Here is a 57,671-nt window from a genome sequence, read left to right on the forward strand (position 1 = left end):
GGTTTTCTCACATTTCTCACATTTTTCTGGCTACACACTGTCGACAACGAAAAAAATCTAGAATAGCGTTTCCCTCACGTCAACCGGACAAGGGTTTTGACGACAACCAAAAGGGGAATGCGATGCACAAGACCAAACTCATGCTCGCGGCACTTTCGCTTGCAGCATCCACGTCTATCGCAAGTGCGGAAGAGATTTCACTGTGGGTGCGTACGTCATCTGCAGCAGTACTTCAGGGGCTGGCAGATCAGTATAATGCAGCCCATGATGACAAGGTTATCGTAACACCAATCACGGCAGAGCAGATGGTGCCAAAGCTGGGTGCTGCCATTGCCGGTGGTGCACCGCCGGATGGTGCTGTGCTTGACCTGATCTACCTGCCGACCTTTGCTGCCAATGAAAGCCTTGAGGACATCACTGACTTCGTGAAGGGGCTGCCTTACGCTGACGCTTTGAGCCCGTCACATATTCGTCTGGCGACCTATGAGGACAAGATTTACGGTGTGCCTGCACTGCCAGATGCCTCAATCATCGCTTACAACACCGAATTGTTTGAAAAGGCTGGCCTTGATCCGAAGAAAGCACCTACCACCCTTGAGGAAGTCGCTGAGTCTGCCAAAAAAATCCACGCCCTTGGTAATGATACCTACGGTTTCTATTTTGTCGCAAACTCCGGTAGCTGGCTGATTTACGACTTCCTGCCGCATCTGTGGGCGGCAAATGCGGATATTCTCTCCGAAGATGGACGTGAAGCGACGGTCGATACACCGGCATTGCGTGACACCTTCGCCGCCTATCGCGACATGTGGAAGGCTGGGGCCATTCATCCGACATCCCGTTCGGGCAATGGCAATAACGCCGTTGAAGCTTTTGCGTCGGGCAAGGTCGGCGTTCTCATGACCGGCTCCTACATCGTCAATCTTTTGACCAGCAAATATCCCGATGTGAAATTTGATGTTGCGCCGATCCCTGGTCCAAAGGGTGGCGTTTCGAGCTTTGCTGGCGGCGATACTCTGGCCCTCATTAAGGGTGTCAGTGAGGAAAAGAAGAAAGTGGCACTGGATTTTGTCAACTTCTACATGCAGCCTGAGCAGCAGGTCTACATCACCAAGGAATCCGGCATGCCGCCCCGTACAGATGTGGCCGACCAGGCCTACGCCCAGTTCGACAAGCGTAACCTGATTGCCTATGACGTGCTGGCAAAGGCCAAGACGCCTTATACTTTCTCGTCGGATGAGCTGTTCGTCAGCCGCACCGGTCCATTCCTGAATCTTATTCAGAGTGCGATCTTCGGTGACGATGTCGATGGTTCGATCAAAAAGGCGCAGGACGAGTTTACCAAGATTCTTGAGCGCACCAATCCTTGACTTGAGAGCAGGGCCGGTGATGTCTGCCGGCCCATTCCCAATGAATTGAAAGTTTGTTTCGCCTCGTTTGTTGATGGCGAAATACCGACCGGACATTCTGGTTCAGGCAGCGCGATCTGGACCAGATGATCTGACGCAATCCATCCACGCTTAGAGAAGGACTTTGCACCGTGGTGTCCAAGTTCCCGACCAAAGAAGCGAGTTCCGACAAAACCGGCGTTCATGAACGCGAGCCACACGGCTGGCTCGGGCTTGTTTTTCTGTTGCCCAGCATGGTGCTTATCATCGGGCTGTTTCTCATTCCGCTCATCATGACCGTGTGGATGAGCCTTTACCACTGGCCATTGCTTGGTCGTAAGAAGTTCATTGGCCTTGAAAACTATGTCGAGTTGATGGGCGATACGCAGCTATGGAACTCGCTTGGGTTCACATTGCTCTACACAGTATTGGTAACAGCTGCGATCCTGCTTGTTGCTTTCCCGCTGGCATTGCTGGTTGACCGGCCGTTGCGCAGCGCATCGTTTTTCCGCACGGTTTATTTCATGCCGGTTGTGACGGGTTTTGGTGCCGCGTCGACCTTGTGGATGTGGCTGCTTAATCCCGACAGTGGCGTATTTTCAAGACTTCTGTTGGGGCTTGGCCTTGTCGATAGTGCGCCGCGCCCGCTTGAAAATTTCTGGCCGGCTCTTGCGGTGATCATTCTGATGGTTGTGTGGAAGACTGCCGGTTTCACCATGGTCATTCTGCTGACCGGTCTGCAAAGCATATCGCCTGATGTCGTCGAGGCTGCCAAGATCGATGGTGCAAGTGTGTTCAGTCGGTTTCGCCGGATTACATTGCCGTTGATGCGCAATTCGCTGCTTCTGGCGCTCATTCTCAACATCACATCGTCGATGCTGGCCTTTGACCAGTTCTTCATCATCACGCAGGGCGGACCGGGCAACAGTACCATTTCGGCAGTGTTTTCCATCTACTTGGCATCGTTCTCGTCATATCGGCTTGGTTACGGTTCAGCTTTGTCTTTCGCGTTGCTCGTTGTTCTCGTCGCCATCAGTTCCATCCAGCTCAGCTTCATGCGTCAACGTCCGGAGGAAGGTCGATGAAGATTTTTTATTCCAACGGTCAGGACAAAACCGTCGCGGAACGGCTGGGCCACATCACCTTCATTCTGGTCTCGCTGCTGTTCGCCATCTTCTTCCTGATGCCGATCATCTGGTCTTTCGCCAATTCGTTTAAACCGGCGGCTGAGGCGCTGGCCAATCCGGTGGCGCTGTTTTCAAAAGCGTTCTCGCTGGAGAACTATCGTCGTCTCGAAGGCGTCGGGGCTGGCTGGTATGTCTATGCCAGCAATTCCGTCCTGATCGCGCTTGGCACAATTTTGTTGACGGTCCTGGTGGCTGTACCCGCCGGTTACGGGTTTTCGAAATTCCGCTTTCCCGGACAGTCGCTGATCTTTGTTATTGTCATGGCAACGATGATGATCCCGTTCCAGTCCATTCTGACGCCGCTGTTCCTGATCCTGAAGTTTTTAGGGCTGCAGAACAACCTGTTCGGATTGGTGCTGGTCTATACGACCTTCCAGCTGCCGTTTTCCATTTTCATGATGCGCAATGCCTTTGATGCGGTACCCGGCGCTTTGATCGAGGCGGCGCGTATTGATGGCGCGTCACAATGGACGCTGTTGCGTCGCATCCTGCTGCCCCTTGCGCTGCCGGGCGTGGCAACCGTTGCGATGTTTGCATTCCTCAATTCGTGGAACGAGTTTCTGGCGGCGCTGATTTTCCTGTCGGACCAGAACAAGTTCACGCTTCCCATCATGCTCGTCAATGTGTCCTCGGGCATTTACGGCATCATCGATTGGGGGGCGCTACAGGCCGGTATTACCGTGACCATGGTGCCGTGCATCCTGCTTTTTCTCGCTTTGCAACGTTATTATGTGCGCGGCCTGACCGCTGGCGCCGTCAAGTAAATCCGCAGTGACCCTGTGATAAGGAGTTCTTATGTCTTCATCTCTCAAACAGACCGTCAGCCAGTCAGAGCGCCGTTTCAAGCGGTTGGTCCCAGTTGATCATTCCAGCGTTTCTTTTGACGGCGGTTTCTGGAAAAGCTGGTCCGACACGGTTCGAAATGTCACCATTCCCACGCAGCACAAGCGCCTTGAAGAAGAAGGTTTTCTTGAGGTGCTGGATTTCGACAAGCCTGCCGGTCCTCTTGCCCGTCCGATCCAGCCGAGCGGCCTTTCCATGCAGCATTTCTTCGATTCCGACTTCGGAAAATGGATAGAGGCTGCAAGCTATACGCTCAAAAAACATCCTAATCCGGATGTGGAGGCTAAGATCGACGCAATCGTTAATAAGCTCGAGCAGGGACAGATGGCCGATGGCTATCTCAACAGCTGGTTCATTCGCAGGGAACCTGAAAACCGCTGGACCAACCTGCGTGACCTGCATGAAATGTATTCCATGGGGCATTTGCTGGAAGGTGCCGTCGCTTATTTCGAAACAACCGGCAAGCGCAAGTTTCTGGATGTGATGATCCGCGCTGTCGACCATATTGCCGATACTTTCGGCACGGAGCCGGGCAAGTTGCGCGGTTACGATGCCCATGAAGAAATCGAGCTAGCGCTGGTCAAGCTTTATCGCGTCACCAAGGATCCGCGCCACCTGAAACTCGCCACCTATTTTGTCGATGAGCGTGGCCAGATGCCGTCCTATTATGACGAAGAAGCGCGCAAGCGCGGTGATGATCCCACAAAATATGTCTACCAGACCTACGCTTACAGCCAGGCGCATATGCCGGTGCGTGAGCAGACCCAGGTGGTCGGTCACGCCGTGCGCGCGATGTATCTGTTTTCTGCCATGGCGGATCTTGCCTATGAAAATGACGACCAGAGCCTGAAAGATGCCTGTGATCGCCTGTTCGATAACCTGACGGGACGCCAGCTTTACGTCACCGGTGGTCTTGGGCCATCGGCCTCAAACGAGGGTTTTACCCGCGAATACGACCTACCCAATGAAACGGCTTATGCTGAAACCTGCGCGGCTGTAGCGCTTGGTTTCTGGAGCCACCGCATGGCGCAGATCGATCTTGACAGCAAGTTCACCGATGCGCTGGAAACAGTGTTGTTTAATGGTGCGCTGTCAGGCATTTCGCGGGATGGCGAGCATTATTTCTATGAGAATGCACTGGAAAGCCACGGACAGCATCGCCGCTGGAAATGGCATTATTGCCCTTGCTGCCCGACCAATATCGCTCGATTTATCGCGTCGCTTGGTCAGTATTTTTATTCCGCCAACGAAGATACGCTGGCGGTCCATCTCTACGGTGAAAATAGCTCTGAACTGACAATCGGAGACAGTTTCCTGCGTTTGCGGCAGCAAACCGCCTATCCGTGGGATGGCGATATCAAACTGTCAATTGGTCTGTCTGCCACAAGCACATTTACACTGAAGCTGCGTATTCCCGGCTGGTGCCGTTCGTCGAAGGTCAGCATTAACGGCGAGTGTGTCGACATCACTTCATCTACCGAGAAGGGGTATGTCTCGATTTCTCGTGCGTGGAAGGATGGCGACGAAATTCGCCTTTCCTTCGATATGCCGGTGGAGCGTCTTTATGCCAATCCGGCTGTTGGTGAAGATGCCGGTCGTGTTGCCCTGCGACGTGGTCCGGTTGTCTATTGTGTTGAGCAAGCCGATCTTGGCAGCGAACCGCAGCAGCTTCGCGTAACGCCACAGGCCAGCATTACCCCGCGTTTCGATGCGGACTTCTTAGGCGGCGCAACGGTACTTGAGGGAGATGCGCTGGAAGCAGACACATCGTCCTGGAAAGGAACGCTCTATCGCACCGCACCGGCCGAACTGAAAACCCGGTCTTTCAAGGCAATTCCATATCATCTCTGGGCCAATCGTGAAGAAGGTGCGATGCAGGTCTGGCTGGCTGAGAAGTAGGAGCGGTCGATGGCAAGATTACAGCTTAAAAACGTCATCAAATCCTATGGAATCTACGAGGCTGTGCGCGGCATTGATCTCGAGATCGAGGATAAGGAATTCGTGGTTTTTGTCGGTCCGTCCGGGTGCGGAAAGTCCACGACGTTGCGAATGATCGCCGGTCTGGAGCATATTTCCGGCGGTGAGATCATTATCGATGATCAGGTGGTCAATAAACTTGGTCCGGGCAAGCGCGATATCGCCATGGTGTTTCAGAACTATGCACTTTATCCGCATATGACCGTGCGCGATAACATCTCCTTTTGCCTGGAGCAGCAGCGCCTGCCAAAGCCAGAAATTGAACAACGCATCAAACAGGCGGCGGAGACACTACATATCAGTGATCTCCTGGATCGTCGCCCTGGCCAGCTTTCAGGTGGCCAGAGGCAACGCGTTGCTATGGGGCGCGCCATCGTGCGCAACCCCAAGGTCTTTCTATTTGACGAGCCCTTGTCGAACCTTGATGCCAAATTACGTGTGAAAATGCGCACTGAAATTAAGCGGCTGCACCAGCTTTTGCCGACCACGACTGTTTATGTGACCCACGATCAGATCGAAGCCATGACAATGGCTGACCGGGTCGTGGTGATGAACCAGGGATTGGTCGAACAGGCAGGTCCACCACAGGAGCTTTATCTCAATCCGGCCAGTAAATTTGTCGCCGGTTTTATCGGTTCGCCATCAATGAACTTTCTCGAGGCGAGATTGGAAGGTGGGACCGATGGATTGGTGGTGGTTCTGAAAGACGGCAAACGACTTGCTGTACCATTGGAGAAAGCCGCGCGTTACGTGTCTCATGTCGGCAAGGCAGTGACATTTGGCATTCGCCCCGAGTCCATTTCAGCACGGCAGGACCGTCCAGATTATGTTCCGGTCGATGTCACGATTGATTTGGTCGAGCCGCTCGGTGCTTCAACCATGATCTATTTTAATGTTGGTGCGGCAGGTCTGTGCGCCAGCATCGAGCCGCAGGATGGATTGCGGGCAGGGGTTGTCATGCCGCTCTCCCTCAACATGAACCAGATGCATCTTTTTGATGCCGAGACAGGCCGTTCATTGGCAAACTGAGGGTAGCTAACAAAACCAGTCGTTTGATGTCGGATCGCAATTTCAGATTTCCATCAGCAGAAAATTCTAATTGAAGCCTCATCATTGATCATTACAAAGCGCGGCAGTTCCTGCCGCGTTTTCATGTTTATAGGGCTGTTGAATAATACGTTCTGTTCGGCTAATGGAAAGGTGATTAATAAAATCAACTTTTGAGCTGTAGGTCTGTGGCGTTGAGAGGCAAAAAGAATTGCCATTGGTAATTCATTGTTGATCTGTTCTGCACTACATCCCACTGCCTCCGAATGAACAACCGAATTGCTGATACGGATTTACCGACACTATGGATGACGAAGCCGCAGACGTGAACAATGCGTTTCTGCGCGCGCGCAACTCGCTGTTATGGAGTGTTTTCCGCATTGTCCGTGACAAAGAAACCGCTGAGGAATTGACGCAGGAGAGCTACCTGCGCGCGCGAAAGGCGGCCTCGACCGGCGCACTTCTCAATGCCGAGGCGTTTTTGCAGCAAACAGCTCGTAACCTGGCGCTTGATTATCTCCGTCAAAAAAAGGTGCGCAGCACCCATGAGGCAAGTGAGGTCAGCGGCGAATCTATGGATTTGGTGGCAGATGATCAGCCGTCCGCTGAAGACAAGGTCATTCATCTCGACCGTTTGCGCGCCTACCAATCAGCGCTCGATAAATTGCCGAAACGTGTGCAACAGGTCTGGGTCTTGAGTCGTGTAGAAGGCTTGACGTACCCACAGATTGCCGAACATCTGGATGTGTCTCAGAACACCGTCTTCAACGACATGAAGCATGCCATGGCGCATCTCAACGATTTCAGAAAGAGGCTGGACAAGGAATGATGTTCCGCGAAAGAACGAAATCGACAATCTCTCGTTGCAGGGCTGCTTTTTTTTATGAGAAATGGTCCGCTCAAACGTCTGATTCATTGTGGGTACGCGAAGAGACCCTTGGGCAGTGTTTATGAGGAATAATGACGAGCAGATTGTTGGTTTGCAGACTGATGTGGTGATGAACGCCGCATTGGATTGGTTCGTCCATAAACAATCCGGTGTTCCTGATCCCTCACTGGATGCAGGTTTTGAAACCTGGATATCCAGCGATCCAGCCCATGCGGCCGCTTATGCCGAACTTGCCGGCGTATGGCACGAACCGGAGCTGTTTTCTGCGTCGCAGCGTCATGCGCGGCAAATCGATTTGCGTGCTGTAAAACCTGCATTTTCCGTTTGGGGTAGAAAGCGCGCTCACTGGTTGTCACTGGCGGCGGCAATGGTGCTGTTTGTTGGCGGGTATGCTGCCTATCCAGAAATTATGCTTCGCTGGAGTGCCGATTATCGCACCGTCGCGGGCAAGATGCAGAATGTCATATTGCCAGATGGTTCCCGTATGCTGCTGAATACCGACAGCGCGGTCGAGCTTGCCTATCAGGGGCAGCAACGTGGTGTGCGTCTTCTCAAGGGCGAGGCATGGTTTGATGTTGTCCATGATGCTTCGCGTCCGTTCCGGGTCGTGGGGCATTTTGGCGATGTGACCGTGAAGGGAACTGCTTTCGTTGTTCGCGCAGAGGCAAATCGCGATGTGGTGGCGCTTGAGCGCGGGCGCGTTGATGTCATCCGTGATGGCAGTGCGCAAACTGCTGTGCAGCTGTTGCCCGATCAGATGGTGGCCGTGGATGAAAAATCCATCTCACACATAGAGCCATTTGAACCGGATGAAATGCTTGCCTGGCGCGAAGGGCGCATTGCTTTTTCAGGCAAACCTCTCGGAGCTGTGTTGGGCGATCTCGCACGTTATTATGACGGACGTGTTTTTGTTCTACGCCGAGATCTGCTTTCGGTGGCGGTGAGCGGTAACTATCGAACGGATGATGCGGTCGGCGCTATTGGCAGTATCGTCACCGCTGTAGGCGGCAAAATCAATACGCTGCCGGGTAATTTCATAATCATTCGTTAAATTCTCAACTTTTTTTGTGAGATTGAAAAGTCTCGAACGTCGAAGGCAATGAGGCGGTACTGGCATGAAGCCAAAACTCCTTGCGTGTCAGGGCTTTCGGGGGACGGAAACTCTGTTTGGAACGACCTTCCGCACGCGGATGCAAAGTGCCGGTGACGTTTAACGTTGCCAAAGGCGTTCAGGAGTAGGGTAATGGCAGTGCAGGGCAGAAAAAGAAGCGGCAAGAATGGTGTCTCGTTGCTTCTTGCTTCGACAATTCTTGGCTACGTAGGGGTGATGGCGGTGTCAGCCGACGCTGAAGCGCAACAAAGCGGTTCAGTTGCCTCTGCAACGGTTGGCTTTAACATTCCTGCGCAGCCGCTTGGCAAAGCTCTGAACAGTTTCATCAAGTCTACAGGTTGGCAAATCGGTTATTCGTCGGCTCTGGTCGATGGAAAGCAATCGGCTATCGTGTCGGGCAAGCTGACGCCTGAGACGGCGTTGCGCACGCTGCTTTCCGGTACTGGCATTGAAATTCGCATGACTGGGCCTAAAACCGCTTCATTGCTCGCCGTCGCACAGGCGGCAGTGAGCGCAGATGGCACGATACTGCTTGAGGCTATTCAGGTGCAGTCAAAATCCGGCCAGTCTGTTCTTGGCACAAGCTCCGTTGCTGACACTGGCACCACCACAATTTCCGGAGGACAATTGAACGGCCGCACCGGCGGCAGCGGTGACGCCAATAGCGTGCTGCGCAATATGGCAAACGTCCAATATCAGAACGAAATCAACGCAGATGCAGGTGAAACAGATCAGTCAGTTATTGACTTGAAACCAAAGGAAGTTTCAATTTCTGGCGCCCGTGTCTACGAGAACAACTTCATTCTCAATGGCATGGAAATTAATACCATAACCGGTAGCGCTGATCAGTTTGTTAAAAACGACTTTCTAGCGACCAGCTCAAACAACAACTTTTACCAGATGTTTGGTCTGCATTCTCAAACGATTTACGTACCGACGGATTTTCTCTCAGCTGCTACAGTGATCGACAGCAACGCTTCTGCTCGATACGGTAATTTTCAGGGTGGTGTTGTTTCATATGAACTTGAAAATGCGCCAAGAGATCGTTGGCGTTCATCCGTCACCACCGATTACACAACGAGTGATTGGGCTGCATTTAATCTTCTCACGGCTACCGGACTTAACCCGAATAATATCGCACGTAATGACTACATTCGAAGAAAGTCTTCTGTCTCCGTCGGCGGACCGATCACTGACAACATCGCAATCATTGGTCAGTACAGCACTCAGAGTGCGGTAACTCATAAGGACAAAGACTACAAATACATTGAGAATCGTCGAATTGAAGAAGAGTCCCAAAGTGACTTTTACCGTCTCCAGGCGATCGCAGAAACGGATTTCGGTGATTTTACGCTGGAAGGTATTTACAACGAATATGACCAGGCCTGGCAAAGTGCTTCCTGGCGAAACATGAATCTAAACCTCGGGGCACGAGGCTTAACGACGAAGTTGCAACATGATTATGAGTTCAGCAACTTTGATCTCGGCGGTATTTCTTTTGATAATGTTAAGCTGAAGTCAGTCCTTAATTATAAAAAATCAAGCAACATCAATGAGTCAGACTCTAATGTTGGACGTGTATATCAGCAATCGAGGACCGTTAGCGGGACGCTTTGGGAATCGAAAGAAATAGCGGACTGGTGCCGAGCAGGCTCAACAAGTCAAACGACATGTATTGATGGCGGTTGGGGCACAAAGGAAATGGGGCAAGAGCAATGGAGCTTGTCTGAGGAACTCAGCGGAGATTTTTTGCTAGGTTCTTTTTTGCTTGGTGCTGACTATACCAGTACACAGGCCTATCGTCGTCGGCCAGAGGAATTTACTTATTACACTGCAAGCACTGTAATCGGAAGCTATCCGGCGCTCTCTGGTTTCAATTGCAATGGCGCTGATGCCTGCAGTGCTGAACAGTTTGCGAATACGAAATCTGTGCACTCTGCTTATGATATCAATGTCAATCTTAACGCCTTCAACGTCTATGCTGAGCTTAACCAAACATGGGAATGGTTGAATGTTCGGGCAGGTGTACGTGCGTCATATGATGACTACATGCAAAACCTTAATCTCGCGCCTCGTATTGTTGCGACCGTTACTCCGATTGATGATTTCTCGATTTCCGCCGGCTTCAACCGTTACTTCGATGCAACGAATCTTGGTTACGCTCTGAGAGAACGCCTGCCGAGGGAAACGATTTATACCCGTACGCAGTCGAGTGGAGATGTCAAAGACTGGACTCGTCTCAGGGTCAACGTGCCTTATGAGAACCGTGCATCCGATCTTTCGACACCATATAATGATGAGGTTACGTTTGCGTTATTTGGTAAGGAGCCGCTCCTGGGCGGTGACTGGAGAGTTCGATTCGTTGATCGTCGTTCGAAAGATCAGTTCGCAACTGAAAGCACATCTACCTATGTGAACACGCTGACGAATAGTGGGCACGGCGCTTACCAATCTGTCACAGGTGAATATTCCAAGGAGTTGGATACAGGCAATATCGAGGCACTTGATGCGCTGTCGTTTAAGACCTCCGTTACCTGGGCACGTAGCGAGATAACCAATAACAGCTATTTCGAGAGCAACCTCGAAGATGAATACATTTTGTATAAAGAGCACTCATACTCGCAAGCTGGGTTTCAGGCTGCGACTGGCAATATGGACATTCCTCTACGCCTTGAGGCGGGGTTTGCCAGCAGTTGGTTTGACAATCGCCTGAATGTCGATGTCTCTGCCAACTACAATTTCGGTTACAGAGGTGTGCGGGACACGGGGGGTACGACAAATATCGATGGCCTGGAACACTCAATCTACGAAGATTACGACTTTTCACCCACTTTGACCGTTGATCTCGCAACAAGTTTCGAAGTCTACAAGAATGACGATCGAGGGCTGACGTTTAATATGAAGGTTGGCAACCTTTTTAATGAGACAGGCAATGCGACAACCAGTATTTCCCGACCTTGGAGCATTGGCCGTACCGTTTGGGTTGGTGCCAAGGCGACGTTCTGATCGACTTCAGACATAGGAAAGACCTGCAAACCCCGGTGGCGAATTTTCGCCTCTGGTTTTGTGTATTTCGGACCGATCAGAAAACTAACTTGAGGTTTTTTGCCGATCGTTGACGGGCGTTTCCGTTTCAAAAAAATTCGAAAGAGCGCTGCCGCTCAGGAATGTTTCCGGAAAAGCCGGTTTGCCGAAGAAGTACCCCTGAACCAGCCGGATTTTGGTATTCTGCGCGAGGTAGTCAAGCTCCTCTCGCAGTTCGACACCTTCTGCCACCATGCCGATGCCGAGTGCCGCGCAGACGGACTCGATGGCTTTGAGGATGTCCTGGCTGCGGGGACGTTCATGAATGGACATGATGAAGGCGCGGTCCACTTTCAGTTCATCGGCATCAATGTCGGCGAGAATGGAAAGCGATGAGAAACCGGTTCCGAAGTCATCAATTGAAATCCGAACGCCCAGCTGGCGCAGGCTTGGCAAAATGTCATTCTGGAAGAAACGCGCTGAAACAAGCGCCTCCTCAGTCAGTTCCACGATGAGGTTTTGACCGACTCCGGCAGCTTCAATTCTCTGTAGAAGAAGCCGCATGAAATCAGGCGAGTTGGCCTGGCGGGCGGCAACGTTGAGGCTGAGTGTGATGTCGTCGCCAAACTTTTGCTTCAGGGCGGGAAGGTCGCGGGTAATCTCATCCAACATGAAATGGGTAATTTCGCCAATCAGGCCCAGTTCGCCTGCAATGCCGATAAAATTGCCCGGCATATGAATGGTACCATTAGGTTCTACCCAGCGCACGAGTGCTTCGAAACCTTCGATCCTGCCGGTTTCAATATCGGTCTTTGGTTGATAGGCGGCCTTGAAATGACGGTCACGGATCGCAGCGCGCAGCTTTTGTTCGGTTTCCATACGCGCTGTCAGCGCGTCACGCATGGTGTCATCAAAATAGGCGGCACTACCCTTATGCGCGCTCTTGGCGCGATACATCGCGTTGTCGGCGCTGCGCCGAAGGGTCTCATAATCATTGCCGTGCAAGGGATAGATGCTGACGCCGATTGAGGCGGAAGAAAACACCTCCTGGCCTTCCAGCATGAACGGCCTACGCAATTCATCGACAATGGCATCAACGATCTTGGTGACACCAGCTTCTGAGGTCACATCGCCGATAAGCAGCAGGAACTCATCGCCACTGATGCGCGAAAGCATGTCGCGTTCGCCAATTATATCCTGAATACGGCGGGTAATGGCCAGCAGCAACTGATCGCCCAAAGCGTGGCTGTAAAAGTCGTTGACCTGCTTGAAGTTGTCGATGTCGATGAAGGCGAGGGCAAACTGTTCGCCCTCTTTTATGGTCAAGAGTTTCCACTCAACCGTTTGTTTCATTAGAGAACGGTTGGGCAGGTCGGTCAATTGGTCATGATAGGCGCGGTGATGCAGCTCGTCTTCCGAGCGCTTTCTCCCGGTGATGTCCATCGACGTGGTGATCTGCAAACTTTCATCAAAGATGTGAGCGTGTGATGAACTCACCAGCATCACACGTTTTTCACCGTCAATGACGGTCTCATATTCAAACGACTGATTGAAATCCTGTTCAAGGCTGCCTGTCAGACTATGGATTGGTGAAAGGCCAGATCCCATACCCTTTGCAGGGTGAATGGCTGACGGCAGTTGTGTCGCATGTTTGCCAAAGGTTTTTTCGGCGAATTCGTTGATGACCAATGGTTCACCACTCGCATGCTGCACCAGAACGCCGACCGGAAGGGCATCCACAATCTCCTTTAGAAGATTGGAGTTGCGTTGCGCCATCTGTTCGCTTTTGCGTAACTGCTCTCCCATTTCGCGCAAACGCCTCCCTTCTGCAGCATTCTGGCTGGCGTACCGTGTTGCGAGAGCGTGGGACACAACGACGGAAAAGCGCTTGGCCAGTGCGATTTCGTCCCGGCTGAAACCTTCCGATCTGGCTTCACGGATTAGTAGCAAAATACCGCGCCTGTCGCGCACGCGCACAGGCACGTAAAGCACTGGGCTTTCGCGTGAAAGTCCATGCGTCTCGGCACCATCCCACTCCGAAATGCCCTTGCTGGAGAAGGTCGTAACAACCTTGCCCGACATGATTTTTGCAAAGAGCGCGCCGACAGGCCACTGGGAGTTCAGAAGTTCTGACCGCTCCGAGATAATGCAGTCCAGTCTCTTATGATCGCTGTCTTCGACTTCTGCCAGCATCAGCACATGTGAGAAGGAGAACACTTTTCGTAGCGATGCGAACACCACAGAGAATGGATCGCTATCTTCCTCAATGCCGAGCAGTGTTTCCAGAGCATCCAGCAGTTGTTGCAGGTGAATGCTGGATTGGCGCAGCGTGTCGTGATCCTGATGCAAAGAGAGCAGGGCTTCGCGTAAGGTCTCGTTGCTCTCTTGCAAGCCCGAAAAGCGAGGAAGAAAAGGGCGCGTTGGAAGCATCGATTATTTTCCGAAGACCACAGCTGAAATCATCAGGTTTCCGTGTACGTTTTTGTCAAGCAAATAGCCCTGTTCGCCAAAGGTGAAGCAGCCAATAAACGGCGTGCCGCCGAGCGTAAGACCAACCGTGCGTGCAACTTCGGTAATATCGTCGCCAACCGCCAGTTTGCAGCCTCCGCAATAGATCATGATGGCTCCGGAAATGGTCTTATGCTCCAGCTCTAGGTTACGTTTTGCATGGTCGGCCACGCGTCCTGCACGTGCCACGAGCTGTTGTCTGTCGCCACGCATGGCATGAATACGCATGCCGGTTTCCAGCTCCCGGAAGGTGCGCAAACCACCTTGCGGTGAAACAGATTCCGGATGGATCAACAGATACTGACCCACGCCATCGATGTCGCCGGTATTGATGGCGATGGGGTACATTGTCGTTTCTGCCAGAATGGAGCCGCCGTCCAGCTTGGACGCTATGGCATTGTTGGACCACTGGTTGTAAACCTCGGCTGCGGGCGCACCATCGATTGTCAGGACATCGCGTCCTGCACCGTCGGTGACAACACCGCTTTCTCCGGCGCTATGGTAGCCAATGCCGGTTACCGTGCCTTGTGGACCCGACGGTTCGTAACCGCCCTGAAATGCAAAGCCGATTGGGGAGGATGGAAACATCACCGCGATAACCAAGCCATTCGATAATGCGCCGCTTGGGCCCAGAAGGTGCCATTGACCGCTGACGTCATTATCAGCCGCCGTTCCACCCATGATGGGGCAATGGTCGCCAACGATATTACGCAACCCGCGCATGACTGCTTCCTCGTGACCGGGCGTCTGATAAAGCCAGATCAGTTCGGGCAGTTGGCCGGTGCAGTTACAACTATCCAGCGCCTGCATGAGAACTTTTTCCGCAAGCTTTTCGGGGTTGTCGTCGAATACGCCGTCTGCGACACCGTATTCGCCAGCCTTATCCTCCAGGACAAGCAAACCGACCGTATCCTGGTCCCAGAATCCATTTTCGGTCATCAGTCCGCCCGATGAGCTGCCGCCTATGATCGCTTTGCCCGAGAAATTTTCCTGTAAAAAAGCGTCAATGAGAATGCCATTGTGATCACATCCGTAAAAGGTGAACACCAGACCGTTTCCGTTGTCGGGGTTTTGCAATTGCTCGGCCAATAACGCCAAGGCGGCTATCGTATCTTGGTCATTGGCTGTGTAGCTCTTGACTTTATCCATGTCGCTCTCCCGCAAGCGCAATTTAAATACTGTATCGCCAATTCATTCAGCGGGGTGTTGCCGTTCATAGGCGAAGTGCCACTCACAACGTCGTCTATCGTATTTTGCTAAAGTAAACGCCGGGTGTAATTTTAGCCAACTTCAGATTAGGCTTAAGTATCTGTTTCTATTTTATGTCCAGTTGCACAAACCCAGGGTGATTGACCGGGTTGTTGGCAGGCGCGAAGAGTGGAAACGATGTGTTGTGTTATCAATGATTGACTTTAAGGTAGGCAAAGGATTGGGAGAACTTCAATTGCCAATAACGCGCGCCATAAAGCTGTTTGATGCATTGATATTTCGCGCCGTTTCCCTTGTTTGATGATGTTACAGTTCAGGACATAACCCGATGACCACTATTGATAATTCTTCGCTGGCTGGCGCTCTTTTTGACGCCATGTCTAACGGCAAGGCATTGGACCGCAACACCGTTGCTCCGCTGGATGTTGAAGCGGCGTATAAGGTGCAGGCGCAGGTGCTTCAGCGCTCCGGCCGTCCGCTTGAAGGCTTAAAACTGTCGAAGCGGACAGACGGTACCTATAGCGCTCCGCTGTTTTCGGTCATTCGTGATGACAGATATCAGTATGTCGATGGCATCGTACTGGAAGTGGAACTGGCTTTCACGCTGCGGAGCGATCTGCCGCCGCGCGGTGAGCCCTGGACTCGCGAAGAGGTTGTCGCGGCAATCGGCACTGTTTCGATTGGTGCGGAGTTTGTCCGCAGCCGTTACGAGGGTGGTGCTGGTGGTATCTTCGCGCTTGGCCTTGCCGACAGCCTCAGCAATATTTCTTACGCAGTCGGGCCCGAACTATCGCGCGCCATATTGGAAGATCCGGCATTCGATTCCCCACTGAGGGTTCTGGGCAATGGCGCAACGCTTTATGATGCGCCTTCAAATCACCAGGATATCGATCCAGTTGCGGGTGTGATCGCTTACGCCAACAGTACGCCATCGCCACTCGGTTTTCTGCGCAAGGGTCAGGTTATCACCACAGGTACTCTGTGTGGTGCTGTCAAAATCGCTGAGCCGGCACGACTTGAAATTCTGCTCGACGGAAAAACCTTCATTATCGAGGTTGCGTGATAGTCTCGCCGGTGTCGTGGTTACACGATGCCGGCATATTGACGGAACAAGGCCGGGTCGGCACGAAGCTCATCCGTTGGCATGGTTGCCTTAACCGTACCATTCTCAATAAAGCAGACACGGTCAGCCACCGCCAGCACCGCCTCTATTCGTTGCTCCACAAGCAGCACGGCTTTGCCGTTATTTTTGAGTTCGAGGATGACATCGCGAATGGTGGCAATCATTGAAGGCATCAGGCCTTCCGTTGGTTCGTCCAGCAAAACAACCGATGGATCGAGGCACAAGGCACGGGCCATGGCCAGCATCTGCTGTTCTCCACCCGATAGCGTACCTGAAATCTGTGGCAGCCGTTCTTTCAAGATGGGGAACAACCGAAATACTTCGGTCAGAATTTCGCGATCCGTTCCGCGTGCCATCAGGCCAATTTCGAGATTTTCTTCCACCGTCAGTTCTGCGAACAGACGTCTGCCCTGCGGAACATAACCAATGCCGCATTTCGGCACCTCATGGGCTGGCAGTCCTGTCAGTTCCACATCATCCAACGTCACCCGACCGGAATGAGCCGATAACAGGCCCATAATGGCTTTCAGGGTTGTTGTTTTACCAGCCCCATTTCGGCCGAATAAACAAAGGACTTCGCCGCTGGCAAGTGACAGGGACACACTTTTTAATGTGCGGCTGCTGCCGTGGTAGACATCGAGATCCTCAAGCTTCAGCACGGGTCAATGTCCTCCCAGATAGGCGGTTTGCACTGCGCTGTTGTCGCGAATGTCGTCCGGCGTTCCTGTCGCCAGCACCTGCCCGTGGTTCAATACGGTAATTCTGTCAGCCAGTTGCATGACTACATCCATATTGTGCTCTATCAATAATGTGGTGATCTGACCTGAAATGGCTTTGACCAACCCGCAGAAATTGGCAATTTCCGGGTCTGAAAGCCCCTGTGTCGGTTCATCAAGGATCAGCAGCTTCGGCTGCAAGGCTAGTCCCATCGCGACTTCCAGCAGTCGCTGGTGACCGTAAGCCAAGGCGCCTGCCGTCTCATTGGCGTATTGTGCAAGGCCAACCTGTTCGAGTACGGCGTGAACATCAGTCGAAAGCAGATTGGTATCTATTCGGCTGAACAGCCCGGTGTTCCGCCGCTGCGCAGTTTGAGCGGCAAGCGCGACATTGTCGTAGACACTCAGATTTGGATAGATGCTGGTAATCTGGAATGTGTAGGCAATTCCCTGCTTTACTCGCTCGAATGCAGGCATTGCAGTAATGTCTTTTCCGGAAAATACGACATGTCCGGAAGACGGGGCAAGTCGCCCTGACAGAAGGGATACGAAGGTCGTCTTGCCCGCTCCATTAGGGCCGATCAGTGCATGGATTTCACCTTGCGTGATCTCAAAATCCACAGCGTTGACCGCGGTCAAGCCACCGAAGCGACGGGTCAGGTTTTGTGTTGAAAGCAACGTCATGGCAGCCACTTCAACCACCTCTCACGGATGCTTCCCAAAATACCCCGAGGGAAAAACAGGATAAGAAAGACAAGCATGACGCCAGTCACCAGCATGTAAGCCGGTGTGTAATTGCTGGCGATATCGATCATGTAAAACATCGAAACGGTGCCCAGCAACGGTCCAAGCACGGTGCCAGCACCACCCAGCAGGGTGAACAACAAGGCCTCGATGGAATATTGTATCGATGCAAAAGACGAACCGATATAGGCAAAGAGCAGGGCATAGGTCGCCCCAGCCATGGCCGACAGCGAGCCCGACACTATCAGTGCCACAAGCTTCAGCCGGAATGTGTCATATCCAAGCATCAGCGTCCGTGGTTCGTTTTCGCGCACTGCGATCATTGCGCGGCCCAGCGGGCTGCGCACAATAATAAAGCAGATCAAAAGCGCCACAGTCATCAAGACGAAAGCAAGATTATAGCGGGTCGCGGCATCGGTCAGATCAAAGGTCACTCCGGCGAGGTCGAAGCTGCGCGCCGATTGCGGTAAAACCAGCCCTTCCTCACCACGTGTCCATTGCGAAAAATACAAGCTGGCCAGATAGGCAACCTGCGCAAACATCATGGTCACAATCATGAACGCCACACCGGTTGTACGCAGCGAGATCAGGCCAATGAACAGAGACATAACAAATCCTGCCAGGATGCCGCACAGGAATGCGGCTGGCACGCTCCATTCCAGATGGTAGGCTGCAAGACCCGCGCCATAAAGGCCGCTGGCAAAAAACAGGGCGTGGCCGAGGCTGAGAAGTCCCGTGTAACCAAAAAGAAGATTGTACGCCATGGCGAAAATGGCCAGCACCATAACGCGCGTCATGGCAAGGTGATGATACTCCGGCAGAACAAACTGCAGGCCGAAGAAGATAGCGATGACAGCAATATGGAGCAGCAGGACTTTTAAGGATGGCGCGGTGTTCATCGTGTCTTTGCCCCGAAAAGCCCTTCCGGCTTGAACACCAACACCAGTGCAACAAGCAGCGTCGACAACATCTTGGCGAGTGTTGGCGAAAAGAACATAGAAATAATGCCGTCACTTAAGCCAATCACCAAGGCTGCAACTACGGTGCCACGAATGCTGCCAAGTCCGCCGATGATGACCACGATGAAGGACAGCAGCAGGGGATCAAGCCCCATCAGATAGTGGGCTTGTCGGATGGGTACGATCAAGACAGCAGCGATCGCGGCTAGCATCGCACCGGCTGCGAAGACCAGACCGTAGACTTTGCCGATTGGAATGCCGAAGGCCTGTGCGGTTTCACTGTCAAATTGTGCTGCGCGCATGATCAGCCCAATTTTGGTTTTGGTGAGGACGAACCATGTGATGGCCAGGACGATGATTGCAGCGGCAATAACGAAGAGGTTGTAGGCCGAATATCCAAACCATGGCAGTTGCAGTCGATAGTAGAATGGTGCCGTTACCGGACGAGCATCCGGGCCGTAGGTCAAAAGGACTGTTTGCTGGATAATGTAGAGCATGCCAATCGTCGCGACGATTGTTGCTTCGGGATTGTAGGAGAGGCGTCGCAACACGAGCCTTTCACCTGCATATGCGATGGCGCCGACGGCGAGTGGGCTGATGAGTAATGCGGCAACGAAACCAAGCGCAGGCGGAAGCCCGAGCATTGACGTCACCCACCATGCGATGACAGCACCGAGCATGAAGAACTCACCATGGGCGACATTCACCACCCGCATCACCCCGAAAACCAGCGAAAGACCAAGCGCAGTCAGCGTCAGGACTGCCGCTTGCAGTAATCCTTCCAGTGTTGCCAGTAACAGAAATGGACCGAATGCCAAAACAAGCTCCTGCGCCAAAACAAAATTCATTCAATGCTGGATAACGCATTGAATGAATTTGCATAAAGTTAAATTAACTCGATGTGAGGTAATTCACGGATCAGAGCGACATTTTAGTGTAGTCGGCGGTAACTTCATAGGCGCCATCCTCAATTGAGGTCTTGTGCACTACATTCAATTTGCCGTTTTCGACCTTCGATATGTACTGGTGGCCGTAACATTGGTGGTTCTTGCCATTAAACAGCTTGTCGCCCTGCGGGTGATCACGGCCCTCATCAAATTTTTCGAAGGATTCCATGGCTTCGATAAAGGCAGCCTTGTCTTGCGGTCCGCGATATCCGGCCTTTTCCATGGCTTTCTTAATGACGAACAGTGTTTCCCAGCATCCAAACATATGGGCGTAGGTGGAGATGTCTTTCGCATCGGCCGCGCTGGCGCCATTGTCATCAATACCAATGGCATTACGGTAAAATTTGTCCCATTCGCTCTGATCCTTCTGGGCATAACGCGGCATGCCTTCCCAGAAATAGGTCCCGTCGAGATAGGAAAGTTGTGGCGTGGCTAGATCAACGGCCTCGAGGCTGTCGATAAACCCGAAAATCTCCGGGCGTTGTGAACCGTAGAATTGACCGAGTTCGGTCACGAAGGTCAGGACCGATGGGCCGACCATGACGTGGTAGAGAACTTCGGTGTCTGAGGGAATACGCGGCAGATATCGAGTGAAGGATGTCTCTGTTGGCGGAATAGCGATCATTTCGACAATCTCGCCACCCTGCGCTTTCATGGCTGCCGAGAAATAGTCGCGGTGATCATGGCCGAAGGCATAATCCGGGAAAATCATCGTCGCTTTTTTGCCGAGGTTTTGCGAAACCCACGGCGCCATGGCCGTGACCTGGCTGCGAACATCGGTAATGCACGGCTGGAAACAATAACGGTTCAGATTGCCGGACGCGACGTGGTAGCCCTCTGAGACCACGATGTATGGCATTTTCAACTCGCCAGCACGCGGCGCGGATCCGATAACGACATGCGAGAAAAGCGTGCCGTAGATCGCATCAACCTTATGCTGGGTCGCGAATTTTTCGACCACTTCTGCACCGCGTTTGGCGTCGGTACCATCGTCTTCTATGATAATTTCCAACGGGCGTCCGTTAATGCCGCCTTCGTCGTTGATGATTTTGGCAGCGGCCTTTGCAACACGCTCATACCAGCGACCGTAGGATGCGCCGATGCCGGTGCGGTGGAGCTGCATGCCGATCTTGATCGGTTCCGATGTTTGCGCCTGTGAATAACGCACGAAGCCCGGTGCTGCAGTAGCGGCAAGGCCTGTTCCGACAACGGCGCCCATTCCCAACAGGGTAGAACGGCGGGTAATAATGGCATTCTCGGGCTTAATGATCTTGTCGGACATGAAACTCCCCTCTCATGCAAATGGCGTAAAGATTATCCCGGCAATGCAGCCGTTCTGGCAGCACATTGCGGGCCATGATCATTGTTTGAATTTGCCGCTTTCAAGCGTACAGGCATACTCACTGGCATACGTAACGGCGACAATTCTCCTCTGTCGGACCGTGGCGGCAGGTAAGGCAACTGGTTTGACCAATCTTATGACAACAGCTTTAGCCGTCGTAAACAGAGCATTTGATTTTTGGCGCTTAAAGACCACCAAATGTCGTATTTTCTTCATCTGAATCGTTTGAAGCACAAACTGTTTTGGTGCTTAAAGGTTGTTTGGCGAATTTTATTCCAGTTATTGGGGTTTTGTCGGCCTTTTCGCAATCAAACGCAGCTTGCGAAACGTCGTGCCCACGTGAGATGAACCGACTCAACGGAGCGGAAACTGGCTGGTTTTGGAGGAGGAGAGGGTGGTGAGACATTGCGGTAGCGCCCAGCTGAAGCAACTCGCTGCCGTGGCGTTTCTTGTGATGATGGCAGGTGACGCCAGTGCACATGGCGCAGAGCGCGGCCTGGTCATGTTGTTGCCGACAGGATTTTATGTCACCGGCGGTGCGCTGGCGGTGTTGTTTTCATTTCTTTTGCTGGCATTTGCGCCGAGCGCCTGGTTTGCCAAAGGCGCCAGCATAAAAATCGCTCCATATTTCGCGGTGCCGAAGACCCCGTTCAGTTGTCTGTCTTTTCTGCTGCTGCTGCTGTGTGTTGTCGCGGGTTTTGTTGCGCCTTCCGATCCACTAAGCAATCCGCTGCCCTTGCTGATCTGGACCGGCTGGTGGGTTGGTTTTACGCTGTTACAGGTGGTCACAGGCAGTCTTTGGCCGTGGCTTAATCCGTGGAACGGTCCAGTTTCCCTGCTTCGCAAGCTTGTTGGGCCGAGGCTAGCTAAAGCCTCACATGTGAATTTACCGGTTTCTGTCGGTTTCCTGCCAGCAATTTTGCAGTTTTCAGCTTTCGCATGGTTTGAGCTTGTCTCGCTCGCACCAGATGATCCGCCCCGGCTTTCTACCGCTGTGATTGTCTATTGGTTGGTGAATTTCACTGGCATCTTGACCTTTGGTGAAAAGGCATGGCTGTCGAGAGGTGAGCCCTTTTCAGTGTTCTTTCGCATGATCGGTATGTTGTCGCCCATTGGGGTGTCGCAATCGGAAAGCGGCAAGATGTTTGTATTGAGATGGCCGGGCGACCGTTCTCTTGTTGCTGATGCTCTACCACCAAGTGGTGTTATCTTTATTCTGCTGACATTGGCGACCGCGTCATTTGACGGTTTTTCCGAGACGTTCACCTGGCTTGGTTTCATCGGCGTAAATCCATTGGAGTTTCCCGGTCGAAGTGGCGTGATGTTTGCCAATACGCTGGGTCTGCTTGCCTCGCCGATTATTCTTGTCGTGCTGTTTTATAAAGCCGTGATCGCGGGTGCGTGGCTTGCGGGAGAAAGAGAGATAACCGGATGGATGCGTCTCTCCGGGAAACTCGTTTATTCCATCATTCCCATTTCGATTGCATTTCATGCGGCGCATTATCTGACGCTTCTTCTCGTCAATGGGCAGTATCTCTTGATCATGATGTCCGACCCGTTTGCACTGGGTTGGAACCTGTTTGGCATGGCGCACTGGCATGTGACGACATCATTCCTGCTCAACATCGATGATGTCAGAATTATCTGGCTGACACAGACCGGCATTATCGTGGCAGGCCATGTGATTGGCATTGTTCTGGCGCACGCAATTGCCTTGCGTCATTTCGGTGAGGCGAAGAGAGCTGTGGTCTCGCAACTTGTGCTAGCGGCTCTCATGGTGTTTTATACCGTCTTCGGGCTTTGGTTGTTGTCGACGCCTTCGGTTGGTTGATCATGCAGGCATATAAAACGGAGTGAAAAATAGCGCCGTTATTCCGCCTTTATTAATGCGCATTGCAGCACATCCACCGAGCTTTTCGGCGTGACATTTCCTGCTATCTTCAATGTAAATGAACAGCAATTCGGTGTTCCATGCCTGCACAAGAACAAGTGCCTGAACAACAGCCCGCGTCCTCGGCTATCTGGGCGTTTCTCATTCGTTTTAAGCCCTATCTGACGTCACTTGCCATCATTGCGGTTTTCGCACTGACGGCCTTCGCCATCTACCACCTAACCTCCGAGGTTCGTTACGACGAAGTCGAGACCGCGTTGCTCAGCACCAGCTGGACCTCGATCTTGCTGGCGATCTTGTTTACTGGGTTAAGTTTCGTCGCGCTGATTTGTTATGATGTAAACGCTATCGATTACATCGGCAAAAAGCTGCCCCTGTCGAGCGTGGCGATTACCGCGTTCAGTGCCTATGCTATCGGCAACACTGCCGGTTTTGGTGCGCTGAGCGGCGGCGCGATCCGGTTTCGTGCCTATTCTCGCCTCGGGCTGAACCCCGGTGAAATCGGTCGGATTATTGCGTTTGTAACGCTGTCTTTCGGGCTCGGCCTTCTCGCTGTAACAGCGCTTTCGTTGCTGATGGTCGCACCACGTGTAGCCTCGATTGTCGGGCTGGATCCACTCTGGTTGCGGGTTGGCGCAGTTGTTATCGTTGGCATCATGGTCGCGTTGTTCGTTGTGGCCCGCGGTGAGCGCACCGTCAGCATTGGCTGGCTGCGTCTGCGTCTGCCGGATACACGCACGGCGTCTCGCCAGTTTCTGGTCTCGGCACTGGATATCGCGGCAACGGCCACGGCACTTTATGTGCTGTTGCCTGACACCCATGTTGGCTGGCCATCGTTTTTTGCGATCTTCGCGACGGCAGTTGGTCTCGGTGTTCTAAGCCATGTGCCGGCTGGACTTGGCGTTTTTGAAACCGTGATGATTGCCGGGCTCGGCAATGCCATTGATATTGATACGCTTCTGGGCAGCCTTGTGCTTTATCGCATCATCTATCACGTGCTGCCGCTTATGCTGGCAACTGTCCTGCTGGTGGCGAGCGAAATCCGCCAGCTTGCAGCGAGGCCACTATTTGCCGATATCGGGCAGATAACGGTTCGGCTTGCGCCCTCGTTGCTTTCGACACTGGCGCTGATCGTTGGCGCCATGCTGATTTTTTCGAGCGTTACGCCAACACCTGACGATAATCTCGATTTTCTGTCGAGCATTCTGCCGCTGCCGATTGTGGAAGCGGCCCATTTCCTTTCCAGCATTCTCGGGCTTGGACTGGTCGTTGCGTCACGCGGCATTGGTCAACGGCTGGATGGTGCATGGTGGGTCGGAATTATTGCCGCGTCCGCAGCACTTGTTTTATCGTTGCTGAAAGCTGTCGCCGTATTCGAGGCCATGTTCCTCGGCGTGTTTATTGCGGTCATGCTGCTGAGTGCGGGTGAATTTACCCGCCACGCCTCATTGCTGCGAATGAGAATGGGGCCAGCCTGGTTATCGGCAATAGCAATCATCATTGCCGGTGCCGCGACCATCCTGTTCTTCGTGTACCGCGATACGCAATATAGCCACGCTCTCTGGTGGGAATTCGAATTTTCCGAGGAAGCGCCGCGCAGCCTGCGTGCTTTGCTGGGGCTGGTTCTCGCATCAAGTGCGCTGGCAATTTTCAGCCTGCTGCGGCCTGTGACCTATAGACCGGATGAAATGGGGGGCGCCGATCTCGAAAAGGCCATCGCCATTGCTAAAAAACAGGATATGGCCGATGCCAATCTGGTGCGGATGGCCGACAAACACATCATGTTTTCGCAAGATGGCAATGCCTTCATCATGTATGGCATTCAGGGGCGCTCCTGGATTGGACTGACGGACCCAATCGGTGAAGAATCCGAAATGTCGGAGCTGGTTTGGCAGTTTGTCGAGACGGCGCGAGCGGCGGGCGGACGCGCCGCCTTCTATCAGGTGTCGCCGAAACTGCTTTCTTATTGCGCGGATGCTGGTCTTCGTGCGTTCAAACTGGGCGAACTCGCAATTGTCGACCTTGAGACCTTCGACTTAAAGGGCAGTCGGCTTTCGGGCCTGCGCCAGGCGCTGAACCGTGGCACGCGTGATGGACTGGCATTCAGCCTGCTGACACCGGATGAGGCAAAGTCTGTCCTTGGCAATTTGCGGGACATTTCAGATGCCTGGCTTGCCCATCATAACACCCGTGAAAAGACATTTTCGCTCGGATCGTTTTCGGATGAATATGTGCTGTCGCAGCCGGTAGCGGTCCTGCGCAAGGATGACAAGATTGTCGCCTTTGCCACTGTCATGGTGACTGACACCAAACAGGAAGCAACCGTAGATTTGATGCGGTTTCTGCCGGAGGCGCCCCGTGGCGCGATGGACTTTCTGTTCATCAGCATCATGGAGCAAATGCGCAGCGAAGGATATCGTACCTTCAACCTTGGCATGGCCCCACTGTCGGGCATGTCTAAACGTGACATCGCACCGGTTTGGGACTGGATTGGTGGCACGCTTTTCGAACACGGCGAAAAATTCTATAACTTCAAAGGGCTGCGTGCCTTTAAGACCAAATTTCACCCGAAATGGGAGCCCCGTTATCTTGCCGTCTCGAATGGCGCAGGCGCGGCTCTTGCCTTGATGGATGTAACGCTTCTGATTGGAGGCGGCGTAAGGGGAGTGGTTGGGAAATGAGTGTATCACGTTTGATCTATGCTGCCCTTGGCTGCGCGTTCATGGCTCTGCCGCATACGGTGAAGGCGCAGGACAAACCAAACTATCAATTGGGCATGCTGCCCCCTGGCCATATCATGCTGCCGGATGGCGATGTGCAGGCCAACATTTTCCTGATCTCTGATGCAGACGGATGGGGCGACGAGGAAGAAAAACAGGCGCAGGCCCTGGTTGAAAAGGGCGCTGCCGTCGTTGGTATAGACTTTCCTACCTACATGAAGGCGCTCAGTGCCGATGAAGGTGACTGCGTCTACATGATCTCAGATATTGAAGAACTGGCGCACGAAATCCAGCGCGAGGCCAAAGCACAAACCTACCGACTGCCTATCCTTGCCGGTGTTGGTGAAGGCGGTACATTGGCGTTGGCTATGATTGCGCAAAGCCCAGCATCGACCATCGGCGAAGCGATCGCCGTTGATCCGCTGGCAGGCATTCCCCTTGAAAACAGGATACTCTGCACACCGGCGACCAAGGAAAAGGTTGGCAACCGCACGATTTATGGGCTGACAGATGGCGATGTGCCGGCGCCCGTAACGGTGCTGTTTTCCCCTGCTGCAAAGCAGGAAGGGCGCGACCATGCCGCAGCCTTGCAAACCAAACACCCGGATATCGATATTCAGGATGTGACAGGGCAGGCGAATGATGAACTGTTGCAGGCGCTTAGTGACCGGGTGGATGCGGCCGGAGATACGGATCAACCGCTTGGTTTGCCTCTGACCATTCTCGACGCCAAACCAAGCATGGATACGATGGCTGTTATCTATTCCGGTGACGGCGGCTGGCGTGATATCGACAAGGAAATGGGTGGAAATCTGCAAAAGCAAGGTATCCCGGTGGTAGGCGTGGATTCGCTGCGTTATTTCTGGTCGGAGCGCAAACCACAGGAAGCAACCGACGACCTTGCGCGGATCATCGAAACCTACCGGCATCAATGGGGCGTCCATCATGTGCTTTTGGTCGGTTATTCATTCGGCGCCGATATTCTGCCTGCGCTTTACGATCTCTTGCCAGAAAAAGACAAGGAACGTGTCGCCCTGATGTCTCTGATGGCACTGTCACATCAGGCTGATTACAAGGTGTCCGTGGAGGGTTGGCTTGGTATTCAGGGCGAGGGCTCTGCCGGCGATCCGGTTGACTACATCAAGAAAATGGATGCCAGCATGGTGCAATGCATCTACGGCAAGGACGACGACGAAAATGCCTGCCCTGCATTGGAAGGTTCAGGCGCCAATGTCGTTGCACTCGAAGGCGGACATCATTTTGATGGTGATTATGAAGCACTGGCGCAACGTGTTCTAACGCTGCTGAAAACGCGGCTTGGCAAATGAAAACACCGTCATCCCCTAGGGGATGACGGTGTTTACAAAAGAAAATCTGTTTAGATTAACAGCACGTCAGGCTTACTGAACAGATGTCAGTGTCATCGACGTGCCGGTTACGGCTGCGTTGAGGCCAACCTGGCCCTGGACGCTGATTGTCTGAAGGTGGATGGAACCAGAGGTGCCGCCAACCAGAATGTTGGTGCCGACGCCAACGCCAAGCGTGGCTTCTGCAGAGGCTCCCTGATAGAGCCCGCTCAGCGAACCGCGGTGGTAACCGGCAGTGGGTGCAAATACGGCCCAGACGATGCGGCTTTTGGCGGTAAAGCCAAGGTCGATACCCATTTTACGGATAGCGCCGGTGTACTGTTCCGTCGCCTTGCGGCCGACTGTGGACTGGAATGTGCACTCTACTTCCTTTGCGGAGCCAAGTACGTAGCCAACGCCACCGCCAACAGAGCAATCGAGATAACCGATCTTTACACCGTTACGGTCGTCGTCGTTCTGATAGGCAGGATATTCTCTCGCCAAATCAGCGGCAAAAGATGAGGTCGCGCCAGCCAAAGCCAACGCAGAACCAAGCAGGGCCATGGTAACGGTCTTTTTCATGTTTTTCTCCTTGTATACCCCCAGCAGGTAAATTGTATTGCGCAATCTTTATTTCAATTCAACGGGGATCGTTTTGTTCCGTAAACGGGACATTATCGTGACAATAAAAATGCAAGAGCTTTTGTAAGGAGGTTTTACTGTGGAGATCTGCTTTTATAGCTATCAGGCCGATTTTTAGTTTATCTGTTTCAGCCTGTTTCCTTGAAAAGTACGTTGTGGTCCAAGAGGTAACGGTCAAAGAGTGGCAGGCTTGCGCCGCCTATGGCACGGGCCTGGCTGCCGACCATGCCTTCAATGATATCTGGCACGACAACACCTTGCAGGTCATGCGCGCCGAGCGCTTTTTTCGTTGCATTTACAATGCGTTCTCGCACCCAACTCGGGAAGCCGCCATCGATCACCACGGCTGAAAAATCGATGACAGATGCTGCGGCGATTACCGCTTGTGCTAAGGCTGCTGCGGTATCATCGATCCAGATATCCAGTGGCTTTCCAAAATCGATCCAGTCGTCAGGTGAGAACCATAATGGCTTTGGATCAATGCCATGATCACGCAGAATATTTTCGAGCACGAAAATCGAGGCGATCTTCAAAAGCTGGACGGTTTTTCCGTCCCTTCGCTGGACGGGTAGCGGGCCAACCGCGCCAGCCGTTCCCGTGCGACCTGAAAACAGCGCGGAATTGAGAACGACGCCGCCACCGATGAACGAGCCGATAAACAGATAGAGGAAGTCGGCGTGGTTCTGGCCAGCACCAAATACCAACTCCGCCCCACAGGCGCTTGTGGCGTCGTTCTGGAGGTAGACGGGATAAGGAATTCGGTCGGCTATCTCTTGCTGCAGATTTACGCCATGCCAGGTGTCCATTTCCGCTTGTGGGGCGCCCACTTCTTCCGCCCAACTCCACAACTCGAACGGCGCTGCGATGCCAGCGCCGACGATGCGTTTGCGTTCGCTTTCGTCGAGCTTCATTTCAAGCTCACCTATGCCGTCCGTTACAAAGGAGATGATTCCTTCTGGCAGCGGATAGGGGTAGGCGCGGCGCAGTTTCAGCCGGATTTTGCCAAGAAAGTCCATCAACACCAGATCAGCACTGCGTCTGCCAATTTTCACGCCAAAGGAATAGGCAGCGTCTGGATTAAGTCGCATGGGGGTGGAGGGTTGGCCGACCTTGCCGCGCTTGGGTTCGTCACGCAATAGCAGTCCGTCATTTTCGAGCGCGCGCATAATGACGGTTACGGTCTGGGCGGAAAGCCCGCTGCGACGGGCGATTTCGGCCTTTGAAAGCGCATGATGGCGACGAACCAGAGACAGGACGAGCCGCTCATTATAGGCGCGGACACGCACCTGGTTAGAGCCGCCGCTTATATCAAGGGTGGCATTCGTTGCAGGCCATGTCGGCTCGGCTACTCGAGACATTATTTCCTCCCTCCCTTCATGACTGCATATGCCGCCAGTAAGGGTTCGCGACAAGCCACCTGATTGCGTATTCGGTCCTGTTTTCCGCTCTTGCACAGGCGAGTTGACCGGTCATGCATTGTGTTGACGCGTCCAGAGCATGCCATATCGAATTAATAATTCAATTGGATTTATTTATTGACACTTTGTTCATTTGGTGTTTCCATTTGTGTGGTGGTGCCGCTCACACCTTGGAGGAGGTTGGCCCCCGGATAGTTTCATAAGAAGCATCCGCACGTCTTTAGGAGGACTATATGAAGACGACCGTTTCCGCCTTTATTGGCGCACTTGCGCTTGGCGTTTCCTTTGCAGGCATGGCATCCGCGGCTGATACATCCGTATGCCTCATTACCAAAACAGACACGAACCCCTTCTTCGTGAAGATGAAAGAAGGCGCGACAGCCAAGGCCAAGGAACTCGGTGTTACCTTGAAGGCTTATGCCGGCAAGATCGATGGCGATTCTGAAAGCCAGGTCGCTGCCATCGAAACCTGCATTGCCGATGGCGCAAAGGGTATTTTGATTACGGCGTCCGATACGAAGGGTATTGTACCGGCTGTTCAAAAGGCTCGTGATGCCGGCTTGCTGGTCATCGCACTCGACACACCGCTCGAGCCAATCGATGCCGCCGATTCGACATTCGCGACCGATAACCTGCTTGCTGGTGAACTGATCGGCAAATGGGCCGCCGCCACTCTGGGCGACAAGGCCAAGGATGCGCGCATCGCATTTCTTAACCTCACGCCATCACAGCCAAGCGTCGACGTTCTGCGTAACCAGGGCTTCATGAAGGGTTTTGGCATTGATGTGAAAGACATCAACAAGATCGGTGACGAAGACGACGCTCGTATCGTTGGTCATGATATCACCAACGGTAACGAAGAGGGTGGTCGCTCCGCAATGGAGAACCTGCTCCAGAAAGATCCGACCATCAACGTCGTGCACACCATCAATGAACCAGCCGCTGCCGGTGCTTATGAAGCCCTGAAGGCGGTTGGACGTGAAAAGGATGTGCTGCTGGTGTCGGTCGATGGTGGTTGCGCAGGCGTTAAAAACGTTGCGGAAGGTGTGATTGGTGCAACTTCGCAGCAGTATCCGCTGGCGATGGCAGCACTCGGCGTCGAAGCCGTTAAGAAATTTGCTGATACCGGTGAGAAACCAAAACCAACCGAAGGCAAGAACTTCTTCGATACAGGCGTGACGCTGGTCACTGACAAGCCTGTGGCTGGCGTTGAATCCATCGATACCAAGCAGGGTTTGGCAAAGTGCTGGGGCTGATCGCCTAAATAACATCCCGAAACAGGAAAGGTGCTGCAGCACCTTTCCCTCAATGTGACCACGTCTCTTCTGTTCGCATATCATCCGCACAGCAGACGGCGAAAAATACGGACGACCGGGGAGGAGTGGTATGGACGACCAATCAACAACACGTGCCCAACCGCACAATGAATTCGAGAAAGTTCTGACGGGCAGTTCTGCGCAGCTTGCCGCGTTCGATACACACGACAAAACACCCATCGAGAAATTCCAGCACTTCCTGCATTCCAGCCCCGCGGCTGTGCCGTTGATCGTGCTGGTCATGTCGCTGGCAGTGTTTGGCCTGCTGTTGGGTGGTAAATTTTTCTCGGCCTTTTCGCTAACCCTGATTTTGCAGCAGGTTGCGATCGTCGGGATCGTCGGTGCTGCTCAGTCGCTGGTCATCCTGACGGCAGGTATCGATCTCTCCGTCGGCGCCATCATGGTGTTGTCCTCAGTCATCATGGGGCAATTCACGTTCCGCTACGGCCTGCCGCCCACACTCTCGATTGTCTGTGGTTTTGCAGTGGGTGCCCTTTGCGGTTACATCAATGGTTTCCTTGTTTCCCGCATGCGTTTGCCACCATTTATCGTAACGCTTGGCATGTGGCAGATCGTGCTGGCTGCAAACTTCCTCTATTCCGCCAACGAAACGATCAGGGCGCAGGATATTTCCCAGAATGCGCCGATATTACAGTTTTTTGGCCAGAGCGTGCGCATGGGCAATGCGGTATTCACCTATGGCGTGATCGTCATGGTCCTGCTGGTTGCTCTGCTCTGGTATGTGCTGAACCACACGGCTTGGGGCCGACACGTTTATGCTGTTGGTGACGACCCTGAGGCTGCAGAACTTGCGGGTGTTAACGTCAAGCGCATGCTCATTTCGGTCTACACTTTGTCTGGTGTTATCTGTGCACTTGCCGGATGGGCGCTGATTGGACGTATCGGCTCGGTTTCCCCTACAGCCGGTCAGTTTGCCAATATCGAATCCATCACGGCGGTGGTGATTGGTGGCCTGTCACTGTTTGGTGGGCGTGGGTCCATTCTTGGCATGTTGTTCGGTGCTCTTATCGTGGGTGTGTTCTCACTTGGTCTGCGTCTTATCGGCACGGACCCGCAATGGACTTACCTTCTCATCGGTGTGCTGATTATCGCCGCCGTTGCAATTGACCAATGGATCAGAAAGGTAGCTGGCTGATGTCGAACGAACCCATTCTCACAGCCCGCGGTATTGTTAAACGGTATGGCCGCGTCACCGCTCTAGATAACGCAGACTTTGACCTCTATCCCGGTGAAATTCTGGCGGTGATTGGCGACAACGGCGCGGGAAAGTCCTCGTTGATCAAGGCGATTTCCGGGGCCATCACACCGGATGAAGGTGAAATTCGGCTGCACGGCCAACCGGTCCAGTTTCGCTCGCCAATCGAGGCCCGGAAGGCTGGTATCGAAACAGTGTATCAGAACCTCGCGCTGTCTCCGGCCTTGTCTATCGCCGACAACATGTTCCTTGGTCGCGAGATACGAAAACCCGGTTTGCGTGGCAGTCTGTTGCGCACACTGGACCGCCCGGCCATGGAGAAGTTCTCACGGGAAAAGCTCTCCGAGCTTGGCTTGATGACCATTCAGAACATCAATCAGGCGGTGGAGACGTTGTCAGGCGGTCAGCGCCAGGGTGTTGCCGTGGCCCGTGCTGCAGCATTCGGCTCAAAAGTTATCATTCTTGATGAGCCGACTGCAGCACTTGGTGTAAAGGAAAGCCGGCGTGTTCTGGAGCTTATTCAGGAAGTTCGATCCAGAGGGCTTCCGATCGTGTTGATTTCACATAACATGCCGCATGTGTTCGAGGTTGCAGATCGCATTCACATCCACCGGCTTGGACGGCGGTTGTGTGTTATCAAACCGAAGGACTATTCAATGTCGGATGCCGTGGCATTCATGACCGGTGCAAGAGAAGCACCAAAGGATGTAGTTGCCGCATGAGACTGGAAGATCTGGTTGCAGACATCATGAAACGCGCGGACGAACACCCGCGTTTCATTATCGCCATTGCGGGACCGCCAGCTGCCGGCAAGTCAACCGTGTCTGAGGCGCTGCGTGAGCGTCTTTTGGCAAAAGGAGTCAGCGCGGAAATCCTGCCGATGGACGGCTTCCATCTGGACAACGGACTGTTGGAGGCGCGTGGACTTCTACCGCGCAAAGGTGCGCCGGAAACGTTTGATGTCAGGGGCTTCCTGGACATTATTGCTGCGGTTCGCAAAGCTGATCAGGAAGTGCTTGTGCCGGTGTTTGACCGGTCACGGGAAATTGCCATTGCCTCTGCTCGCGCTATCGCCGCAGAGACACGTTTCATTCTGGTGGAGGGCAATTACCTGCTGTTGAACGAAAGTCCGTGGACCAGGCTCGATGGCCGTTTTGATTATACGATATTTATCGGGCCGAACGCCGATGTCCTGACTGAACGGTTGACCCAGCGTTGGACGGATATTGGTATGGACGCTGATGGCATTGCTCACAAGCTTTACGGCAATGACCTTCCGAATGGCGAGCGGGTGATCAGAAATTCAAGACCCGCAGATTTGCGGGTCGAGACAATTGAGTTGTGAGAAGCGGGAAAGGAGGCTTTCCGTCGCTTAGTCTTCTGTAAAAATCGGGTCCTTGACGAACTGACCGCCTTGATAAAGCGATAGCGGTTCGTCGGTGCCGGGACGAGGCAAGGTTTTTTCCAACTCGGCGCGGTAAATTTCTGCATTGTCCTTTGGGCGCCAGCCCAGATACTCCGCTTGAGAATTGTCCCACCAACGACTGTCATTGTTGGAAACGCCCCATATGATCGGGCAGCCGAGCAGCGGCGCGCGAAACGCACAATTGATCAATGACGCGAAATCATCATAGGACATCCAGCTCGACAGCATCCGGTAATTGACCGGTTTCTCGACGCAGCTGCCGATGCGCACAAGGGCAGTTTCCTGTCCGAATTTTTCAAAATACATCCGGGCAAGCGCTTCACCAAAGCATTTTGAAACGCCGTAAAGCCCATCCGGGCGCATTGGTGCGCTCGCGTCGATATGCTGGTCCTGGCGATAAAAGCCGATGGTGTGGTTGGAGCTTGCAAAGATAATGCGTGGCTGACCGTTGGCGCGTGCCGCCTCGTAGAGATTGTAGAGACCAAGCAGATTGGCATTCAGGATCTTGGAGAACTTGTCCTCCACTGAAATGCCGCCAAGATGAATGATGCCGTCACATCCTTCCACCAATGTGTGTACCGCTGCTGCATCAGCAAGGTCGCAACGCACGAAGGTCTCGTTGGCCGCCAGCTCACCTTGGATCTCGACGATATCGGAAAGACGCACTTCGTCTGCCATTTTGGAGAATCTGTCGCGCATGGCGCGTCCAAGCCCACCGGCTGCTCCCGTTACCAGAAGTCGCTTCAAAATTCTTCCTCCCGTCGCCAGCCCTCACAGGCTGATTTAATGTAATATGGCTTTGAAGTTATCATACATCTTGATATGGTGTGGTCAACCAGTGTGATTGGTAAGGTGTGGGTTCTGCGTAATTTCTATGATAGCCAACCCGGAAATTGGCATTTGAATGAACGGGATAGGGAAAGAGGCGGGGATGAACACACAGACCAGAATAGAAGGTGGTGCGGGCACGCTGACGGAACGGCTGGGTGAGAATTTGCGCCAAGCAATCGCCGCAGGGCAGTTTCCTCCCGGCACAAAATTGCCCAGTGAGGCGCAGCTCGTTGAGGCGCATGGCGTAAGCCGCACCGTTGTACGAGAGGCGATCGCTGCCTTGCGCGCTGATAAACTGGTCGAGGCGAGACGAGGAGCTGGCGTATTCGTTCTGACGACGCCTGTTGCTAACGATAGTCTCCTTTCCTTGCATGCTGTTGATCCAGCTCGCGTTTCTTCAATGATTGAGTTGCTGGAATTGCGTACGGCGGTTGAGGTTGAGGCTGCCGGCTTGGCAGCGCTTCGTCGCTCGCCCGCGCAGGAAGAAGTAATTTTTGAATGTCATCACGCCGTGCGTGCCTGTCTCGACGCCGGTACATCCAGTTCTGAGGCGGATTTCGCGTTGCATATTGCCATCGCTGAGGCTGCCAACAATTCGAGGTTTCCGGAGTTCTTGACGATGATTGGCCGCAATGCCATTCCGCGTGCGGCGCTAAGCAGTGACGAGTCCGAGGCCGATCAAGCGGCCTATATCAAGCTTCTTGATAAAGAACATGATCGAATCGTTGTGGCTATTTCCAATGGTGACGAGGATGCGGCGAGAGAAGCGATGCGTGCTCATTTGCGCGGTAGCCAAGCCCGATACAGGGCGTTGCTGCGCGAGCAGCGAAAACATGTATGATAACTATTGACACTTTTCTGGCCTAGACGTATGACAAGTTAACTGAGTACGTAGAAAAGGAAATCAGTGATGAATCCGCAAGAAATCAAGGTCGCGCTTGGCTCGGGCCTATTGTCGTTCCCCGTCACGCACTTTGATGCACAAGGCAAATTCCAGGCTGAAAGCTATCGTCGTCACGTTGAATGGCTGGCTGGTTATGACGCTCCTGTGCTTTTTGCTGCTGGCGGTACGGGCGAATTTTTCTCGCTGGCTCCGTCTGAAATTCCCGACATTGTCCGCGCAGCCAAGGAAGCGTCTGGTAAGACTGCGATCGTTTCTGGTTGTGGTTACGGCACGGAAATGGCCATCGATCTGGCGCGTTCCGTTGAAAAGGCGGGCGCTGACGGCATTCTCCTTCTGCCACACTATCTGATTGATGCCCCACAGGAAGGTCTTTACCAACACGTAAAGCGCGTCTGCCAGTCCATCGGTATTGGCGTCATGGTTTACAACCGCGACAATTCCGTTCTTCAGGCTGACACGTTGAAGCGCCTGTGTGACGAGTGCCCGAACCTGGTTGGTTTCAAGGACGGTACCGGTGACATTGGTCTCGTTCGTCAGGTGAGTGCAACGATGGGTGACCGTCTGACGTATCTTGGTGGCATGCCGACCGCCGAACTGTTCGCCGAAGCTTATCTGGGCGCTGGTTTCACAACCTACTCTTCTGCCGTGTTTAACTTCGTGCCCGGTCTGGCTATGGAGTTCTACAATGCTCTGCGTGCGGGTGATCGCACAAAGTGTGAAACTATTCTCAAAGACTTCTTCTACCCGTTCATGGCTTTGCGCAGCCGTCGCAAGGGTTATGCGGTTTCCGCGGTTAAGGCCGGTGTTCGCCTGCAGGGCTTCGATGCGGGCAAGGTTCGTCCACCGCTTGATGATCTGACCAAGGAAGAAGAAGCAATCCTCGACAAGCTCATCGGTACCTGGAAGCGCAGCGCATGAAAATAACAGCAGTCCGCACACATCTGCTCGAACATCGTCTTTCGGTTCCTTTCGAAAGTGCTTCAATGCGCTTCGATCGTCGCCTGCATGTTCTGGTAGAGATCGTTTGTGATGATGGCACCATTGGCTGGGGCGAATGCCTTGGCCCTGCGAAAGCAAATGCTGCCGTCGTCGGAACCTATGCGGGCTGGCTGATTGGCGAAAACCCGCTGGAAACGGAAAAGCTCTGGGCGAAGCTCTATAATGCGCTTCGCGACCAGGGGCAGCGCGGTCTTACACTGACCGCGCTTTCCGGTATCGATATCGCGCTATGGGATATCAAGGGCAAGCACTTCGGTGTTCCCGTTTCCACATTGCTGGGTGGTCGTTTTCGTGAATCTGTCCGTGCATATGCCACGGGCAGCTTCAAACGTGATGGCGTCAATCGTGTTGAGGACAACGCGAAGGAAGCCGCCCGCTACCGCGCGGAAGGGTTTCACGCCAGCAAGATCAAGATCGGTTTTGGTGTCGCCGAAGACCTTCAGGTCATTCGCGCCGTCCGCGAGGCGATCGGCCCGGATATGCGGTTGATGATCGATGCCAACCATGGTTATGGGGTTCTTGAAGCCATTGAACTCGGTCGCAAGGCGGCTGAATACAATATCGACTGGTTTGAAGAACCCGTTGTGCCGGAGCAACTGGCTGCCTACCGTGAGGTGCGCGCCAAGCAGCCCATTCCGGTTGCCGGTGGTGAGACATGGCATAGTCGCTGGGGTATGAAGGAGCCGCTTGAAACCCGAGCGGTCGATATTATTCAGCCTGATCTCTGTGGTGTGGGTGGTTTTACAGAGGCCCGCCGCGTTGCGGATTTTGCGTCCATTCACGGCGTGCGCGTGGTGCCGCATGTCTGGGGAACTGCGGTACAGATTGCTGCAGCCTTGCAGTTCATGGCATCAATGGTGCCAGACCCTGTTCGCACAAACCCTGTTGAGCCTATCCTTGAGTTTGATCGCACGGACAATCCTTATCGTCAGGCTATCGTCAAGACACCGCTGGAGCATGTCAACGGTGTGGTTTCCATACCGAATGCGCCCGGCCTTGGCATAGAGATAAACCGTGACGCGCTGGCGGAATTCCGCCTGAAGGAGGCTTGATAATGGTTGTCAGGACCCTCTCTGGCCCCGCTCCGAAAATTACATTGCCAAAAGGCGCAGTGGACACGCAGATGCACATGTATCTGCCAGGCTTTCCGGCTTTGCCGGGCGGCCCTGATTTGCCGGCAGGCGCGCTGCCGGACGCGGAGCAATATCGCAGTTTTATGAAATGGCTCGGTATCGATCGCGTCATCATCACCCAAGGCAATGCTCACCAGCGTGATAATGGCAATTTGGTCGCCTGCCTCACAGAAATGGGCGAGGTGGCGCGCGGCGTTGCGGTGATTTCAGCAGATACAGCGGATCGTGATCTCGATGCGCTGGCAGAGGCCGGCGTTGTTGGCGCACGTATCATGGATCTGCCTGGCGGTGCGGTTGGTCTTGAGGCACTGGAAGATGTGGATGCCCGGGCATCGGCGCGCAATTGGATGGTTGCCGTGCAGTTCGATGGCAGTAACATTGGCGATCACGAAGAACGCCTGTCGCGTTTGAAATCCCGCTGGGTGCTTGATCATCATGGCAAGTTCTTTTGTGGCGTGACACCGCAAAGCCCGCAGATCGATGCTCTGAAGCGTCTGATCGATAAGGGTAATTGCTGGTTCAAATTTGCGGGTGTCTACGAATCCGCCAAAAGCGCTGGTCCTGACTATGAGGATGTTGCTGCTGTGGCACGTGAGATTGCGGCCTACGCGCCTGAGCGCATCGTCTGGGGCACGAACTGGCCACACAATCTGGCGAAAACAACTGCTGATTATCCTGACGATGCGGCTTTGGCTGACACCGTCCTTGGCTGGTTTGCTGACGATGCCGCCCGCAGGCTGGCGTTGGTTTCCAACCCCGAGGCACTTTTTAATCTGCCTGCATTTACAGCGGCATAAGTTTAACCGCATGCGCCGGGGGAGTGGAGGCTCTCGCGCATTGTGCCCAGAGAATGAAAGGCATTGCATACCCGCCCGAACGGGCAGGACGACAGCGGATCCGCGACCTGGGGAAGGTCGGGCCGTTTTAACGGAGGAGGACTAATAATGAAAAAGATAGCTGGCATGCTTTGCGTTGCCATGGGCATGGCCCTTGGCAGTGTTTCTGCGCAGGCGCAGGAGATTAACTTGCGTTCTGCTGATATCCATCCGGATGGCTACCCGACGGTCGAAGCCGTCAAATATATGGGTGAGCTGCTTTCTGAGCGGACCAATGGCCGCATTAAAATACAGGTCATGAACAACGCTGTACTTGGCGGCGAAAAAGACACCATCGAACAGACCCGCTTCGGCGTCATCGACATGAACCGCGTTAACGCGGCTCCCTTCAATAACCTGGTCAAGGAAACGACCGTTTTGGGTCTACCTTTCCTGTTCCGTTCTACCGAGCATATGCACAACACGGTGGACGGTCCGATTGGTGATGAGGTGCTGGCCGCCTTCGAGCCCCATGGTTTGATTGGTCTGGCATTTTATGATTCCGGGGCGCGGTCTTTCTACACCACCAAAAAGCCAATCGAAAAACTCGACGACCTCAAGGGGCTGAAAATTCGCGTTCAGCAATCCGACCTTTGGATCGCGATGATGCAAGCGTTTGGTGCCAACCCGACACCGATGCCTATGGGCGAAGTTTATTCGTCGCTGGAAACCGGCGTTGTCGATGGCGCGGAAAACAACTGGCCGTCGTACGAATCCGCCCGTCACTTCGAAGTGGCCAAGAACTACACTCTTACTGAACACTCTCTGAACCCTGAAATCCTCGTTATATCCAAGGTGTCCTGGGACAAGCTGTCGCCTGAAGATCAGACGCTTGTTCGTCAGGCTGCCAAGGATTCTGTTGGCAAAATGCGCGAACTTTGGAGTGCTCGTGAAAAGGCTTCCGAAGAAAAAGTTCGTGCCGGTGGCGTCAATGTCATCAAAGTCAATAAGGAGGAATTCGCTGCCGTTATGAAGCCGGTTTACGACAAGTTCGTCACCGATCCGAAGATGAAAGATCTTCTGGAGCGCGTTCAGGCGGTCAAGTGAACAGTTACACGGAGGACCGGCTCATTATTGAGCCGGTCTTTTTTTATCTCCAGCTGCATGGGCTGGAGTTGTGGAGGACGGGAACATGCGAAATTTTATGAGGGCGATACGCCCCGGTCTTGGTGCGCTCAATCGTGCATCGCTTTATGTCGCTGGCGTCGGCATGGTTATCATGACGCTGATTATCGGCTGGCAGGTTTTCAGCCGCTACATATTGAATGATTCGCCAAGTTGGTCCGAACCTTTGTCCATTCATCTTATGGCCTGGTTCATCATGCTTGGGGCAGCTGTTGGCGTGCGTGAAAGCGTACATCTTGGGCTGGATATCATTCGCTACATGATGAGACCCGGCATCCAGAAAATAATGGATATGATCAGTCTCGGTCTCATTGTCTTCTTTGGGGCGGCGATGACCTTTTACGGCGTGCAGCTTTGCATGGGCACATGGACGGCGACGATTCCGGTTCTGGGATGGCCTGGCGGTGTGGACTTTTTCCCGCTGATCGGTGGTGGTTTTCTTATTGCACTCTTTGGCACTGAGCGATTCATTGATGTTGCTCTCGGCGAGGAAATTGCAGCGGATGTGATCGTGCAGGAGGCTGCGTAAATGGCATACACTATTCTTTTCGGGGTCTTTACCCTGTTAATGTTGATAGGCACACCTATCGCATTTTGTCTCGGCATCGCTTCCCTTGCCACCGTTCTCTATATGGGGCTTCCGCCGGTTGTTATCTTCCAGCAAATGAATTCGGGCATGAGCGTGTTTGCCATGATGGCTATTCCGTTTTTCATCTTTGCGGGTGACCTGATGGTGCGCGGCGGTATTGCACATCGTCTCATACGGTTCGCGGCAGGCCTTGTTGGTCACATGCGTGGAGGGCTTGGGCAGGTCAACATTGTGGCGTCAACGTTGTTCGGCGGTATTTCTGGTTCCGCTGTTGCTGACGCATCGGCTGTGGGTGGTCTGATGATCCCTCAGATGGCTGCACGTGGTTATGACAAGGATTACGCCGTCAACGTAACTGTCAATGCGGCGATCATTGCGCTGATGATCCCGCCATCGCACAACATGATCCTTTATTCGATCGCCGCTGGTGGCAATGTCTCGGTCGCGGATTTGTTTACAGCAGGGATTATTCCGGGTTTCCTGCTTGCCGCTGCTTTGATGGTAACCGCCTATATTGTTGCACGTCGAAAGGGTTATCCATCTGAGCCGTTTCCGGGCTTTTCCAAGCTGTTTTATTACTTGCTTGCTTCGTTTCCGGGCATCCTGTTGATCGGCATTATCTTTGGTGGTGTTCGTTCCGGTGTTTTTACCGCAACGGAAAGTTCGTGCATTGCGGTGCTCTACGCCTTTTTGGTTGCCATGTTGGTCTACCGTGAGTTGAACTGGGAAGGTTTTGTTGAGGCGGTGATGGGGGCCGTGCGCACCACTGCCATGGTGTTGCTGGTTATTGGTACAGCCGCTGCATTTGGGTGGCTAATGGCTTTCCTTCAGGTGCAGACCCTTATGATCAGTGCCATCAGTGCGATCTCGGACAATCCGATCATCGTTTTGCTTGTCATCAACATCATTCTGCTGTTGCTTGGTACATTCATGGACATGGCACCGATGGTGATCATCTCCACACCAGTGCTGCTGCCAGTTGTGAAAGCCTTTGGTATAGATCCCGTACATTTCGGCGTCGTGATGATCCTCAATGCAGGCATCGGTCTCAACACGCCACCCGTTGGTACAGTGCTGTTTGTCGGATGTGCTGTCGGAGGAATATCGATACGAGAGGCGATGCGAACCATCTGGCCGTTCTTCGGCGCGAGCGTTCTGGTGCTACTGGCGGTAACCTATATTCCAGCGCTGTCGCTCTGGTTACCAAGCCTCTTTAAGTAACAGCTTGCAGTATCACAAAAAAACCGCCGCAGACATGGTTTGCGGCGGTTTTTGTTTTGTGATTGTCTAGTTTTATTAGCTTTTATCGATGCGCTCTAAAACGTCACAAGCTTCGTGGATTGCACAGACAATATGATAAAATGTGCTGGCGGGTGCCGGTTCATCAATCATGCCGCCGTCCTTGGTCCACTTGTCGTACCAAAGGCCCCTGATTGGTGTCTCCAAAAAGGGTTGAAGTGCATCCAATGCTTTCGAACTTGAGGCAAGGTATCGTTGCCGTTCGTCGCCGGTTGAATTGATCGCCAGTTGCAATGACGCCTTCAGCCATTCGGTCTGTGGCCACAACCGCGCCAGGCTGTCCCTCACGGTGAAGTCGTCCTTCAGGCCCATTATGACGATCTTGCGATCTGGGCAAACGCCGTGCGTTTCGGCAATTTCGAACAGTCGTTTTGCCTTTTGAATTGCTTCCGGCGAGTGCCGTGAAGAGCCATAACGAACCAGAAGCCATGCCCATTCGAATTGATGTCCCGGTTCGACCAACTTTCCTGCATCTCCTGGCATTGGCTGCCAATCGTGATCGAAAAATTCACGCAGCACACCGCTGTCTGCGTCAATGAAATGGTTCATTGCAAGCGCGGCGATCTCGTCAGTCAATTCCATCCAAGGTCCGGTCGGATCGACCTTTTCCCAGGCCTGCATTGTCTCGAACAGATGCATATGGGGATTGGAACCGAGGGGCTGTCGTGGCGGATTGGCTTCCTCGAAACCAGCGACAGGATGTTTATACTCTCTTTTCAGAGCGTCCAGTATGGACAGCGCCTTGGCGCGCATTTCAGCTTTCTTCTCAGGCATTGCGATAGAAAGCTCTGCACAAGCAAAAAGTGCAAAAGCCTGATTGTACAGGTCAAATGTTGGATCAATCAATTGGCCATCTGCCGAGGCTAGATTGCCGTAAAGACCGCTGTCCAACCGATAGGTTTTATCAAACCAAGCGACACCCTGCTCAACGGCTGATTGCCAAGGGCCAGTCCATCCAGAGTGCCCGGCAGCAGCAAAACAATAAGTCTGTCGTGGTTGAACACGCGAACGCCTGTCGTCACTGAATATCGGAATTCCGTCTTGGCCAATGCGCTCATGGAAGCCACGGCCGTCTGCTGCTAGACCGGTTTTGATCCACAAGGGCAAGGCATCCACGTCGAGCCATCGACGTAGTTCAGAAACCCTGTTTTCAAGTGTATTCACCCGGCTCGCCGGTGACGATAAGGTCATATCTATCCTTCCGATCTCGTGCCTCATGTCATCATAATGCATCAATATCAAGGTTGGTTCATCGCTTAATTTTTATGCAGTTCATGTGTGGAGTTTACTCGGGGGATAACCGTTTGTCTTGACCCGAAACTTTTCCTGGTGAACATTTATTACGTGTATGCATTTAGGGTATATGTTCAAAATTGTTTTAGAATGGGCTGATTGGTATGAGTGATATGACGGATAAAATTACCCCGGTGCTTCTCGCAGGAGGTTCGGGGTCAAGGTTATGGCCAGTCTCACGTGATCAATTGCCTAAACAATTTCAGCCATTGGTTGGAAATCTCTCCACCTATCAGCAGACATTGAAACGTGTTTCAAATCCCAAGCTTTATGCGTCGCCGCTTGTCATCACCAACGAGGATTTCCGGTTTTTCGCCAAACGTCAGGCAGAAGATGTTGAGGTGCCGACCACAGTGGTGTTGGAGCCTGCACGACGCGATAGTGCAGCGGCGATGGCAGTTGCAGCCGTCATGGCGGAGCGGCGCTCAGCAGGTTCCTTGGTGTTGGCGTTGGCCGCCGACCACGTTGTGCTGGACGAGGGGCTGTTTTCTGATGCGGTGAAACTGGGATGTGAAGCCGCAAAACAAGGCAACATTGTTGTCTTCGGTCTGGTTCCGACTGAACCTAGGACTGCCTACGGTTACATCAATCCCGGTGAGTTGTTTTCCGATAACGAAGATCTGCGCATCGTCGAAGCCTTCGTCGAGAAGCCGAATGCTGAGACGGCCGTCAGTTATTTGCAAAAGGGATATCTGTGGAATTCAGGTAACTTCCTATTTCGCTCCGACGTGATGATTGCGGAATTACGTGCATTCTCCCCTGAGATTCTGGACGCTGTTGAAAAGGCCGTGGACCTTTCAAAACAGGACCTTGGTTTTGTCCGTCTGGATCAGGAAAGCTTTGAGGCATCTCCTAAAAACTCAATTGATTACGCGGTGATTGAAAAAACCAAACGTATGGCGGTGGTGCGTGGTCACTTCCGTTGGTCCGATATTGGCAGTTGGGACGCAATCTGGGAGGTTGCCGACAAACAGCAAGGTGACAACGCAATTGAAGGCAATGGTCTCATTGTCGATTCCGAAGGATGCCTTGTGCATTCACACGGTCTGATGACGACGGTTGTCGGTGCAAAGGATCTTGTTGTCGTCTCAACCAAGGATGCGGTTCTGGTTGTACCGAAAAACAAGACACAGGCTGTGAAAGGCCTCGTTGAGCAGCTGAAGGCCGAAGGCCGGAATGTTGAAACGGAAGTTCACACCCGCGCCTACCGTCCGTGGGGATATGTGGAGAGCATGGATGATGGCGAACGGTTTGGTGTGCGTCGAACGATGCTTGATCCCGGCACTCGGACTTCCTTGCAAAAGCACATGCATCGCTCCGAGCATCTTATCGTTGTTAAGGGCACGGCCAGTGTGACGATCAGTTTGGAAACCCTACTTCTAACCGAAAACCAATCTATCTACATCCCAATTGGCGCGCTACACCGCATCGCCAATGAAGGCCGCATTCCGCTCGAGATTATCGAGGTGCGTACTGGTGGCTATCTCGGCGAGGATGATATTATCCGTGTCGAAGACGACTACAAACGAGATTGAGTGACAAAAAAGCCCCGGTTTTGCCGGGGCTTTTTTGATTATGGGAACGTGTTTCAGTTCTTTTCCTGAACATGAGCTTCCAGGAACCACAAGGCCTTGTCCAGATCGCGCGACGCTGCCGTGAAAATATCGGCGGTGTTCGCATCACCGGCTTCATCAGCTTCATCAATGGCTTTTCGAACCATGTTGGCAACATCGCCATAACGTTCGATCAGCGCTTGAAGATGGTCGTGCACGGGGTAAATGTCCGTAGGGTAGGCTGCAAGTTTTGTCGCAGCAGAAACAGCCTGCAGGCTGCCAAGTGCTGTACCGCCCAATTGCACAACTCTTTCAGCAATTGTGTCGCCGTGGTCATCAAGCTGGTTGCGGAAACCATCCAGCATCTCGTGAACGGCTATGAACTGTGGGCCCTTAAGATTCCAGTGTGCTTGTTTGGTTGCCAGTGCCAGATCAATGATCGAAGCAAGTGCCTCATTCAACAATGCGCTTACTGTTGTCTTGGCATTCGATGGCAAATCATTTTTGGTCTTATGGGTTTTCAAGTCTGTCTTCCTTCTCTCTTTACTGGCAGTCAGAACTGGCCTCGTTCAAAACTTTTATGGACCCGACTAGGTTCCGTCCTGTCTGAAGGCGCGGTTTGAAAACCATGAAATTATCAAAAAATACATGATCTATCGCGGCGGACGATCATTCATAAAACAATCCGATGCGTCGCCCGTCGATCTCATGAATGGCGATTTGCATATCGTAAATCTCTCTTAGCGCATCGGTGTCGATAATGTCATTGACCGTTCCAGTGCCCCACACCTTTCCGTCGCGCATCGCAATGATATTGTCGGAATACCAAGAGGCGAAGTTGATATCGTGCAGCACCAGCACCACGGTCTTTTTCAAGTCGTCGGCGGCCTTGCGCAATATTTTCATCATAGCGCTGGCATGTTTCATATCAAGGTTGTTCAAGGGCTCGTCCAGCAGCACATAATCGGTGTCCTGGCACAGAACCATTGCGACAAATGCGCGTTGACGTTGCCCGCCAGATAGCTCATCGAGAAAGCGGTCTGCAAGAGGTTCAAGGTTGAGATATTGCATTGCCTGATCGACATGCACCTTGTCTTCGACAGTCGGGCGTCCCTTGGAATAGGGATATCTGCCGAATGTTACCAGATCGCGCACGGTAAGGCGTGATGAAATATGATTGTCCTGTCGTAATATGGAAAGACGACGGGCAAGTTGGTCGCTTTGCGTTTTCGTCACGTCCATGCCGTCAACGGTAACCGTTCCCTTATCCATAGCCATCAGGCGCGCGATAATGGACAGTAGTGTTGATTTTCCCGCCCCGTTGGGACCGATAATCGAGGTCAAACCTCCGACAGGAATTGTGATGGAAACATCATCGACAACCAATGAGTTGCCGTATGCCTTGCTGATGCCGTTGGTGACGATCATCGAGCACCCCGTTTGAGAATGAGAACAATAAAGACGATGCCACCGAGAAACTCGATGACGATTGAAAGTGCCGTGTCGAACGCGAAGACCCGTTCCAGGATCACCTGTCCGCCGACAAGGCAGATGACGCCGATCAAGATTGCGGCTGGCAGGACATGGCAATGTTTGCCCGAGCCGGTCAAGTAATGTGCAAGGGCTGCAATGAGCAGCCCAAAAAACATCACTGGTCCGACAAGGGCGGTGGACACTGCAACCATAATGGAAATGAGCACAAGAAGAGCGGTGACGACACGTTTATGCGCGACGCCCAGACTTATCGCTGCAGGCCTTCCTAGCGACAGGACGTCAAAGGTGTGAAACAGTCTCAGGCCAGCGAGGCTGGCCAATGCAACAATAGCAGCAGAAATAGCCAACAACGTTGTATCAATTGTGTTGAAGCTGGCGAACAGTGTGTCCTGCAACACCATGAATTCATTCGGATCCAGCACACGTTGCATGAAACTGGAGAGGCTGCGAAACAGCACACCGAAGATTATTCCGACCAGCACCAACAGGTGCAGGCTGCGTTCGCCGCCGGAAAACAACCAGCGGAAAAGAATGCCGGCAAAAAAGACCAGCAGTAGGGTTTCACCGATAAATCGCAAACGAGGATCGATCAAAAGCACTTCGGAAGATCCGAAGGCGAAGACCATGAATGTGTGCACCAGCACAAATAGGGAATCGAACCCCATGACTGCTGGCGTCAGAATGCGATTGTTGGTCACCGTTTGGAACATGACGGTTGAGACCGCAATCGCATAGGCAACCAGCAAAAGTGCCGCCAATTTTATGCCGCGGAATTTGAGAACGAATGCCCAGCTTCCCTTTGCACCAAGTGTCATGAAGGCAATGATGGCAACGATTGCCAGAGCGGAGAGGACCACCAGGATAATGACGGGGCGTTTCTGCTGCAGATCAGTGGGCATGGTCACGCTTCCGAAGCAAAAGATAGAGAAATAAAGCGCTACCAACGACCCCGACGACGGTTCCAATCGGGATTTCGTACGGTGCACGGATTGTCCTGCCGACAATATCGCAAGACAGCACAAAGATTGCGCCAAGGGTCGCAACCCATGGCACGGAACGGCGCATGTTATCTCCAATCATCAGGCTGACGATGTTCGGCACGATAAGCCCGAGAAAAGGGATCATGCCGACTGTGACCACGACGACGGCTGAAACCAGGGACACAATGACCAGACCGAATGTCACCACGCGGCGGTAATTGAGGCCAAGATTGGTTGTGAAGTCACGGCCCATGCCGGCGACGGTAAATCTGTCTGCTGCCAGATAGGCTGCAATGGCAAAACAAAAGCCAATCCAAAGCAATTCATAGCGTCCACGCAAAACGCCGGAGAAGTCTCCTGTTGTCCATGCCAAAAGGGACTGCGTGAGTTCGTAACGGTAAGCAAAAAATGCCGTTATCGCACTGATGATGCCCCCGAGCATAATGCCGATGAGCGGAACGAGCAGCATATCACGCAGGGGAATTTCACGCAGTATCCGCAAGAAGAGCGCGGTTCCTGCCAGTGCAAATGCCGCCGCCACCAGCATCTTACCAAAAATGGGAGTTTGCGGTGCAAGAAGAGTAACAGTCAGAAGGCCGAGGCTGGCGGATTCGATTGTGCCCGCTGTCGATGGCTCAACGAAGCGATTGCGAACCAGCATTTGCATTATGAGTCCGGCAATTGCCATGGAGCTGCCGGCAAGTATAAGGGCGAGCGTCCGGGGGATGCGGCTGACGACCAGTACTTGGACGGCGCGCGCTTCCGTATCCGACGACATCAATGTCGAAAGTGACACATTGCTGACCCCGATGAAAAGGCTGGTGACGGCCAACATTAGGGCTGCGAGCAGGACTAGAGCCAGATATTTCAACGTAGTGTCCTAATGCGCGATCGCTCCCGATGGCATTGGTCATCGGGAGCGGAAATGAAGAGCTTGGAATTATTTCTTTTCGGACACTGCTTTGTAAACCTGATCGATCAGCGTTGTAAGGGCTGTATAGCCGCTGCTGACAATGTAGGCGGCCTGTGGGTCCAGATAGACGATCTGGCCTTTTTTCCACGCTGTGGTTTGGTGAACCAGTTCGTTGTCGAGAACCTTTTGGGATGCATCACCGCCACTGTTGCCCACACCAGCGTCGCGGTCTACGACGAACAGCCAATCAGGATTTGCTTCAAGGAGATACTCGAACGATACGATGTCTCCACCGTGGAAACGGTCGTCAATGTCTTCTGCAACCGTCTTGAAGCCAACTTCTTTGTGCAGCCAGCCAACCCGTGAGTTAGGGCCATAAGCGCCAACTTTGCCCGCATTCGTGACAAGGATCATTGCTGTGCCGGCGTCGGCAGCCACAGCCTTGAGGGCAACAATTTTTTCGTCGATTGTCGCATCAAGTTTTGCAGCTTCAGCATCCTTACCAAACACTTTACCTAGGGTCAGGATATTGGCCTTGGTGCTCGCAATGTAGTTTTTTGCATCGACAGACATATCCAGCGCTGGGACAATTGCAGAGACTTCTGGATATTTGGCGCGAGAGCGGCCACCAACGATGGCAAGATCTGCTTCTGCCGCATTGATTGCTTCATAATCCGGCTCAAAAAGCGTTCCAACCTTCAAATATTTGGCATCTGAATATTTGGAAAGATATGCTGGTAGGTTGGAGGCTAGGACACCCGCGGGCTCAACGCCCAAAGCATCCATGGTGTCCAGTGAAGGGATGTCGAGAACCAAAACCTTCTGCGGAACGCCCTTGAGTACAGTCTCTCCCTGACCATGCTTGATGCTGATGTCTTGAGCGTTTGCTGTGAGGGCGCCGAACCCGAAAGCTGCGACAGCAAACAGGCGGGCAGGGTGAAGGGGCTTGAAGTTCACTGACATTTCTTTTGTCGTCCCGTAATGAAGAAAGCCACATTTGAGTGTGGTTGGATATTAATATGATATCTTTCGTCATCTTTAATTGCTTAGGTTTACGATGTCAAAAAACCTATTTCAGAACGATTCTAAATTTCTCTGGTGTTAATTTGCTTGATCGACAGGCAGGTTGATAAAGGGACAAAAAAATAGGATTCGGGAATGGAATGGGTGCGAATAACCCCTGTTACGTGCGACGATATGGCGTATCTCTTTCAAGGCAAAACAAGCACAGGAGGTTCTGATGATGGATGATTTATTTGCGGAGATGAAATCACCAGAACCGTCTCGGGAGGACTTGGCAGAAGGGGCCGTATTGCTACGTCAACGGGCGCTTGACGTGGAGGACAAGTTACTGGATGGGGTGTGCCAGATTTCCGACCGCGCGCCGTTTCGCAAAATGGTGACGCCTGGCGGCTTTTCCATGTCGGTTGCCATGACCAACTGCGGTAGGGCAGGTTGGATTACGGATCGTCGAGGTTATCGATATCAGGAGAATGATCCGGAGACGGGACAGCCTTGGCCTGCCATGCCTGACGTTTTTCACAAACTTGCCGAACAGGCCGCGGCAGAGGCGGGATACAATGGTTTTTCACCTGATGCTTGCCTGATAAACCGTTACGAGCCCGGTGCACGCATGTCGCTTCATCAGGATCGGGACGAAAAGGATTTTCAAAACCCAATCGTCTCCATATCGCTCGGTCTGCCGGCGACATTCCAGTTCGGAGGTCTAAAACGAACAGATGAGGTCAAAAAATACCTGCTGCAGCATGGCGATGTCGTTGTCTGGGGCGGCGCCTCACGCCTGTTCTACCACGGTGTCCTGACGTTGAAAGACGGCGATCATCCCAAAACCGGTCATGTCAGATACAATCTCACATTCCGCAAGGCGTATTAGTTGTCAAACTGGAAGCATTCCGTAAGATTCAATCCACGCCAAAGATGTCACGCGTGTAAATCTTTTGAGCGACGTCAGCGATCTCGGGCGTAATACGGTTAGCCAGAATGACGTCGCTGCGAGATTTAAACTCTTCAAGGTCTGTGATGACCCTTGAGCGGAAAAACTCACTTTCCTGATAGCTGGGTTCGTAAACCACAACCTCAATACCCTTTGCCTTAATACGTTTCATCACGCCTTGGACAGAGGAGTCACGAAAGTTGTCTGAGCCAACCTTCATGGTCAGGCGGTAGACGCCGACAACCTTTGGAGACAGGCGTTGTATGCTTTCCGATATGAAATCTTTTCGCGTTGAATTCGAGTCGACAATGGCCCGGATCAGTGACTGTGGCACTTCGCTGTAATTCGCCAACAGCTGTTTGGTATCTTTGGGAAGACAGTAACCACCATATCCAAACGATGGATTATTGTAGTGATTTCCGATGCGTGGATCGAGGCAGACACCGTCGATAATGTCACGTGTTTCCAGCCCACGTGATGCAGCATAGGTGTCTACTTCATTGAAGTAGGCCACACGCATCGCAAGATATGTATTGGCGAACAGCTTGATTGCTTCAGCTTCGCTCGAACCGGTAAAAAGAACAGGTACGTCTTTTTTGTATGCACCTTGCAGTAGCAGGTTAGCAAAGGCTTTGGCGGCATCTGACTTGTCGCCAACGATGATACGCGATGGATGCAGGTTATCGTGAAGGGCCTTACCTTCACGAAGAAACTCTGGAGAGAATATGATGTTGCTGTAACCTGTCTGCTCTCGCAAACCTTCCGTAAAACCAACGGGAATAGTGGACTTGATGACAATACACGCCTTGCGATTAACCGCAAGCACTGCGTCGACTGCTGACTGCACAGCCGTTGTGTTGAAATAATTTGTTTGCGGATCGTAATTTGTCGGTGTTGCGATGATAACAAAATCTGCGCCGGTGTACGCTGCCGCACTGTCGGTTGTTGCTGACAGCTTTAACTCTTTTGTCGAGAGAAATTCTTCGATGTCCTTGTCGACGATTGGTGACTTGCGTGCTGCAACAAGATCAACGCGCTCCTGCAAAAGATCAACGGCGACGACTTCGTGGTTTTGAGCGATGAGTACGGCGTTAGATAGTCCAACATAACCAAGTCCGGCGACAGCAATCTTCATTTCGAAACTTTACTGATGGGCACGCTGAGATGTGTCAGGGAGTGCTAGTTAAGTCGTAAGGAATTATATTGACCTTAGGGGCGGTTTTGTCAATTTAGCCGTGTTGCCAAGCGATTGCGATTGAGCCAAACGAATGTTGGTTGAAAATTCGCGGCTGTTTAGTGTCTTATGACACTACAACGTCGTGGCTCAGCTTGCGAGCGCCATGAAAAATCACAGCATGGACGGTCTGAATTTCAGACCGTCTCTCGCGAAATGATGAAAGCAAGCCTACAATCTCTTCAGTTCACTTCTTGTGTTGAGCAACAAAACCGAAAACGGCCTCTTGTGCTCTTTCAGTTTGAAGCTTTATAGCACTGTCTGCACTTAATTGCGGATCAAGTTTTGCCAGTTGCAGCAGTCTTTGTGCGGCAATATATGTCAAGATTGCGTTAGCTGGAGCCGCCACTGCCTTTTTATTAAGCCGTCCCACGATGCTTTCCGGCGAGCCGCGTCTCGTTAAGCGCGTATAAAGCTCGGAAATGCTGGATGGCCAAAGTCTTGTTTGGCGCAATTCAATTGACAACGATTCAGCCCAGTCAAACCATTTGGCATGATGGCCGCTGTAAATTGGTTTGGCAGATATCCAAGGTGTTCTAAGAGCGTCTGCGACGATTGCTCCGTGCATGGCCTCTGTGATCAAGAGCTTCGCGCCCTTGATTTGCGACATGATTTTCTCGAGGTCGTCGGTTGGATCGATAAGTTTTACCCCAGCCAGTTGGCATGCCTTGGGCCAGAAGCCTCGCTCAAGACTTTCATAATGAGGCATGAAGGCAATCTCACACGGATCACTAGGTGGGGGTAGATCAATTGTGCGCAGAAGTATCGCGGTATCGGAGATAGCTTTTTCAGGAGGTAAACCGAGTTTCGCTGCCGTGCGCGGGCCTCTTACAAATACGACATTCCAAGAGCCATCACTGACGGGCGGCGGTTCCCCATATCCAGCATAACCTGATCCAATAACGTGTTTCTTCGCTTCCTGTGGGTAACCATGCTTATGGAGAATGGAGCCGATACCGAGGAAAAGTTCCGTGCTGTCATTATCCAGAAAGCCCTGGGGCAGCAATTTCTCCCACAAATAAGGATTCAATTCGTCGCCGAAATTTGGAACTGTACCTTTGAAATAAACCAGTTTCATTTGAAGCCTTTTATTTGGTCGATTTATTGATCGAAGTTCAATGTTGAAAATTGAGTATCACGTAACACGAGGCGAGCTTAATTGTGGTGCCTACGACCGTGTTTTCTTAAATACAGACTTTAAATTCGATATTTTATCTCGGGCAAAATAGAACGTTATGCAAACATAAATACTCGCTCCAAAAATTATCTCGAGGAGTAGGCGCACAATCTCTTTTTGCGTGCCGAGGTATTCATGCAACAAGCTTGTGCCTAAAAGCATTAAGATCGCTGCGGCAAGCGGAACCGTGAAGATTTTCAGATAAGACCATGTGTTCATTTGCAAGATTTTTGCAGTCAATACAGCTGAGACAGGCCAGTATAGCAATGTTTTCAGCGCAATAGCGAAAACCATAATCCCTACGCCAAAACTGTAGGAAATTAATACGGTTAAAGCCGTCAGTAATTGATTGGTCGCCATGTACCACATCCACCAATCAACTTTGCCCTGACTGCGGATCAAAGACGATTGCAGCACACCAATTGAGGTTAGAAGGCCTATTACACAGAAAGCCTGCAACGGTAGCACGGCATCAACCCACTGCGTTCCGAATACGAAGGGGATTAAGTCGCGGGCGACAACGGCTAGTCCTAGGAAAACTGGAAATGAAACTGCTGAAGATACAAATGTGGCCGATAAAAATACTTCTCTGAGTTTTGTTTGCTCTGTTCTAAGTGAAGAAAGAAGAGGAAAGGAAACCGAGCTCAAAACACCAACAATAAGCTGGCTGAGTATCTGGTGAATACGCTGAGCAAAACCGTAAAGGCCAAGAGGCGTTGTTCCAAGAAGAAAGCCTACCATTACCTGGTCGACGCTTACTGTTGTAAGAATGCGGTTTCCAGACGCAAAAAGTCCAAATCTTTTCAATTCAGAAAGAGATGCCTTGTCTACGTGCAGACTTGGTTTCCACTTTACAGACAGAAAAGCGGCTACAGAGGCGGCCATTGCCGCTGACAATTGAGAAATAGCTAAGGCCCATGCGCCATAACCCATTGCGAGAGTCGTGAGACACACAACCGCGGAAACAACTGCGGCCAATGTCGTTCGAAGCGCTAGTCGATCAAATGACATTGAGCGAGTGAGCAGGGCATTTGGCACAGTTGCTGCCAGATCGAAAATTACACGAGCGCCAATAACGGCAATAAATGCCGCTAGCTGCTCTTCACCAGACATGCCTGATAATGGCCACGCCGCAAGAAGTAGACCGCCGTATATGATTACGGCTGCCGCTACGCAAAGCCAGAAAACACTGTCCAGGTGTTTTTTTTCGATATTAGTATTTTGTACGATTGCTTCGCCAAATCCAATTGGTGCAATCGCGCTCGCGAAACTGGCAATACCTGCTGCGAACGCAACGACGCCGAATTCGGCGGGCGACAGATAGCGAGAGGTAATCGTAAATACGCCAACGCTCACGACCAGAGGAACTAGGCTGTTCATCGTCGACCATGCGACACCAACGATGGCGGCTTTAGCGCGTCCGGATTTCAAATGCTGATAAGAATCGCCGGCCTGTTGTGAGGGAAGCTTGTCTTTCTCACCTGGCATTGGTGTTTTTTCCATCCGTGAGCGTGGCTCCATACTGTTCGATTTCCTGGGCGCCTACCAACGCGGAGAGCACGCCAATGTGGAGCGCGCCCCTTATATAGTTTCGCCGCCAGGATACGGGAGAAAAAACAGTGAGCGCCGCGCCGGAAAAACAATACGCCGCCTTGAAGCTTGTGATTAGAAAAGCGTAGGCGCGAGCTATGGCCTGCTTTTTCTTTTTCAAGAGGATTTTGCCGTGTGTTTGACCCGAGCGATATCTCCGTGTCGCAAGCCATTTTAAACTTGCCCGAGAAGACGGCACGATCTCCTCCACCCAAGCATTTTCGGCATAAGAAATCCGACCGCCGTTGCTGTAGATCCGATCGAAGAAGTCAGTATCTTCTCCCCCACTTTTGCCCCGACCAATATCGAATCTTAGCTCGGAAAGTGTAGGCTGGCGCATATCCAGAAGGGAGTTGCACGTGTAGCCCGTTATGATTTCTCCATTTACAAACGTGGGGAACGTTGAGTGAAAATTGCCTTGCACCATCCAGTTTGGCGAGTCTTTGGAGAAAATTGCTCTTACGGGACCGAGAACGGCATGGGCATTGTTTTTTGTTGCCACATTCATCAACTCGATAAGCCAGTCAGTGGTAACGGTTTCGTCGTCGTCAATAAATGCCAGGTAATCGCCCTTTGCCGCGCCAAGGCATGCGTTTCTTGCGATAGAGATATTGCTAGCGGGCGCGTGAATGTACCGGATAGGGAATGGAAACCCCACTGCAGATGCCTCAACCAGTTCGCGGGCACTTGGCGTAAAATCATTATCAGCGACAATAACGTTAACGTTCCAGCTCTTGTCCGTTTTGATACCGGAAAGAGATCCTAGCGTAAGTGTTATTTGAGGCCGTCTAAAGGTACATATGCAAATCGTAATTACCGTTTCCGGCACCATGAATAATCATCCACTTATTTGAAATTACGTTTTTTATCAAAGCTCTAATCAATAGGCTTTTGACCATACACGAAGTCGGGTTGTTTTCATAGGACGCATAACGGAGTTCTCTCTGGAACTCACGTTACACGTCATCACAGCTATCAGCTTGTTTAGGTGTAGCTCTTTTTTTGCATGCCAATTATCTGGAGCCAAAAACCAATCGACCATGCCATGTGCATGATCATGATTGGCAGTCCGGACAAAAGGGCGGCAAAACTGCGTTCGCGTGCCATTGTGAGAACCGCAATTGCAATACAAATTCCTGCCCAGAGAGAAAATGGCAAAGCTGCAACCGGGTGGATGACGCAAAGCGCAACAAGAAAGGCAGACGGAGCAACCAACAAGGGTACCATCTGTCGAATTTTAGGAATTGCGCGATGTTTCATGATGTTTCTGGCGCGGCCTCTGCCGTAACCAAGATATTGCCGGAAGAGGCTTTTCGCGGTTCGACGTGGGTAATAAATCATCCTGGTCTTGTCAGTCATCCATATTTTATGCCCGGCATTCAGGAGGCGGTAGTCGAACTCCGCATCTTCGTTGTGCGTGAATGTTTCGTCATAGCCATTCACACTGCGGAACGCATCAATGCGCATTAATGCGTGGTGTCCGTGATCCACCCAGCAACCATCCGAACCTACCCGGTGCTTTGACCCTCCGGTACCAAGTTTGGAGTTTTGAGCAATCGCCGTTGCCCGTTGAAAAAGACCAAAACCTTCTGTTTTCATGGGAACAACAACTGAACTTGCGCCAGTTTTCGTAGCTTCTTCCATCAGGATTTGGCAGTAATTTTCCGGATAACCGCCGTGAGCATCAATCCTGATCAGATATTCTGCACCTGCGCCAAAATGCTCTACGGCGAGGTTGATTGCCGAGCTTTGTATTTTCTTTTTGTTGTCCAGAAAAAATACATTGTCGTACTGATTCTCTTTATATTTTATTTCTTGAATAGTCCCGTCTGTGCTGCCGCCATCGACAACAATCAAATCAGCACCGATGAGAGTAGCCTGCTTGGCCATGCTGTCGATGATTGAGCTGATGTGGTTTATTTCATTCAGGCAGGGGATAACGATGATGTTTTTCAATTTTATCTCCTAATATTTTATTCTAAAATCGTGATTTGAGCGGACCCGGTTCGCTCTTTACTAATCTCGTCTACCAGGCTGCTGCATGATGCCTTGGTGAAAGTGAACTTTCGCGGATCACTTTGCTGAACACGTTGCTTAAGTTTGTCTGCTTCTAATGGCGTAATCTGTGAAAAAATGTCCCGTAAAACCTCGGGAGTTGCCTCTTTCACCGTTAGCCCAATTGCACTATTTTTCAAAAAGTTTGCAGTCTCGGTCCCGTTTACGGCAATCGGCACTCTGCCATACCGGCAGCCTTCATAAATTCGATTTGGCAAAAGCCAACTCGAATTCAATCCTTCTTCAAAAAAGTCGATCGCCCAGATGAAGTCCACGTCTTCATAAATCGATTTTAAATCTTCGGGAGACTTGTACGCACCTTCAAACGACAAGTAAGGTTCAGCCGCCACCTCAGCATCGAAGTTATCGAATTCCTGATAAGCAGGCTTTCCACGCAAGACAACCTGGACCTTGCCATCCATCATTCGCGAGAATGCGCTCAATATGGCGAGAGATTTACGGCATCTCAATATACCGAACCAGCCAATTCGCCATGTTGGCGCAGCAGAAGAATTGCGCTCTGTTACAGCGGTAGCATCGTTTTGTTCTAGATCGAGAACCTTGTTTTCGACCAACAATACAGGCTTCGTCAGTTGTTGTTTGGGTTTGAAGTAATTAGTCAAATAAGCAGGTGAACTGGTTATGAGCATTGATGTGCTACGAAGCAACCATCGTTCGACTGCTCTGGCGAATTTTCCTAACGTGCCCTGATTGAGCATGATCCTGTGTATATCCAGGCACTCATAAACGATTCTTGTCGCTGACCTCGAGGAAAAGGTGACGCGTCTCGCGAGCGCCAGCATTTCCAGATTTCTTGCAATAATCACATCGTATTTTTGGTTGTGGAGCTGCGTAACAGATCTACTGAAGAGAACCTTTAGAACTCTGTCGCCAAATTTGCCGTCTCTGGTTGTTCCAAGAACTATCGGTTGGCAGCCTTCAATATCTACGGCGCCGGAAGATTGTTCTCTGACAAAGCCGGCCACCGATACTGTGGCATTGCCTGCCTTCAGCATCTTGATACGTTTTCGTACCGCTGAGTCTGCTAAATCGTGAACAAGATATAAAACGTTCATAACATCAGTTCTTTTGTGTTTTCGTCGTTTCAAAATGATTATGTGCGGCTCGGCAGCGCTGTAGACGATAGAATTGTAGTTCAATGAAGGCGCGCAAGGTCGGAGCAGCGGCTATTATGTAAAATACAGTCCTTGTGGAAAATTAATAAGTTAACGCGGGTATTAATTCTAACCTATACTGATTATGGATATTTATATTTAGAATTTTATCGGCATCTTAGTTTATTGTAGAGCGTTTGGAAAGTTGACATTGCTGTAGAAGTTAACGGGTGTTTTTTCTTACAGTTGAGGTTCCCAAAGCGCCTTTTTAATGTGTAGTAGACTGCTCTTATGAAGCCTGTCTGAAAAGATTGTGTCACCATCACGGCCAGGCCATCGCCGCTTCAACACGAGAGACCAAGCTGTTTGCTCTAAACTCAGTTTCGCAACGGCATTTCATCGAACATCAAGGCAAAGCAGTAAGTCAGATTATAGTTCTTACATCAGAGATTTTCGCGGCCGACAAAAAGTCAGGCCGCGAATTCATCGGTAAATCATTTTATTTTAACAGCGTTCTAACCTAAGCGCGACCGGCGACAAATTGATCGAGGGCAGTTGACGCTCTTTCTGTGGCGCGCGCTATGTCGCTATCCTGGCTGAGTTGTGGTTCGACCGAGGTAAGCTTTTGTAGTTGACGAGCAGCGAAATGGGTGAGGATTTGGTTGAAAGGTTTCGCCAATGCCGATTTGTTCAACCTGAATGCCCTTTGGCCATGGTTTTTGCGTGTCTTCGAAAGCCGAAGATGTGCTTCGAGCAGGCTCGAAGGAGCGAGAGCGTGTGGCCGTAAAGAAATATTCAGCGATTCGGCCCAGTCTAGCCACTTCATCTGATTTTCGACATGTATCGGTTTTGCTGCCACCCAAGGGGTTCGCACTGCATCAGCAACAATGGCACCGTGCATCGCTTCGGTGATGAGTGCCTTTGCGCCGCGAATTTCTGACAGGATTGTTTCGACATCACCGCGTGGATCGATGAGCCGAATGCCAGCCAATTTGCAAACCTCGGGCCAAAAGCCTCTGTCGAAGCTGTGAAAATGCGGCATGAAGGCGATATCAAGCTTCTTTTCAGGCGCGGGCAACTCCAGAAGCCTCAGCAAAATTGCGCTGTCACCGATTGCCTTCTCCGCAGGAATATCCAACAGGGCGGCTGTTCTTGGGCCTCGTACAAAAACCACATTCCATGAGCCATCATTCATGTTTGGCATGTCGGTATATCCGCCATAGCCAGAGCCGATAACATGCTTTTTCGCGGTTTTAGGCAGGTTGTTCCAAATGATTGAGCCAATTCCCAGAAACAGTTCGCTTTCGTCTTCATCCAAAAAACCGGGCGGTACCAATTTGTGCCACATATATTCGTTTAGTTCGTCACCAAAATTTGGCACTGTTCCCTTGAAATAGGTCAATTTCATAAAATGATCTCCGTATAATTATTCTGATATTATATGTGGCGACGCGTATCACATTAATTTTTAAATCAAGGACATATTAAGTTAGTACGGCAATTATGGTCGAAGAAAAATTGGGATTAGTAGTTTTTTGCAGTGCTGACGCCTCTTTGACTTTGTTCTAGCCG

48 protein-coding genes are annotated in these 57,671 nt (G+C 52.1%); 25 read left to right on the forward strand and 23 right to left on the reverse strand.

The window, feature by feature from the left end; genetic code table 11:
• Positions 1-122 precede the first annotated feature (122 nt).
• The 8 genes from HGO37_RS21900 (at position 123) to HGO37_RS21935 (ending at position 11,445) form a co-directional block, all read left to right on the forward strand.
• A complete protein-coding gene (locus HGO37_RS21900) occupies positions 123-1,367 on the forward strand; it encodes an ABC transporter substrate-binding protein (protein WP_250985210.1) in 1,245 nt (414 codons plus the stop codon).
• Between the two features lie 173 nt (positions 1,368-1,540).
• Complete coding sequence (locus tag HGO37_RS21905) at positions 1,541-2,470, forward strand: carbohydrate ABC transporter permease (RefSeq protein WP_502941449.1); 930 nt, start codon at positions 1,541-1,543, stop codon at positions 2,468-2,470.
• Positions 2,467-3,336, forward strand: a complete 870-nt coding sequence (locus HGO37_RS21910; protein ID WP_250985212.1) for a carbohydrate ABC transporter permease — start codon at positions 2,467-2,469, stop codon at positions 3,334-3,336. Before HGO37_RS21905 ends, HGO37_RS21910 begins: the two co-directional genes overlap by 4 nt.
• A 31-nt stretch (positions 3,337-3,367) precedes the next feature.
• Positions 3,368-5,314, forward strand: a complete 1,947-nt coding sequence (locus HGO37_RS21915; RefSeq protein WP_250985213.1) for a glycoside hydrolase family 127 protein — start codon at positions 3,368-3,370, stop codon at positions 5,312-5,314.
• Between the two features lie 9 nt (positions 5,315-5,323).
• Complete coding sequence (locus HGO37_RS21920) at positions 5,324-6,421, forward strand: ABC transporter ATP-binding protein (protein WP_250985214.1); 1,098 nt, start codon at positions 5,324-5,326, stop codon at positions 6,419-6,421.
• Positions 6,422-6,743: 322 nt separating this feature from the next.
• A complete protein-coding gene (locus HGO37_RS21925) occupies positions 6,744-7,268 on the forward strand; it encodes an RNA polymerase sigma factor (RefSeq protein ID WP_250985215.1) in 525 nt (174 codons plus the stop codon).
• Positions 7,269-7,389: 121 nt separating this feature from the next.
• Positions 7,390-8,379 carry a FecR family protein gene (locus HGO37_RS21930; protein ID WP_250985216.1) on the forward strand — a complete coding sequence of 330 codons (990 nt, stop codon included), beginning with the start codon at positions 7,390-7,392 and terminating at the stop codon, positions 8,377-8,379.
• A gap of 192 nt (positions 8,380-8,571) precedes the next feature.
• Positions 8,572-11,445: a TonB-dependent receptor gene (locus tag HGO37_RS21935; protein WP_250985217.1), complete on the forward strand. Its 2,874-nt coding sequence runs from the start codon at positions 8,572-8,574 to the stop codon at positions 11,443-11,445.
• Positions 11,446-11,529: 84 nt separating this feature from the next.
• On the opposite strand, the gene HGO37_RS21940 is transcribed toward HGO37_RS21935, so the two are convergent.
• Together HGO37_RS21940 and HGO37_RS21945 are read right to left on the reverse strand one after the other, a co-directional pair.
• Positions 11,530-13,893: a putative bifunctional diguanylate cyclase/phosphodiesterase gene (locus HGO37_RS21940; RefSeq protein WP_250985218.1), complete on the reverse strand. Its 2,364-nt coding sequence runs from the start codon at positions 13,891-13,893 to the stop codon at positions 11,530-11,532.
• A 3-nt stretch (positions 13,894-13,896) separates the two neighbouring features.
• The gene (locus tag HGO37_RS21945; protein ID WP_250985219.1) at positions 13,897-15,120 is read right to left on the reverse strand and encodes an FIST signal transduction protein; all 1,224 of its coding nucleotides are present in this window, start codon (positions 15,118-15,120) and stop codon (positions 13,897-13,899) included.
• 388 nt (positions 15,121-15,508) lie between these two features.
• On the opposite strand from HGO37_RS21945, the gene HGO37_RS21950 reads away from it, so the two are divergent.
• Positions 15,509-16,243 (forward strand): hypothetical protein, encoded by a 735-nt coding sequence (locus HGO37_RS21950; protein WP_250985220.1) that lies wholly within the window; start codon positions 15,509-15,511, stop codon positions 16,241-16,243.
• Positions 16,244-16,263: 20 nt separating this feature from the next.
• Here HGO37_RS21950 and HGO37_RS21955 read toward each other — a convergent pair whose 3' ends face one another.
• The 5 genes from HGO37_RS21955 to HGO37_RS21975 form a co-directional block, all read right to left on the reverse strand.
• Positions 16,264-16,962: an ABC transporter ATP-binding protein gene (locus HGO37_RS21955; protein WP_250985221.1), complete on the reverse strand. Its 699-nt coding sequence runs from the start codon at positions 16,960-16,962 to the stop codon at positions 16,264-16,266.
• 3 nt (positions 16,963-16,965) lie between these two features.
• A complete protein-coding gene (locus HGO37_RS21960) occupies positions 16,966-17,703 on the reverse strand; it encodes an ABC transporter ATP-binding protein (protein WP_250985222.1) in 738 nt (245 codons plus the stop codon).
• Positions 17,700-18,662 carry a branched-chain amino acid ABC transporter permease gene (locus HGO37_RS21965; protein ID WP_250985223.1) on the reverse strand — a complete coding sequence of 321 codons (963 nt, stop codon included), beginning with the start codon at positions 18,660-18,662 and terminating at the stop codon, positions 17,700-17,702. Before HGO37_RS21965 ends, HGO37_RS21960 begins: the two co-directional genes overlap by 4 nt.
• The gene (locus HGO37_RS21970; protein ID WP_192489236.1) at positions 18,659-19,540 is read right to left on the reverse strand and encodes a branched-chain amino acid ABC transporter permease; all 882 of its coding nucleotides are present in this window, start codon (positions 19,538-19,540) and stop codon (positions 18,659-18,661) included. Before HGO37_RS21970 ends, HGO37_RS21965 begins: the two co-directional genes overlap by 4 nt.
• Before the next feature lie 100 nt (positions 19,541-19,640).
• Entirely contained in the window at positions 19,641-20,951 is a 1,311-nt protein-coding gene (locus HGO37_RS21975; protein WP_250985224.1) for an ABC transporter substrate-binding protein, read from the reverse strand.
• A 457-nt stretch (positions 20,952-21,408) separates the two neighbouring features.
• Between HGO37_RS21975 and HGO37_RS21980 the strand changes: the two genes are divergently transcribed.
• The 3 genes from HGO37_RS21980 (at position 21,409) to HGO37_RS21990 (ending at position 26,950) form a co-directional block, all read left to right on the forward strand.
• Positions 21,409-22,842, forward strand: coding sequence for a hypothetical protein (locus HGO37_RS21980; RefSeq protein ID WP_250985225.1), 1,434 nt, complete (start codon positions 21,409-21,411; stop codon positions 22,840-22,842).
• Positions 22,843-22,982: 140 nt separating this feature from the next.
• On the forward strand, positions 22,983-25,583 hold the full coding sequence (gene mprF, locus HGO37_RS21985) for a bifunctional lysylphosphatidylglycerol flippase/synthetase MprF (RefSeq protein WP_250985226.1): 2,601 nt from the start codon (positions 22,983-22,985) through the stop codon (positions 25,581-25,583).
• Positions 25,580-26,950, forward strand: coding sequence for an AcvB/VirJ family lysyl-phosphatidylglycerol hydrolase (locus HGO37_RS21990; RefSeq protein WP_285201022.1), 1,371 nt, complete (start codon positions 25,580-25,582; stop codon positions 26,948-26,950). The genes mprF and HGO37_RS21990 overlap by 4 nt, the downstream gene beginning before the upstream one ends.
• A 72-nt stretch (positions 26,951-27,022) precedes the next feature.
• On the opposite strand, the gene HGO37_RS21995 is transcribed toward HGO37_RS21990, so the two are convergent.
• Both HGO37_RS21995 and HGO37_RS22000 read right to left on the reverse strand, forming a co-directional pair.
• Positions 27,023-27,550, reverse strand: a complete 528-nt coding sequence (locus HGO37_RS21995) for a DUF992 domain-containing protein (RefSeq protein ID WP_250985227.1) — start codon at positions 27,548-27,550, stop codon at positions 27,023-27,025.
• Between the two features lie 188 nt (positions 27,551-27,738).
• The gene (locus tag HGO37_RS22000; RefSeq protein ID WP_250985228.1) at positions 27,739-28,968 is read right to left on the reverse strand and encodes an ROK family transcriptional regulator; all 1,230 of its coding nucleotides are present in this window, start codon (positions 28,966-28,968) and stop codon (positions 27,739-27,741) included.
• Between the two features lie 293 nt (positions 28,969-29,261).
• On the opposite strand from HGO37_RS22000, the gene HGO37_RS22005 reads away from it, so the two are divergent.
• From HGO37_RS22005 to HGO37_RS22020, 4 genes are all read left to right on the forward strand, one after another.
• On the forward strand, positions 29,262-30,284 hold the full coding sequence (locus HGO37_RS22005) for a sugar ABC transporter substrate-binding protein (RefSeq protein ID WP_250985229.1): 1,023 nt from the start codon (positions 29,262-29,264) through the stop codon (positions 30,282-30,284).
• Between the two features lie 130 nt (positions 30,285-30,414).
• Positions 30,415-31,500 carry an ABC transporter permease gene (locus HGO37_RS22010; protein ID WP_250985230.1) on the forward strand — a complete coding sequence of 362 codons (1,086 nt, stop codon included), beginning with the start codon at positions 30,415-30,417 and terminating at the stop codon, positions 31,498-31,500.
• The gene (locus tag HGO37_RS22015; protein ID WP_250985231.1) at positions 31,500-32,282 is read left to right on the forward strand and encodes an ATP-binding cassette domain-containing protein; all 783 of its coding nucleotides are present in this window, start codon (positions 31,500-31,502) and stop codon (positions 32,280-32,282) included. Before HGO37_RS22010 ends, HGO37_RS22015 begins: the two co-directional genes overlap by 1 nt.
• Complete coding sequence (locus HGO37_RS22020) at positions 32,279-32,905, forward strand: nucleoside triphosphate hydrolase (protein ID WP_250985232.1); 627 nt, start codon at positions 32,279-32,281, stop codon at positions 32,903-32,905. Before HGO37_RS22015 ends, HGO37_RS22020 begins: the two co-directional genes overlap by 4 nt.
• A 27-nt stretch (positions 32,906-32,932) precedes the next feature.
• Here HGO37_RS22020 and HGO37_RS22025 read toward each other — a convergent pair whose 3' ends face one another.
• Positions 32,933-33,733 (reverse strand): NAD-dependent epimerase/dehydratase family protein, encoded by an 801-nt coding sequence (locus HGO37_RS22025; protein WP_250985233.1) that lies wholly within the window; start codon positions 33,731-33,733, stop codon positions 32,933-32,935.
• Positions 33,734-33,917: 184 nt separating this feature from the next.
• Between HGO37_RS22025 and HGO37_RS22030 the strand changes: the two genes are divergently transcribed.
• The 7 genes from HGO37_RS22030 to HGO37_RS22060 all read left to right on the forward strand — a co-directional run bounded on the left by HGO37_RS22030 (position 33,918) and on the right by HGO37_RS22060 (position 40,663).
• Positions 33,918-34,658, forward strand: a complete 741-nt coding sequence (locus HGO37_RS22030; RefSeq protein ID WP_192489223.1) for a FadR/GntR family transcriptional regulator — start codon at positions 33,918-33,920, stop codon at positions 34,656-34,658.
• A 69-nt stretch (positions 34,659-34,727) separates the two neighbouring features.
• Positions 34,728-35,639 (forward strand): 5-dehydro-4-deoxyglucarate dehydratase, encoded by a 912-nt coding sequence (gene kdgD / locus HGO37_RS22035; RefSeq protein ID WP_192489222.1) that lies wholly within the window; start codon positions 34,728-34,730, stop codon positions 35,637-35,639.
• Entirely contained in the window at positions 35,636-36,772 is a 1,137-nt protein-coding gene (locus HGO37_RS22040) for a mandelate racemase/muconate lactonizing enzyme family protein (protein WP_250985234.1), read from the forward strand. Before kdgD ends, HGO37_RS22040 begins: the two co-directional genes overlap by 4 nt.
• A gap of 2 nt (positions 36,773-36,774) precedes the next feature.
• On the forward strand, positions 36,775-37,650 hold the full coding sequence (locus HGO37_RS22045; protein WP_285201023.1) for an amidohydrolase family protein: 876 nt from the start codon (positions 36,775-36,777) through the stop codon (positions 37,648-37,650).
• 147 nt (positions 37,651-37,797) lie between these two features.
• A complete protein-coding gene (locus tag HGO37_RS22050) occupies positions 37,798-38,775 on the forward strand; it encodes a TRAP transporter substrate-binding protein (RefSeq protein ID WP_192489219.1) in 978 nt (325 codons plus the stop codon).
• 85 nt (positions 38,776-38,860) lie between these two features.
• A complete protein-coding gene (locus HGO37_RS22055) occupies positions 38,861-39,382 on the forward strand; it encodes a TRAP transporter small permease (protein ID WP_192489218.1) in 522 nt (173 codons plus the stop codon).
• Entirely contained in the window at positions 39,383-40,663 is a 1,281-nt protein-coding gene (locus HGO37_RS22060) for a TRAP transporter large permease (protein WP_192489217.1), read from the forward strand.
• 75 nt (positions 40,664-40,738) lie between these two features.
• Here HGO37_RS22060 and HGO37_RS22065 read toward each other — a convergent pair whose 3' ends face one another.
• Positions 40,739-41,932, reverse strand: coding sequence for an AGE family epimerase/isomerase (locus tag HGO37_RS22065; RefSeq protein WP_250985236.1), 1,194 nt, complete (start codon positions 41,930-41,932; stop codon positions 40,739-40,741).
• A gap of 206 nt (positions 41,933-42,138) precedes the next feature.
• On the opposite strand from HGO37_RS22065, the gene HGO37_RS22070 reads away from it, so the two are divergent.
• On the forward strand, positions 42,139-43,569 hold the full coding sequence (locus HGO37_RS22070) for a mannose-1-phosphate guanylyltransferase/mannose-6-phosphate isomerase (protein WP_250985237.1): 1,431 nt from the start codon (positions 42,139-42,141) through the stop codon (positions 43,567-43,569).
• A 53-nt stretch (positions 43,570-43,622) separates the two neighbouring features.
• Here HGO37_RS22070 and dps read toward each other — a convergent pair whose 3' ends face one another.
• The 5 genes from dps to HGO37_RS22095 all read right to left on the reverse strand — a co-directional run bounded on the left by dps (position 43,623) and on the right by HGO37_RS22095 (position 47,937).
• A complete protein-coding gene (dps, locus tag HGO37_RS22075) occupies positions 43,623-44,144 on the reverse strand; it encodes a DNA starvation/stationary phase protection protein Dps (protein WP_285201079.1) in 522 nt (173 codons plus the stop codon).
• Between the two features lie 112 nt (positions 44,145-44,256).
• Entirely contained in the window at positions 44,257-45,015 is a 759-nt protein-coding gene (locus tag HGO37_RS22080) for an iron ABC transporter ATP-binding protein (protein WP_250985239.1), read from the reverse strand.
• Positions 45,012-45,980 (reverse strand): iron chelate uptake ABC transporter family permease subunit, encoded by a 969-nt coding sequence (locus tag HGO37_RS22085; RefSeq protein WP_250985240.1) that lies wholly within the window; start codon positions 45,978-45,980, stop codon positions 45,012-45,014. Before HGO37_RS22085 ends, HGO37_RS22080 begins: the two co-directional genes overlap by 4 nt.
• Entirely contained in the window at positions 45,970-46,896 is a 927-nt protein-coding gene (locus HGO37_RS22090) for an ABC transporter permease (protein WP_250985351.1), read from the reverse strand. The genes HGO37_RS22085 and HGO37_RS22090 overlap by 11 nt, the downstream gene beginning before the upstream one ends.
• 105 nt (positions 46,897-47,001) lie before the next feature.
• Positions 47,002-47,937, reverse strand: a complete 936-nt coding sequence (locus tag HGO37_RS22095; RefSeq protein ID WP_250985241.1) for a siderophore ABC transporter substrate-binding protein — start codon at positions 47,935-47,937, stop codon at positions 47,002-47,004.
• A gap of 280 nt (positions 47,938-48,217) precedes the next feature.
• Here HGO37_RS22095 and alkB point away from each other — a divergent pair, with 280 nt between their 5' ends.
• The gene (gene alkB / locus HGO37_RS22100) at positions 48,218-48,868 is read left to right on the forward strand and encodes a DNA oxidative demethylase AlkB (RefSeq protein ID WP_250985352.1); all 651 of its coding nucleotides are present in this window, start codon (positions 48,218-48,220) and stop codon (positions 48,866-48,868) included.
• A gap of 28 nt (positions 48,869-48,896) precedes the next feature.
• Here alkB and HGO37_RS22105 read toward each other — a convergent pair whose 3' ends face one another.
• The 7 genes from HGO37_RS22105 to HGO37_RS22135 all read right to left on the reverse strand — a co-directional run bounded on the left by HGO37_RS22105 (position 48,897) and on the right by HGO37_RS22135 (position 57,507).
• Entirely contained in the window at positions 48,897-50,063 is a 1,167-nt protein-coding gene (locus HGO37_RS22105) for a nucleotide sugar dehydrogenase (RefSeq protein WP_250985242.1), read from the reverse strand.
• 286 nt (positions 50,064-50,349) lie between these two features.
• Positions 50,350-51,240, reverse strand: a complete 891-nt coding sequence (locus tag HGO37_RS22110) for a polysaccharide pyruvyl transferase family protein (RefSeq protein WP_250985243.1) — start codon at positions 51,238-51,240, stop codon at positions 50,350-50,352.
• Positions 51,241-51,330: 90 nt separating this feature from the next.
• On the reverse strand, positions 51,331-52,842 hold the full coding sequence (locus HGO37_RS22115) for a lipopolysaccharide biosynthesis protein (RefSeq protein ID WP_250985244.1): 1,512 nt from the start codon (positions 52,840-52,842) through the stop codon (positions 51,331-51,333).
• Positions 52,817-53,761, reverse strand: a complete 945-nt coding sequence (locus HGO37_RS22120; protein ID WP_250985245.1) for a glycosyltransferase family 2 protein — start codon at positions 53,759-53,761, stop codon at positions 52,817-52,819. Before HGO37_RS22120 ends, HGO37_RS22115 begins: the two co-directional genes overlap by 26 nt.
• Positions 53,762-53,913: 152 nt before the next feature.
• Positions 53,914-54,885 (reverse strand): glycosyltransferase family 2 protein, encoded by a 972-nt coding sequence (locus tag HGO37_RS22125; RefSeq protein WP_250985246.1) that lies wholly within the window; start codon positions 54,883-54,885, stop codon positions 53,914-53,916.
• 17 nt (positions 54,886-54,902) lie between these two features.
• Positions 54,903-56,060 (reverse strand): glycosyltransferase family protein, encoded by a 1,158-nt coding sequence (locus HGO37_RS22130; RefSeq protein ID WP_250985247.1) that lies wholly within the window; start codon positions 56,058-56,060, stop codon positions 54,903-54,905.
• Between the two features lie 559 nt (positions 56,061-56,619).
• Positions 56,620-57,507: a polysaccharide pyruvyl transferase family protein gene (locus tag HGO37_RS22135; protein WP_250985248.1), complete on the reverse strand. Its 888-nt coding sequence runs from the start codon at positions 57,505-57,507 to the stop codon at positions 56,620-56,622.
• Positions 57,508-57,671 lie beyond the last annotated feature (164 nt).

Origin of the sequence: Rhizobium sp. CG4 (genome assembly GCF_023701965.1) — a bacterium.
In the GTDB taxonomy this organism is placed as follows: Bacteria; Pseudomonadota; Alphaproteobacteria; order Rhizobiales; family Rhizobiaceae; genus Agrobacterium.

Excerpts from the sequence above, each read along its gene's own strand:
- HGO37_RS22110 (WP_250985243.1), bottom strand. The coding sequence starts at position 51,240 with ATGAAACTGGTTTATTTCAAAGGTACAGTTCCAAATTTCGGCGACGAA.
- HGO37_RS22030 (WP_192489223.1), top strand. The coding sequence starts at position 33,918 with ATGAACACACAGACCAGAATAGAAGGTGGTGCGGGCACGCTGACGGAA.
- HGO37_RS21965 (WP_250985223.1), bottom strand. The coding sequence starts at position 18,662 with ATGAACACCGCGCCATCCTTAAAAGTCCTGCTGCTCCATATTGCTGTC.
- HGO37_RS22015 (WP_250985231.1), top strand. The coding sequence starts at position 31,500 with ATGTCGAACGAACCCATTCTCACAGCCCGCGGTATTGTTAAACGGTAT.
- HGO37_RS21900 (WP_250985210.1), top strand. The coding sequence starts at position 123 with ATGCACAAGACCAAACTCATGCTCGCGGCACTTTCGCTTGCAGCATCC.
- HGO37_RS22115 (WP_250985244.1), bottom strand. The coding sequence starts at position 52,842 with ATGGAAAAAACACCAATGCCAGGTGAGAAAGACAAGCTTCCCTCACAA.
- HGO37_RS22020 (WP_250985232.1), top strand. The coding sequence starts at position 32,279 with ATGAGACTGGAAGATCTGGTTGCAGACATCATGAAACGCGCGGACGAA.
- HGO37_RS21915 (WP_250985213.1), top strand. The coding sequence starts at position 3,368 with ATGTCTTCATCTCTCAAACAGACCGTCAGCCAGTCAGAGCGCCGTTTC.
- HGO37_RS21990 (WP_285201022.1), top strand. The coding sequence starts at position 25,580 with ATGAGTGTATCACGTTTGATCTATGCTGCCCTTGGCTGCGCGTTCATG.
- HGO37_RS22095 (WP_250985241.1), bottom strand. The coding sequence starts at position 47,937 with ATGTCAGTGAACTTCAAGCCCCTTCACCCTGCCCGCCTGTTTGCTGTC.
- HGO37_RS22090 (WP_250985351.1), bottom strand. The coding sequence starts at position 46,896 with ATGTTGGCCGTCACCAGCCTTTTCATCGGGGTCAGCAATGTGTCACTT.
- HGO37_RS22065 (WP_250985236.1), bottom strand. The coding sequence starts at position 41,932 with ATGACCTTATCGTCACCGGCGAGCCGGGTGAATACACTTGAAAACAGG.
- HGO37_RS22010 (WP_250985230.1), top strand. The coding sequence starts at position 30,415 with ATGGACGACCAATCAACAACACGTGCCCAACCGCACAATGAATTCGAG.
- HGO37_RS22045 (WP_285201023.1), top strand. The coding sequence starts at position 36,775 with ATGGTTGTCAGGACCCTCTCTGGCCCCGCTCCGAAAATTACATTGCCA.
- HGO37_RS21995 (WP_250985227.1), bottom strand. The coding sequence starts at position 27,550 with ATGAAAAAGACCGTTACCATGGCCCTGCTTGGTTCTGCGTTGGCTTTG.
- HGO37_RS21930 (WP_250985216.1), top strand. The coding sequence starts at position 7,390 with ATGAGGAATAATGACGAGCAGATTGTTGGTTTGCAGACTGATGTGGTG.
- HGO37_RS22060 (WP_192489217.1), top strand. The coding sequence starts at position 39,383 with ATGGCATACACTATTCTTTTCGGGGTCTTTACCCTGTTAATGTTGATA.
- HGO37_RS22135 (WP_250985248.1), bottom strand. The coding sequence starts at position 57,507 with ATGAAATTGACCTATTTCAAGGGAACAGTGCCAAATTTTGGTGACGAA.
- HGO37_RS21975 (WP_250985224.1), bottom strand. The coding sequence starts at position 20,951 with ATGTCCGACAAGATCATTAAGCCCGAGAATGCCATTATTACCCGCCGT.
- kdgD (WP_192489222.1), top strand. The coding sequence starts at position 34,728 with ATGAATCCGCAAGAAATCAAGGTCGCGCTTGGCTCGGGCCTATTGTCG.
- HGO37_RS22080 (WP_250985239.1), bottom strand. The coding sequence starts at position 45,015 with ATGATCGTCACCAACGGCATCAGCAAGGCATACGGCAACTCATTGGTT.
- HGO37_RS22120 (WP_250985245.1), bottom strand. The coding sequence starts at position 53,761 with ATGGTGCCGGAAACGGTAATTACGATTTGCATATGTACCTTTAGACGG.
- HGO37_RS22005 (WP_250985229.1), top strand. The coding sequence starts at position 29,262 with ATGAAGACGACCGTTTCCGCCTTTATTGGCGCACTTGCGCTTGGCGTT.
- HGO37_RS21925 (WP_250985215.1), top strand. The coding sequence starts at position 6,744 with ATGGATGACGAAGCCGCAGACGTGAACAATGCGTTTCTGCGCGCGCGC.
- mprF (WP_250985226.1), top strand. The coding sequence starts at position 22,983 with ATGCCTGCACAAGAACAAGTGCCTGAACAACAGCCCGCGTCCTCGGCT.
- HGO37_RS21945 (WP_250985219.1), bottom strand. The coding sequence starts at position 15,120 with ATGGATAAAGTCAAGAGCTACACAGCCAATGACCAAGATACGATAGCC.
- HGO37_RS22055 (WP_192489218.1), top strand. The coding sequence starts at position 38,861 with ATGCGAAATTTTATGAGGGCGATACGCCCCGGTCTTGGTGCGCTCAAT.
- HGO37_RS22130 (WP_250985247.1), bottom strand. The coding sequence starts at position 56,060 with ATGAACGTTTTATATCTTGTTCACGATTTAGCAGACTCAGCGGTACGA.
- HGO37_RS21960 (WP_250985222.1), bottom strand. The coding sequence starts at position 17,703 with ATGACGTTGCTTTCAACACAAAACCTGACCCGTCGCTTCGGTGGCTTG.
- HGO37_RS22040 (WP_250985234.1), top strand. The coding sequence starts at position 35,636 with ATGAAAATAACAGCAGTCCGCACACATCTGCTCGAACATCGTCTTTCG.
- HGO37_RS22050 (WP_192489219.1), top strand. The coding sequence starts at position 37,798 with ATGAAAAAGATAGCTGGCATGCTTTGCGTTGCCATGGGCATGGCCCTT.
- HGO37_RS22085 (WP_250985240.1), bottom strand. The coding sequence starts at position 45,980 with ATGCCCACTGATCTGCAGCAGAAACGCCCCGTCATTATCCTGGTGGTC.
- HGO37_RS22000 (WP_250985228.1), bottom strand. The coding sequence starts at position 28,968 with ATGTCTCGAGTAGCCGAGCCGACATGGCCTGCAACGAATGCCACCCTT.
- HGO37_RS21940 (WP_250985218.1), bottom strand. The coding sequence starts at position 13,893 with ATGCTTCCAACGCGCCCTTTTCTTCCTCGCTTTTCGGGCTTGCAAGAG.
- HGO37_RS21920 (WP_250985214.1), top strand. The coding sequence starts at position 5,324 with ATGGCAAGATTACAGCTTAAAAACGTCATCAAATCCTATGGAATCTAC.
- HGO37_RS21935 (WP_250985217.1), top strand. The coding sequence starts at position 8,572 with ATGGCAGTGCAGGGCAGAAAAAGAAGCGGCAAGAATGGTGTCTCGTTG.
- HGO37_RS22105 (WP_250985242.1), bottom strand. The coding sequence starts at position 50,063 with ATGAAGATTGCTGTCGCCGGACTTGGTTATGTTGGACTATCTAACGCC.
- HGO37_RS22070 (WP_250985237.1), top strand. The coding sequence starts at position 42,139 with ATGAGTGATATGACGGATAAAATTACCCCGGTGCTTCTCGCAGGAGGT.
- alkB (WP_250985352.1), top strand. The coding sequence starts at position 48,218 with ATGGATGATTTATTTGCGGAGATGAAATCACCAGAACCGTCTCGGGAG.
- HGO37_RS21910 (WP_250985212.1), top strand. The coding sequence starts at position 2,467 with ATGAAGATTTTTTATTCCAACGGTCAGGACAAAACCGTCGCGGAACGG.
- HGO37_RS21950 (WP_250985220.1), top strand. The coding sequence starts at position 15,509 with ATGACCACTATTGATAATTCTTCGCTGGCTGGCGCTCTTTTTGACGCC.